This window comes from Streptomyces sp. HNM0575 (assembly GCF_012726265.1).
In the GTDB taxonomy this organism is placed as follows: Bacteria; Actinomycetota; Actinomycetes; order Streptomycetales; family Streptomycetaceae; genus Streptomyces.
Map to the genome: position 1 here is coordinate 1 of NZ_JAASAG010000021.1, position 45227 is coordinate 45227.

Below are 45227 nucleotides of genomic sequence, written 5' to 3' on the forward strand. Positions count from 1 at the left end.
GTTTCGGTGGTCATAGCGTGAGGGAAACGCCCGGTTACTTTCCGAACCCGGAAGCTAAGCCTTACTGCGCCGATGGTACTGCATGCGGGAGCGTGTGGGAGAGTAGGACACCGCCGAACTACCAGTGAAACAAGCCCCGTTGGAACGGCCACGGCCACCCCAACGGGGCTTTTTCACACCCCCGTACAGTAACGGCGGATTCAGAGTCTTGGCGAATTCGGGGTCACAGGCGGCCAGTTGATTTGAGCCTGAGGTAGGCGTCGGCGAGAGCAGGTGCCAGTTCGCTGGGGAGGGCGTCGACCACGAGTACCCCGTGGCGGCGGAGGCGGTCCGCTGTCTGCTTGCGCTCCAGCTGGGTGCGCGATGCAGCGGCCGCGTCGTAGACGGCGTCCACGTCGCCTCGCGCGGCAGCCATCTCGGCGATGCGAGGGTCCGCGATGGAGGCGACCAGGACCGTGTGGCGCTGGGTGAGCAGCGGGAGCACAGGAACTAGGCCGTTTTCGACGGGTGAGGCGTCCAGGCCTGTAAGAAGGATCAGTAGCGACTGGTGACGTGCCATGCGGAGGGCCGTCGATGCCAGGCCGCGTGTGTCGGATTCGACGAGAGCGGGTTCCACCGGCGCCATCGCGGAGACGAAGGCCGGCAGGACCTCATGTGCCGCCCGTCCTTTGACGGTTGCGCGGGGTGCCCGGTCGTAGACGAGGAGGTCGATGCGGTCGCCCGCGCGGGCGGCGAGCGTCGCCAGCAGAAGCGCGGCGTCCATGGCGGTGTCCAGTCGGGGCGCGTCGCCGACGCGTCCCGCGGACGTTCTGCCTGTGTCGAGTACGACGAGAATGTGCCGGTCGCGCTCGGGGCGCCAAGTGCGGACGGCGACTGCCGACTGCCGGGCCGTGGCACGCCAGTCGATGGAGCGGGTGTCGTCTCCGGGGATGTAGTCGCGAAGGCTGTCGAACTCCGTTCCTTCCCCGCGGGTCAGGATGCTTGTACGGCCGTCGAGTTCGCGGAGCCTCGCCAGCTTGGCCGGCAGGTGTTTGCGGCTGTCGAACGCTGGGAGTACGCGCACGGTCCAGGGGGCGGAGTGGCTTCCCTGTCGGGCCGCCAGACCGAGGGGGCCGTAGGAGCGGACGGTGATGCGCTCCGAGCGCCGGTCTCCCCTTCGGGTAGGTCGAAGTGCCGTGGTCAGAACGGTCTGTTCGCCGGGGGCGATGCGTAGTCGGTGACGGCTGGCTGCTTCCGAAGTTCCTTCCGGCCAGCTGCTCGGTGGCCAGGCGTCCCTGAGCTGAAGGCGGGAGCTGCGTCGGGAAGGATTGGCCACGCGGACGTTCACGTAAGCGTGTTCGCCGAGCCGAACTGACGTATCACCGGAACGTGTGAACTGGAGCTGATTCACTGGCGCGGCCAGTGCGAGGTCGGACAGGATTGCAACCAGCAACGGGAGTTCGACGGCGAGCACGCCGGCCCAGCTGGGGAGCAGCAGCCCGACGAGGATGGCGCCGAGAGCGGCGCAGAGGGCTGTACGGCCGGTGAGTGCCATGGATCAGGGCTCGCCAATCAGCTCACTGAGTTCAACGGGGTACGGGGACATGAGCAAGAATCGAATTGATCACGCTGTCTGCGGTGACGCCTTCCATCTCAGCTTCGGGCCGGAGCTGTACGCGGTGGCGGAGCGTCGGCAGGGCGAAGGACTTCACGTCGTCGGGGATCACATAGTCGCGTCCCGTCAGCCAGGCCCAGGCGCGAGCGCTGGCGAGTAGTGCGGTGGCGCCGCGGGGTGAGACGCCGAGCATGAACGAGGGGGAGTCCCGGGTGGCACGGCAGATATCGACGACGTAGCCGGTGATCTCGGGCGCGACGCCGGTCTTGGCGACGGCCGCTCGGGCTGCTTCGAGGTCTGCGCGTGAGGCGACGGCGGCGACGCCTGCTGTTTCCAGGTCACGGGGGTCGAAGCCTTCGGCGTGCCTGGTCAGCACGTTGATCTCGTCTTGGCGGGAAGGCAGTGGAAGGTTCAGCTTGAGCAGGAAGCGGTCGAGCTGGGCCTCCGGGAGGGGGTAGGTGCCCTCGTACTCGATCGGGTTCTGGGTGGCTGCCACAAGGAAGGGATCCGGCAGGGCGCGCGGGGTGCCGTCGACCGATACCTGACGCTCCTCCATGGCCTCGAGGAGGGAGGCCTGGGTCTTGGGCGGTGTCCGGTTGATCTCGTCGGCGAGCAGGAGATTGGTGAAGACCGGGCCGGGCTGGAACGAGAACTCTGCGGTGCGGGCGTCGTAGATGAGCGATCCGGTCACGTCGCTCGGCATCAGATCGGGGGTGAACTGAAGTCGTTTGGTTCCGAGTTCGAGGGTTGCGGCGAGTGTCCGCACGAGCAGTGTCTTGGCGACGCCGGGGACGCCTTCGAGCAGTACGTGGCCGCGGCAGAGCAGCGCTACGACGAGTCCGGTGACGGCGGCGTCCTGGCCGACGACTGCCTTCGAGATCTCAAGTCGCAGTGCTTCGAGAGCGCTGCGGGCGCTGTCTGGCGAAGGGGCGCTCACTGGGTGCGTTCCTTGTCTGTCGGCAGGCGGGTGTTGGAAGCGGCGTCGGTGAGCTGCCGTTCCAGGTGGTCGAGTTCGTCGGCGAGCTGTACGAGTTCCGCGTCGGTGGCGGGAGGGGCGCCGAAGAGGAGGGAGTGCAGGTGCGTGTGACTGGTGGTGCCGGGCTGGAGGGGAGCTTCTGACGAGCGGTCACCGGTGGCTGTGCGTGAGGTGAGAGCCGGGATGAGGGCCTGCGGGGTGTCGGCTTCCGATGCGCCGACACCGGCCAGAGACGCCAGGCGTGCGCGGGTGGCGGTCCTGAGGGCGTCGGCGGCGCGGTCACGTGCGTTGGCCCGGCGGTACAGGCGGGCCCTGCCTTCCGTGGTCTCGGATGCGCGTACGGACACGGGGAGTTGCTCGGGCACGAGCGGTCCGAGGCGGCGTACGCGCCACAGGGCGGCGAGGACGGCGGCGATCGAGAGCTGGACGGTGGCCCAGGTCCAGCCTTCCGGCACGAGGTCGAGGAAGCCGCGCTGTCCGCCTTGGGGGGCGGAGGCGTCGGCGGACGAGGGGAGGTACCACACGAGACGCGGGCGGGAACCGAGCAACTGAAGCATCAAGGAGGCGTTGCCGTGCTTGTCGAGCTGCTGGTTGTAGAGCGGCTCGGGGCTGCCGAGCAGCACCGTGTCGCCTTCGACTCCGCGCCGGATGCCGTCGTCGGGGGGCTCGTCGGGGATTCTCAGGAAGGAGGGCAGGCCCTGGTGCAGGTAGCACAGGTCGGCCTTGTCGTTGGACACCGAGTAGCGGATGCCGCCGAGTTCGGCGTCGCCTGCGCGTTGGGCGGCAGGGTAGTCGCAGTCCGGTGGCGTGGGCTGCGTCGTCGCCGGCGCGGCCGCCCGTGCTCCGCGGACGAGGTCCTTGGTGGGAGCGGGGCCGGGGGCGATGAGAACGGTACGGCCGCCGCGTCCCAACGCCCCGCGCAGGTCGGCCCGTTGGGCTCGGGTGAGAGCTTCAGGGTCGCTGACGAGGAGAGTCGTGTCCGGTCCGGCCGTCCTGCTTGCGCCGGCCGCGGTGGTGGCGATCTGAGTGCGGACGCCGCGCTCTTCGAGGAGCCGGGCGGTGGCCTTGCTGCCGTGCCCCTGGGTCGAGCGGGGGTCGAGCGGCCCGTACTCGTTGCCGGAACGCACGGCCGCGATGATCACGCCGGCGACGGCGAGGACCGCCGCGGCGAGCAGCAGACCACGGGCACGCGCCCACACCTGGCGGGCGGTGGGCGCCAGGGACGTGTCGGAGGCTTCGCTCAACTGCCCCCTCCGTCCGGAGCGTCGGCGTCCGGGCCCCCTGCTCGTACTTGTTGTGCCACGAGGGCGCCGCTGGCCGGGGCTGCGGCGCTGTCCGGCAGCAAGGGCCTGGCGCGCTGGAGGGCGCGGTCGAGATCGCGCACGGCTGCATATGAGGAGGAGTCGCTGTCTCTGCCGGCGTATGTCACCTCGTCGAAGGACCGTGCGGCGGAGCGCAGTTCCTCGCCATGGCCCGGCAGGGCGCGGTCCGCTTCGACGGCGGCCTCGTCGGCCGTGCGGCCGGGACGGTGGTCGAGCAGGGCTCGCTCTTCGAGGGAGCGGACGATGGCCCGCATTCGTTCCTGGAGGGCCTGGTCCCAGCGCTCGGCGGTGGCGTGGGCTTCGGCTGCCGCGCGGTGTTCGGCTGCGCTGCGCGGGCCCTTGTCGAAGAGCGTCCCGGAATCGGAGACGGGGCCGGGTCGTGGGCTGCCCAGCCTCAGTCGCAGGGCCACGGCCAGCAGTACGACAAGGCAGACGATCGCGGTGAGGCCGACCCAGCCTCCGGGGGAGGCCTGCGCCGCCGAGTGCAGCAGCGAACTGATGTGGTCCCAGAGCCAGTCGAGGATGCGGTTGAGCAGGCTGGGGTCGTCCCTGTGGTACTCGCCTTTCGACAGCTCGCGTTCGGCGGCTTCGCGTGCCGGGGTGCGGGGGATGGTGACGGGCGCGCCGCCGTCGGCTCCGGACACCCGCCTGACGAACAGGCCGGCAGCGTCGGCCGGCGGCACGGTCGCCACATCCCCCGGCATCGCCTCAGCTCCCGGGAGTCGGGCTGTCAGGCTGTGTGCCGCCGTAGCCCGGAACGCCTGCGGCGCGGGCGAGTTCGAGGTCGAGGGCTTCCCGCCGGATGCGCTGGTCGAGGTAGAGCAGGGCGGTGACGCCGGCGCGGATCGGGAAGGTGATCGTGGATGCGATCACGGCACCGATGCCCACCGCGATCAGATAGGACCAGCTTGTGGCCGGTGTTGCCTCGGCGAAGGCGGAGAGGCCCTGACCGCTGGCGGCCATACCGATCAGCGTCACCGGCATCTGGATCACCGACGCGACGATGACGACGAGAATCGTGGCCAGCATCTGCACCCCGAAGACCCGCCACCAGCTGCCCCGTACGAGTTTGGCGGAGCGCCGCATCGCGCTGATGACGCCCTGCTTCTCCAGCATCAGGGCGGGGGCGGCGAGGCTGAACCGGACCCAGATCCACACGGCTGCCACCAGACCGGCGAGCACTCCCACGAGCAGCAGAGCGATTCCGAGGGGCTTCACTCCCGCGGCCAGCAGCACCCCTCCCGGCGCGAACCCGACGAACACGGCCAGGGTGATGAGCAGGGGAAGGAGGAACAACAGGCCCAGCAGGCGCAGCAGTTGGGGCCGCGAGTCCCGCCATGCCTCGCCGGAGGAGACGGAACGGCCGAGCACGGCACGGCTGACGACGACCGTGAGCATGGCGGTGGCGAGCACGGTGCCGAGGGTCTCGACGAGGGCTCGTACACCGGAGATCCGCAGCGACCCCGTCATGGCGTTCATGAGTTCGTCGGGGCTCGGCTGAGGGTCCTGGGCGAGTGCGTCGAGGTTGGTGGCGTCCGCAAGCCAGAGGCCGTTGGCGATGGTGGCGATGAGCTGGACGACCACGGCGACTGCGAGAGAGATGCCCAGAACGGTGCGCCAGTGGGCGCGCATGGTGGTGACGGCGCCGTCCAGTATCTCGCCGACGCCCAGCGGACGCAGGGGGATGATTCCCGGTTTGGCGGCGGGCGGCTGGTTCCAGGAGCCGCCCCAGTGGTCCCAGCCGGGTCTTCCGGGACGAGGAGTCCCCCAGGGCGGGCCGGACTGGGCGGGCGGCTGCTGCGTGGACCAGTTCCTGGGCGCATCGTCGGCCGGATTGCCCGCAGGTGGCTGATGCGGATTGCTCCCGGGTGCCTTGGCGGACTCCTCGCCGTCGGGCGAACGGTCGGGGGAAGGAGATCCGGGCGGTGTCCAGCCCGGAGAGTCGTTCACTTGTCGTCACCTCGGGGTTTCGGTCGCTGCATCGCCTGGTCGACTGCCATCGTCCCACGCCCTGCCGTGGCGGCGGGCGGGCCCCGGCTTGTTGGATCGCCTTCAGAAGTCGTCGTGGGGCGAGGCAGACTGTGCGGATGGCAGATCATGGTGTCCCAGTGCTGCGCTGGGCGGATACCCCTGAGGGGCCGGTTCTTGCGCTGCTGGACCAGACGCGGCTGCCGGCGGAGGAAGCCGAGTTCGTGTGCAGCGGGCCTGACGACCTGGTGGTCGCGATCCGCGCCCTGTCTGTACGGGGGGCGCCCCTGCTCGGTGTGGCCGGGGGGTACGGCGTCGCGCTCGCCGCCGCCCGCGGACACGATGTCGCCGACGCGGCCGACCGTCTGGCGTCCGCGCGTCCGACAGCGGTGAACCTCGCAGCGGGGGTGCGACGGGTGGAGAGCGCCTACCGTGCCGCAGCCGACGGCGGGGGGAGCACCGAGGGTGCGGCTGCCGCCGCCCTCGCCGAGGCCAGGGCACTGCATGAGGAGGACGCCGAGGCGAGCGCGGAGATGGCGCGGCTCGGTCACGGACTCCTCGCCGAACTGGTGCCTCGCCGGCCGATGAGGCTGCTCACGCACTGCAACACCGGGACCCTCGTCTCCGGTGGGCAGGGCACCGCCTTCGCCGTGGTCGCCGGTGTGCACGCCGCGGGGGAGCTTGGCCGGCTGTGGGTGGATGAGACGCGGCCCTTGCTCCAGGGCGCGCGGCTGACGGCGTACGAGGCCACCCGGGAGGGGATGCCGTTCAGCGTCCTGGTGGACGGTGCGGCCGGTTCGCTGTTCGCAGCGGGGGAGGTGGACGCGGTGCTGATCGGGGCCGACCGGATAGCGGCGGACGGCTCGGTGGCCAACAAGGTGGGGAGCTATCCGCTCGCGGTGCTGGCACGGCACCACGGAGTGCCGTTCGTGGTGGTGGCACCGGTGACGACCGTCGATCTCCGGACGGAGCGGGGAGCGGACATCGTCGTGGAACAGCGTCCGGCGGAGGAGGTGACGCACATCTCGGGACCAGTGCCCGAGTCGTACTCGCCGTACCATCCGGAAGTACGGGGGGAGCGCGGCGGTGTGCCTGTGGCCCCGACGGGGGCCGATGCCTACAACCCGGCCTTCGATGTGACCCCGCCGGAGCTGGTGACGGCTGTCGTCACCGACCGGGGTGTGATCTCGCCCGTCACCAGCGAAACTGTCGCGGGGCTGTGTTCCCCGTCACGAACGACGACGTCACGATGGGGTAATGGGATGATGAACGCATGAAGGGACGCGTCCTTGTCGTCGACGACGACACCGCACTGGCAGAGATGCTCGGCATCGTGCTGCGCGGCGAAGGCTTTGAACCGTCATTCGTGTCGGACGGCGACAAGGCGCTCGCCGCCTTCCGTGAGACCAAACCGGATCTGGTTCTGCTCGATCTGATGCTGCCCGGCAGGGACGGCATCGAGGTGTGCCGCCTGATCCGTGCCGAGTCCGGTGTGCCGGTCGTCATGCTGACCGCCAAGACAGACACCGTGGATGTGGTGGTGGGCCTGGAGTCGGGGGCCGACGACTACATCGTCAAGCCGTTCAAGCCCAAGGAGCTGGTGGCGAGGATCCGCGCGAGGCTGCGCCGGTCCGACGACCCGGCGCCCGAGCAGCTGGCGATCGGCGATCTGGTGATCGATGTCGCCGGGCACTCGGTGAAGCGGGACGGTGTGTCCATAGCGCTGACACCACTGGAGTTCGACCTTCTCGTGGCGCTCGCCCGCAAACCGTGGCAGGTCTTCACACGTGAGGTGCTGCTGGAGCAGGTGTGGGGCTACCGGCACGCAGCGGACACGCGGCTGGTCAATGTGCACGTGCAGCGTCTGCGCTCCAAGGTCGAGCGGGATCCGGAGCGTCCGGAGATCGTCGTGACGGTTCGCGGAGTCGGCTACAAGGCGGGACCTGGCTGAGATGACCCGGAACGGCTCCGTCCAGGATCGCGCCAGCACGGACGGAGCCGAAGCCACGGCACAAGAGTCCGAAATGTCCAAGTTTCGGCGACTGTGGCGCAGCGGAGCACTCTTCTCGGAGGGACTGCTCCCCGAAGGCACCACCGGGCCCCGCGCCCACCCCGTCGTCCGCTTCTTCATCCGCTGGGTGCGCCGCCCGCTGCTGCCCGTACTCCGGCTGTGGCGGCGCAACATCCAGCTGCGCGTGGTCGCCGCCACCCTCCTGATGTCACTCGGCGTGGTGCTGCTACTCGGCATCGTCGTCATCGGGCAGGTACGCAACGGACTGCTCGACGCGAAGGAGAAGACCGCCCAGAGCCAGGCCGCGGGCGGCTTCGCCGCCGCCCAGGAGATGGCCGACAGCGCAGGCAGCGGCCGCAGCGGCGAAGGCCAGGGCCGCCCCGGAACCGGCGGCCGCAGCACGCAGAACACCGGCACCTGGCTCAACAACCTGGTGGAGCAGCTCGCCAGCGGCGGCCAGGGCGTCTACTCCGTCGTCGCGCTCGGCTCACAGAACGACGAGTCACCCTTCCTCGGCAACCAGCGCTCCACCACCCGCGGACCGCGGGCCTCCGGCGACATCCGCCCCGAGGAGAGCATCCCCGCCGACCTGCGCAAGGCCCTGGACAACCAGCCCGGCACCCACCAGCGCTACGCGAAGGTCTACCGCCAGGACGGCAGCAGCACCGCCGGACTGATCGTCGGCAAGCGCCTCAACGACGCCGGCGGCTCCCCGTACCAGATGTACTACGTCTTCCCCTTCACGCTGGAGGAAGAGTCGCTGAACCTGGTCAAGGGCACCCTGGCCACCGCCGGCGTCTTCGTGGTCGTGCTGCTCGGAGCCATCGCCTGGCTCGTGGTGAGGCAGGTCGTCACGCCCGTACGGATGGCCGCGGGGATCTCGGAACGCCTGGCCGCCGGCAGACTCCAGGAACGCATGAAGGTCACGGGTGAGGACGACATCGCCCGGCTCGGAGAGTCCTTCAACAAGATGGCGCAGAACCTCCAGGTGAAGATCCAGCAGCTGGAGGAGCTCTCCCGCATGCAGCGCCGCTTCGTCTCCGACGTATCGCACGAGCTGCGCACTCCGCTCACCACGGTCCGTATGGCCGCCGACGTGATCCACGAGGCGCGGGAGGAGTTCGACCCGGCCACGGCGCGTTCCGCGGAGCTGCTGCTGGGCCAGCTCGACCGGTTCGAGTCGCTCCTGGGCGACCTGCTGGAGATCAGCCGCTTCGACGCCGGAGCCGCCAACCTCGAAGCCGACCCCATCGACCTGCGCGACATCGTCCGCCGCGTCGTCGACGGATGCGAGCCCCTCGCCGACCGCAAGGGCAGCCGGGTCCTCGTGCGCGGCGACGACAAGCCCGTGGTCGCGGAGGCGGACGGGCGCCGCATCGAGCGCGTGCTGCGCAACCTCGTCGACAACGCCATAGAGCACGGCGAAGGCCATGACGTCGTCGTCCGGCTGGCGTCCGGCGGCGGAGCCGTCGCGGTCGCCGTACGGGACTACGGCGTCGGGCTCAGCAGCAGCGAGGCCGAGCGGGTCTTCAACCGCTTCTGGCGCGCCGACCCCGCCCGTGCCCGTACGACGGGGGGCTCCGGGCTCGGCCTGTCCATCGCCCTCGAGGACGCCCGGCTGCACGGCGGCTGGCTTCAGGTGTGGGGCGAGCCGGGCGGCGGCTCGCAGTTCCGGCTGACGTTGCCCTGCACGGCAGGGGAGACGCTGCGCTCCTCGCCGCTCGCGCTGCAACCGGCGGACTCCCGGCGCAGGCGCGCGGCGGCGCACGGGTCGCAGAACGGACGGGGCACGGTCCCGGCGCAGGCGCGCCAGCGGGCGGCGAAGGCCCCGGCGAGAGCGGCGGACCCGGAGGAGGCGGCGGGCTCGGCGGGTGCGGCCCGTTCGGGATCCGCCGCGAAGCCCGCGTCGCCGACCGCCCGAGCCTCCCAGCCCTCCTCTCCCTCGGCACCGGCATCCGGCCGTTCCGCGCCCGCCTCCACCGTCGCCGCGCCCCGCGGCAGCACTGCCCCCCGTACCGCCGACGAGCCCATGGGCGAGGACGGAGAACACTGATGGGAGCTGAGCGGCGAAACCGTCGCCGCCTGATTGCGGCGGCCCAACTGGGCGCGCTCGCACTGCTGTTGCCGGGCTGCGCCTCCATGCCGGACGACGGCACCGTCGACCACGTCGACTCCTCCCACCGCACCGAATCCGACTCCCAGGTCCGTGTGTTCGGCGTCAGCCCGGAGAAGGGCGAGAAGCCCCAGCAGATCGTCCGCGGCTTCCTGGAGGCCACGACGAGCGATGAGGCGGCCTTCTCGACGGCGAAGGAGTATCTGTCCGACCATGCGGCCGGAGAGTGGGACCCCTTCGCCAACACCCGGGTCGTCTCGGGCGGTCCGAGCCCCGGCAACGCCCGCCAGGACGGGGGCGGCGGGAAGGGGTTCAACGTGCAGGTGACCGGTACGCGCGTCGCGGAGGTCGACGAGCGGCACGCGTACTCGCCGTCGTCCGGCGACTACGCCGAGGGCTTCCACCTCTCCAAGGAGGACGGGGAGTGGCGGATCGACCGGCTCCCGGACGGGCTGGTGCTCGGCGAATCCGACTTCCAGCGCATCTACCGGCCGATCAACAAGTACTACTACGCGGAACTCGGCAGCGACTCCGAGTCGATCACCGGCGGCAAGAACGTACTGGTCGGCGACCCGGTCTTTCTGCGCCGCCGGATAGACCCCGTCACCGCCACCGTCGACGCACTGCTGGACGGCCCGACAGGCTGGCTCGCCCCGGTGGTCCACTCCTCCTTCCCGAAGGGCGCGCGTCTTGTGCGCGGCCAGCACCTTTCGCTGGACGATTCGGGGGCGCTGAGCGTCCGCCTCAACTCCAAGGGGGCCGGCGTCAGCAGGGCACGCTGCGTACGCATGGCCGCGCAGTTGCTGCACACGGTGCAGGACCAGGCGTCGGCGAAGGTCGGCAAGGTGGCGCTTGCGGGCCCGGACGGTGAGACGCGGTGCGAGCGGACGCGTGAGCAGACGGAGGACTATCAGCCGGGGCGGCTCAACGGCCGTGCTTCGCACCAGTACTTCGTAGACGGCGATCACCGTGTCTCGTCCTTCGACGAGGGCAGCGACGATCCCACCCCGGTCGAAGGGGCTCTCGGCAAGGGCGAGACGGAGATGGGCGCCGTGGCGGTGAACCGTGCCGAGCAGGAGGGTGCGGCGGTCTCGCGTGCGGGCCGTTCGCTGTATGTCTCGCGCCTCGCGGAGGGGGCCAAGCTGGGGGAGCCCGTACTGACGAGCAAGGCGAAGCATGAGAAGGACCGGCTGACGGCGCCCAGTTGGGACGGCCTGGGCGACCTGTGGATCGCCGACCGCGATCCCGACGACCCGCGCCTGCTGCGTCTGGCGGGCGGCAAGGAGAAGCCCGAAGAGGTCGACGTCCCGGACCTGGGCAAGGGCGAGCGGATCGAGTCGCTGCGGATCGCGTCCGACGGCGTTCGGATGGCGCTGCAAATCCGGCAGAAGGACGGTTCGCGGACGTTGAAGCTCGGCCGGGTCCATCGCGGGGGCACGGCCGACGAGCCGCAGGTGACGATCAGCGAACTACGGCCTCTCGCACCGCAGTTCGAGGATGTCGCGGCGATGTCCTGGGCGGGCGGCAGCCGGTTGGTGGTCGTGGGGCGCGAGTCGGGGAGCGTGCAGCAGATGCAGTACATCGAGACTGACGGCTCGGCGTCGAACCAGCCGACGCTTCCCGGCATCAACGACGTGACAGGCGTGGCCGCTTCGGAGGACGTGAGCAAGCCGCTGCTGGCCGACTCGGAGGACGGCATCGTACGGCTGCCTCCCGACGCCAACTGGAAGACGCTGACCGACAGCGGGACGAGCCCCGCGTACCCGGGGTAGGCGGCCGAAGGGCGCCTACCCCCTGCGAAGAAGTCCGTTTCCGGAACGAGGTCCGTCCGTCCCTGGCGGATGCACGCCAACGTGCGCGCCCATGAGGCCGGCACGGGCGGCCATCCAGAGTTATCCACAGGCCTGGCGCCCCCACACCCCCGCTGGGAAAGTAGTCCCCATGCGGGGGCTGTTGCAGGAGCTCCGGCAGGAACTCGCAGGTCTGGTGCTGCCGTCGCGGTGCGCAGGCTGCGGACTGCCGCGAGTGCGCGGAGAGTTGTGCGAGCGGTGCGGGGCAGCGCTGGCGGGCGCCGTACCGCGCCGGGTGTGGCCGACGCCGGTGCCGTCCGGCCTGCCTCGGGTGTACTCGGCGCTGCCGTACGCCGACCAGGTGCGGGAAGTGCTGCTCGCGCACAAGGAGCGCGGCGCGCTCCGACTCGCGGCGCCCTTGGGGGCGTTGCTCGCGGCGACGGTGCGCGAGGCCGCGGCGCAGACACCGCGTCCGGGGGGCATGGGGGAGGGGGTGGGGGGAGGGGAGGCCCCCCTGACGCTCGTCCCCGTCCCCTCCTCGCAGCGCTCCATCGCCGCCCGTGGCCATGATCCGGTGCGGCGAATCGCTCTCGTGGCGGCGCGGGAGTTGCGCCGTGGAGGCGTACCCGCGCGAGTGCTGACCGTGCTCCGTCAGCGACGCACGGTGGCTGACCAGGCGGGGCTGACCGCGCAGCAGCGGGCGGCGAATCTCGGCGGCGCGCTGGAGTTGGTGCCGGGCGGCGGAAGGCTGCTGACCGGGAAGACGCTGCTGGTCGACGATGTGATGACGACCGGGGCGTCGTTGGCCGAGGCGGCCCGTGCCCTCGGCCGGTACGCGGGGCACGCACAACGAGTTGAGTCTGGACGGTCCGGACAGTCCGGGCTCCAGGTGTGGGCCGCGGCCGTCGTCGCGTCCCGATCACTCAGGTGAGCAGAGCAGGCGTTGCCGCTGTCCGCTGCGAGTCCGTAAGTCCGGAACTCGGCAGGCGTTGAACTCGCCAGGCCCCGGAACTCGGCGGGCCCTTGAACTCGCCAGGCCCCGGAAGTCTGCAAGCCCGGAACTCCGCAAGTCGCGCAAGTCCTGTAAGTGCCGCAAGTCCCGCAAGCCCGACGAGTTTTCGTGAGTCCGACGAGTTTCGATGAGTCCTGCAATGAATCGCGGGAAAGGGTTTCGGAAAACGACCACGGAAGAGCCCTGCGTCAGCCTGCGAAAGCACCGTGCTACTACCAGAGATCAGAGGGCTGCGTCGGCCGTTGTCTCGAATTGATACCTGAACGTAGGTACGTGCCAGTAGGGGGTGCCCAGCTTCCGTCAGTGGAGGTACGTTCGAGATTGGGTGACGATCTTCCCCCAGGGGGAGAAGGAGGTGAAAGTCGCAAGCCGAGGTTCCGGAGGCTGGCGGCGAAGCAGGCCCTGAGCCTCCGGTGTCAGTGCACAAAGGAGGCACTCCGTTTCGCAATGCGGAGTGCTCCGGGAACGGAGTTCTGCGTGGACATCGTCGTCAAGGGCCGCAAGACCGAGGTGCCCGAGAGGTTCCGTAAGCACGTGGCCGAGAAGCTGGCGAAGATCCAAAAGCTCGACGGAAAGGTGATCAACCTGGATGTCGAGGTGTGCAAGGAACACAATCCCCGGCAGGCCGACCGTTCCGAGAGGGTGGAGATCACCCTTCGCACTCGCGGGCCGGTCATTCGCGCGGAGGCAGCGGCCTCCGACCCCTACGCTGCGCTGGACCTTGCAGCGGGCAAGCTGGAGGCACGGCTGCGCAAGCAGCACGACAAGCGCCGGGTACACCGTGGAGGAAGCCGTACGCCGATGAGCGTGGCGGCTGCTACAGCGCACCTCGCGGCAGAACTCAACGGACAGCTCGACGCCGCTGCGGCGACACCCGCACCGGTCAAGACCGAAGAGAAACCGATGACCACCAGGGTGGGCCCGCTGGAGGTCCAGGGCGACGGACCGCTCGTCGTCCGTGAGAAGACCCACGCCGCGGCGCCGATGGCCCTCGACCAGGCTCTCTACGAAATGGAGTTGATCGGCCACGACTTCTATCTCTTCGTCGATTCCGAGACGAAGCAGCCGAGCGTCGTCTACCGGCGCCACGGCTACGACTACGGCGTGATCCACCTGGATCCCGATCCCTTCGCCGTGGAGCCCCCTCCTGAAGCGGGCGGCTCACTCGGCGGCTGACCGCTCGGAACCGTTGAGACCGCGCCCCCGGGCCGGGTCGAGGACTCGGCCGGGGGCGCGAACGTGGAATTATGGCCTCACTCGTCAACCTGGGCCCTGTGCAGCGCGGTTGGCGCGGCATAGCCTGCAGGGGGAGGATCGATGGCGGACAGCTTCGGGCCCGTGATGCCCATGGCGGAAGCGCACCCGGTACGGGTGGCGGTTGAGGACGGCCCCGCGCATGAGCGGCAGCAGCCGGAGCCGATCCGTGTGCTCGTCGTGGACGATCACGAGCTTTTCCGGCGCGGGTTGGAGATCGTTCTCGCTCAGGAGGAGGACATCCAGGTCGTCGGCGAGGCGGGGGACGGGGCGGAGGCCGTCGAGAAGGCCGCGGATCTGCTGCCCGACATCGTGCTCATGGACGTACGGATGCCGAAGCGCGGCGGAATCGAGGCGTGCACCTCCATCAAGGAGGTCGCTCCCAGCGCGAAGATCATCATGCTGACGATCAGCGACGAAGAGGCCGACCTCTACGACGCCATCAAGGCCGGGGCCACCGGTTACCTCCTCAAGGAGATCTCCACGGACGAGGTCTCGGCGGCGATCCGTGCGGTGGCGGACGGCCAGTCGCAGATCAGTCCGTCGATGGCGGCGAAACTGCTCACTGAGTTCAAGTCGATGATCCAGCGCACCGACGAGAGCAAGCTGGTGCCCGCTCCGAAGCTGACCGACCGCGAGCTCGAAGTGCTCAAGCTCGTGGCGACGGGCATGAACAACCGGGACATCGCGAAAGAGCTCTTCATCAGCGAGAACACCGTGAAGAACCACGTGCGCAACATCCTGGAGAAGCTTCAGCTCCACTCGCGCATGGAGGCCGTGGTCTACGCGATGCGGGAGAAGATCCTCGAAATCCGCTGACGCGCGTCGGTGAGTCCGGAGTAGCCCCGCCTCCGTCAGACCGCCGCCCCGGCTCCCTTGGAATCATCGGTCAGAGCGCGGGCCAGCGCCTCCGCGAGCTCCGCGTCGTCGCAGCGCTCCACCCGCACCTCGTCACAGCCCACCCAGGACGCCGCTTCCCACAGCGCCCTGGCCATCGGCTCGACCGCCTTGCGTCCCTTCATCGAGACCTGGCGGGCCACCAGGGTCGTGCCCTCACGCCCCGGATCGACACGGCCCAGCAGCCTGCCGCCGGACAGCAGCGGCATCGCGAAGTAGCCGTGTATGCGCTTGGGCTTCGGTACGTACGCCTCCAGCCTGTGCGTGAAGTCGAATATCCGCTGCGTACGCGGCCTGTCCCAGACAAGGGAGTCGAAGGGAGAGAGCAGCGTCGTGCGGTGCCGCCCGCGCGGTGAGGCCTCGACGGCAGCCGGATCCGCCCAGGCGGGCCTGCCCCAGCCCTCGACCTCCACCGGCACCAGACCGGTGTCCGGAAGCACCGCCTCGACCTGCTCGCTCTTGAGACGGTGATACTCCGCGAGGTCGGAGCGCGTCGCCACGCCCATGGCCGCTCCGGCCTGGGCGACCAGACGCCGTATGCACTCGTGGTCGTCGGTGTCGTCGTGCAGCAACTCGTCCGGGATGGCCCGCTCGGCGAGGTCGTAGACCCGCTTCCAGCCGCGCCGCTCCGTGCAGACGACCTCGCCGGTGTCCAGCAGCCACTCCACGGCGATCTTCGTCTCCGACCAGTCGAACCACTCGCCGCCGTTCTTCCCTCCGCCCAGCTCCGTCGTGGTCAGCGGGCCGTCGGCCTTGAGCCGGTCCCGCACGGCGGCGCAGGCGCGGTCCCGGTCCTCCAGGATGTGCCAGCGATGCCCGCGGGCCCGCCGCTCACGGCGCCTGAAGGCGAAGTGGGGCCACTCCTCCACGGGCAGGATGCAAGCGGCGTGCGACCAGTACTCGAAGCTGTGCCCGCCCGTCCAGTACGCCGATTCGACCGCTGCCCGGCCGACGGCGCCCAGCCGTGCGTACGGAACGAGCTCGTGCGAACGCGCCAGCACGGAGATGGTGTCGAGCTGGACGGCACCGAGCCGGCGCAGCAATCCGCGCACCCCCGCCCTGCGGTCCGGCGCGCCCAGCAGTCCCTGCGCCGACAGGGCCACGCGCCGGGCCTCGTCGGCGGAGAGCGAGATCTCCGCAGTCGTCATGCCGGAGACGATAGGCGCACCCACTGACATCGGGCCCCGGCGCCGTGAACGGGGAGCCCGAAGTGACGGGCGTGACGGACGTGACAGGCGTGATGGGCCGGAGAGGCTCACGCCCCGCTGCCCCGCCGCCCCACCCCGCCCTGTTCAGCGAGCCGGCAGATACGGGGTGTCCATCTCCCTGCCCAGGTCGATCGGGAGCAGCGTCGCGACCCACGCGTCCCGTCTCGTACCGCGGTGGACGATCTTCGCGCGCTGGGTCCCCTCCATCACGAAGCCCAGCCGCCATGCGACGCGCCGCGACGCCTCATTGCCCGCCTCCGCCACCCACTCCAGGCGTTCCGCTTTCAGCGTGGAGAACGCCCAGTCGATGACCGCGTGCCCGGCCTCCACCGTGTAGCCCTTGCCGCGCTGCTCCTTGACCGTCCAGAAGCCGAGTTCGGCCTGGCGTTCCGGGGCGCGCAGCGCGCCGAGGCGTACGAGCCCCATGGAGCCGACGAGTTCGCCCTGTTTCGTGAAGATGCCGAAGTTGTACATGGTGTCCTCGCGCCAGCCGGACGGGTTCACACCGAGCACGAACTCCTCGGCCTCCTTGCGCCCGTAGGGGTCCGGCACCGGTATCCAGCGCACGATGTCCGGGTCCTGGCAGGCGGACCGCACAGCCTCCACGTCCCTGTCGTCGAAGGGACGCAGCAGCAGACGCTCGGTGCTGAGGGTGATGGGCTCCATGGGGTGATTGTGCCTCCGCCGTGAAGCGGTCCGCCCGGTTCCCGGGGCCGCTCGCCGCCCCCTCCGGGACGTCCGCCACGTTCCCGTCCCCGCGGCTCTCCCCGTGGCCCTCCCCGCGGCCGGGGCTCCGGTCCGCAGCCGGGACCCGGCACCTTCGGTCGCTCCGGACCGTTAGGGGTACAGGGGCGTACGTCCCTCGCATACGATGGCCGGTGCGGCGGCGGCCGTATCGCCGTGTCCGCGCACTGACCGAGCCAGGTTCGACCGGCAAGGAGCCACTCCAAGTGTCCGTCTTCGGCAAGCTCATGCGCGCAGGTGAAGGCAAGATCCTGCGCAGGCTGGACCGCATCGCGCGGCAGGTGAATTCCATCGAAGAGGACTTCGTGGAACTGTCGGACGCCGAGCTCCGGGCCCTCACGGATGAGTACAAGGAGCGGTACGCCGAGGGCGAAAGCCTCGACGACCTGATGCCGGAGGCATTCGCGACCGTCCGTGAGGCCGCCAAGCGCGTGCTCGGCGAGCGGCACTACGACGTCCAGATCATGGGCGGTGCGGCGCTGCACCTCGGTTACGTCGCGGAGATGAAGACCGGTGAGGGCAAGACCCTGGTCGGCACGCTTCCCGCGTATCTGAACGCCATTTCGGGCGACGGCGTGCACATCATCACCGTCAACGACTACCTCGCCCAGCGTGACTCGGAGTGGATGGGCCGCGTCCACCGCTTCCTGGGGCTGACCGTGGGCTGCATCGTGGCGCACATGACGCCGCCGGAGCGCCGCGAGCAGTACAACTGCGAGATCACGTACGGCACGAACAACGAGTTCGGCTTCGACTACCTGCGCGACAACATGGCCTGGTCGAAGGACGAACTGGTGCAGCGCGGCCACAACTTCGCGATCGTCGACGAGGTCGACTCCATCCTCATCGACGAGGCGCGCACGCCTCTGATCATCTCGGGCCCCGCCGACCAGGCCACGAAGTGGTACAGCGACTTCGCCAAGCTGGTGAAGCGCCTGGAGAAGGGCGAGGCCGGCGATCCCCGTACGCAGAAGCCGGAGACGGGCGACTACGAGGTCGAGGAGAAGAAGCGCACGGTCGCCATCCACGAGGCCGGCGTCGTCAAGGTCGAGGACTGGCTGGGGATCGACAATCTCTACGAGTCGGTCAACACGCCCCTCGTCGGCTATCTCAACAACGCGATCAAGGCCAAGGAGCTTTACCACAAGGACAAGGACTACGTCGTCATGGACGGCGAGGTCATGATCGTGGACGAGCACACCGGCCGCATCCTCGCCGGCCGCCGTTACAACGAGGGCATGCACCAGGCGATCGAGGCCAAGGAAGGCGTCGAGATCAAGGACGAGAACCAGACTCTCGCCACGATCACGCTCCAGAACTTCTTCCGTCTCTACGAGAAGCTGTCGGGCATGACCGGTACGGCCATGACGGAGGCCGCCGAGTTCCACCAGATCTACAAGCTGGGCGTCGTCCCGATCCCGACGAACCGCGCGCTCGCCCGCGCGGACCAGGCCGACCTGATCTACCGCACCGAGGTCTCCAAGTTCGACGCGGTCGTCGACGACATCGCGGAGAAGCACGAGAAGGGCCAGCCGATCCTGGTCGGCACGACTTCGGTCGAGAAGTCCGAATACCTCTCGGAGCAGTTGAACAAGCGCGGCGTGCGCCACCAGGTGCTCAACGCGAAGAACCACGAGCGTGAGGCCGCGATCGTCGCCGAGGCGGGCCGCAAGGGCTCCGTCACGGTCGCGACGAACATGGCGGGCCGCGGCACCGACATCAAGCTCGGCGGCAACGCCGAGGGCATGGCGGAGAAGGAGCTGCGCGACCGCGGTCTGGATCCGGTGGAGAACGCCGAGGAGTGGGCGGCCGCGCTGCCCGCCGCCCTGGAGAAGTCGGAGCGTTCGGTCAAGGACGCGGTCGACGAGGTCAAGGAGCTCGGCGGGCTGTATGTGCTGGGCACCGAGCGGCACGAGTCGCGCCGTATCGACAACCAGCTCCGCGGTCGTTCGGGCCGCCAGGGCGACCCGGGCGAGTCCCGGTTCTACCTCTCGCTCGGCGACGACCTGATGCGGCTGTTCAAGGCGCAGATGGTCGAGCGTGTGATGGCGATGGCGAACGTGCCGGACGACGTCCCCATCGAGAACAAGATGGTGACCAGGGCCATCGCCTCCGCCCAGTCGCAGGTCGAGCAGCAGAACTTCGAGATCCGCAAGAACGTCCTGAAGTACGACGAGGTGCTCAACCGGCAGCGTGAGGTCATCTACGGCGAGCGCCGCCGCGTCCTGGAGGGCGAGGATCTGCACGAGCAGGTGCGGCACTTCATGGACGACACCATCGACGCGTACGTGCAAGCCGAGACGGTCGAGGGCTTCGCCGAGGAGTGGGACCTGGACCGGTTGTGGGGCGCCTTCAAGCAGCTCTACCCGGTGAAGGTGACAGTCGAGGAGCTGGAGGAGGCCGCGGGCGAACGCGAGGGCGTCACCTCGGAGTTCATCGCGGAGTCCATCAAGGACGACATCCACGAGCAGTACGACCAGCGTGAGGCGGAGCTGGGCAGCGAGATCATGCGCGAGCTGGAGCGGCGCGTGGTCCTGTCCGTGCTCGACCGCAAGTGGCGTGAGCACCTCTACGAGATGGACTATCTCCAGGAGGGCATCGGCCTGCGTGCCATGGCGCAGAAGGACCCGCTGGTTGAGTACCAGCGCGAGGGCTTCGACATGTTCCAGGCCATGATGGACGGCATCAAGGAGGAGTCCGTCGGCTATCTGTTCAACCTGGAGGTCCAGGTCGAGCAGCAGGTCGAGGAGGTTCCCATCGAGGAGCGGCAGCCCGAGGAGAAGGCGGTGCTGGAGAAGGAGCCGGAGGGCGCCGTGCCCGCGGGCGCCGCGATGGGTGCCGCTCCGGCCATCCACGCCAAGGGCCTGGACGCCCCGCAGCGTCCGGACCGGCTTCACTACTCGGCGCCGACCGCTGAAGGCGGCGTCGAGGAGGGCGAGTTGGACACCGGCAACGGCGGCCCGGTCCGCTCGGAGGCCGACGGGCTGACGCGTGCGGAGCGCCGCAAGGCCCAGAAGGGCAAGAAGAAGCGCAAGTAGTGAGCCGCTGAGGCGCCTTCGGCGTCCGGGTGCACGACGCGTGGTTCGGCAGTACGGGCTGGGGCCTGCCGCTCGATGAGGGCGGCGGGCCCCAGCCCGTATCGCTGTCCGGACGTATCGCTGCGGGGTGCGGCCCAGCGGTACGCCGGACACCGGTGGGGCTCCGGGTCGCGGCTGATGGCTCAGGGGGTCATGGCTCACGGCTGCCTGGCCGGGGACGGTGCGGCCCGGGCCGTTCCGGCTTCGGGCGTTCCGGCCTCTGAAGGTGCTGCGGCCTGGAGCGGTCCGACGGCGACTGGCCGTCGAGTTCGACGGCGGCGCAGCGCCAGCGGCGGTCCGAGCACAGCTCCAGTCGGAAGGCCATGGCCCGCTGCCGGTCGCCGGTGACGATGCGCGCGAACGCCTCGATCACGCCGTCGCTGGGGCGGCTGCCGCGTGCGTCCAGCACGGCGGGACTCCTGCGGTCGGCTCCGCGTGGGCGCAGCGGAGCGCCGGAGGCGAGGCCCGCGAGCTGCTCGTAGGCGGAGCTGCGGGTGTGGCCCAGCAGGGTGTGGACGGGCCGCTGCCCGCTCAGCACGAGCACCAGCCGGCTGGCGAACCAGAAGGGCGGCTGCCGCTCGCGCTCCCTGGCCGCTGCCGCGCGCAGCGCGGAGGCAGACGGGGAGGCGGCCGGGCGGGCCGCGGCAGGGCTGCCGGCGCCGGGCCGCGGGCGCCGCAGTTCTGGGCGCCTGGTCTCCGGGCGCGTGACCTCCGGCCGGCGGGAGTCACGGCGTCCGGGCGGTGCCTTGCGCGCGGGGACGCGGCGGCTTCGTGGAGAGGCGGCGGCGGGCGGTGTGTTCATGGCGTCCATGGGTCCCCCGTTGAGTGACGGAACGTGATGACGGATCCGAAGACGGACTGTCGACGGACCTGTCGGCGGATGCGGTGTGAAAGCGCTGCTGAGAGGTGCTGTCACGTGAGATGAGCGGCCACCGGACATCGTGCTTACCCGGCGGTAGCTTCGCTCATCGTTGTATCCGCGTGACCGTGCGGTCGCAATGCGTGATCTTTGGTGCGGCGAGCCGCCCGAGCGGTTCACCTATCAGGACGAGAGCCGTTGCGGGGCTGACGGGCGGGGCGTCTCACCTGCGGCTTCGTGCAGTGATCGGGCGGCGGGTGCCTGCCGTGCGGCCCGTATCCTGGCGGGGCACACCCTCCGGCGATACACGAAAGCGGCAGCCTCATGCGTGTCTATGTGCCTCTGACTCTCCCAGCGCTGCGTGAGGCGCACGGGGCCGGCGAGCTGGCGCCCGAGCGCGGCGGCACCGTCGCGTACGCGGTCACGCCGGGGCTGCGCGAGTGGTATCTCTCCGACGACAGCGAGGAGTTGGAGTACGCGGCGCTCAACCGCGCGGCACAGGGCTCGCTGCGGCTGCTGGCCGGGAGGCCCGAGGTTCCCCGCCGCCGTGTGGTCCTCGCGCTCGACGTGGCGGACGCCGCGGTCGCCTTCGACCCCGATCACGGCCTGGAGCGGGAGTCGCTCGGGGAGGTACGGATCGAGGGGCCGCTGCCCCTGTCGAAGGCGGCGGCCGTGCACATGGACTCCGGCGAGGCCGAAGCGGACGTGACCGCGGCCGCCGGGGCGCTGGGCGCCGCCGACATGGGCGACGAGGACGCCCGGTTCACGGTGGACGGAGCCGAGGACCACGAGCTGCTGTGGTACGCGACACAGGAGATCCCGCACCTGCCGGACTGAGCACGGGCGGCGGACCGACCGCGGACGAGGGCCGCCCGCACCGGTACGGCCCGGCCCGGCCCGGTCGGGGCCCGGGGCAGGACGGCCGAATCCGGTATGGCGTTGTCAGACCCCCGACGTAACGTCGTATGCATGGGTTCGGGACGAATGCACAGACGGTCGGCTCACATCGTCTGGGACTGGAACGGCACGCTGCTGCACGACATCCACGCCGTCATCGCGGCGACGAACGCGGCCTTCGCCGAGCTCGGGCACCCCTCGATCACGCTGGAGCGCTACCGCGAGCTGTACTGCGTGCCCGTGCCGCGGTTCTACGAGCGGCTGATGGGGCGCCTGCCCAGCGAGGCGGAGTGGGAGGTGATGGACCAGACGTTCCACCGGCACTACTGGCGGCATGCGCGGCACGCGGATCTCGCCGAGGGCGCCGCCGAGCTGCTCGCGGGCAGGACCGCCGCGGGGCGTACGCAGTCGCTGTGTTCGCTGGCTCCGCACGACCGCCTCGTTCCGCTGGTGCGCACTCACGGGATCGACCGCCATTTCGTACGGGTCGACGGGGCGCGGGGCCCTTCGGGAGGCGGGAAGGCCGAGCAGATGGAGCGGCATCTGCTGTCCCTGGCCGGTGTCGAGTCGGCGCACACGGTGGTCATCGGGGACGCCGTCGACGACGCGATCGCCGCCCGGCATGTGGGGGCGCATGCGGTGCTCTACACCGGCGGATCGCACAGCCGGTCCAGCCTGGAGACGGCGGGCGTGCCCGTGGTGGACACCCTGGCCGAGGCGGTCGACACCGCGGAGGAGATAGCCGGATAGCCCCGCACGCCGGACTGCGGAAGCCCGGCGCCCGGGCGGTCCGTACCGATGGAAGCCGTGCCGATGGCGGCCGTGCCGGTGGAAGCGTGCCGATCCGGAGCCCTTCGTACGGTCCGGAGCGGGACGCCCAACCGGCGTGCCCGGCGCGGCAGTCGAAGGGCCAAGGCGTCAAGACGGCGGGGAGACCGATGAGTCGGAGACCGGGGAGTCCGGCGGTGGTGAGCCGGGGCAGGACCGAAGGACGGACCGGACGTTCACGTCATAGCGGTCGTCCGGCAGCCGTTGCTGTCCACTCCGGCCAACACCAACCCCCGATTTTGTACACATAAGGTCCATGACTGGCCCCGGCTCGGGGGCTGTAGCCTACGGGCGTGATCAGCGCGATATCTCGCGGGGGCGGTGCGACCCCCCGTACGGTGCCCATTGCGCGACAGCGCCCAGGGCCGCGGCTGGTCGTCTTCCACGGCACGGGTCGAGCCCGGGGCACCACCCCGCCTTCCGATGCCGTGTCCGAACCAGTTCCCGCCATTTCACGTCACGCAACGGCGCGCGACAGGAGAGCCACAGGACATGCAGACCAAGCTGGATGAAGCAAAGGCCGAGCGGCTGGAGGAGGCCGCGCGGGTAGCCGAAGAGAGCCCGGCCGGGGGTCAGCACCCGGCGCGGGGTCTTGAGAACGGTTCGCTCAGGGCGTTCCTCCAGCGCTACTACCTGCACACCGCGCCGGAGGACCTCACCGACCGCGACCCGGTGGACATCCTCGGTGCGGCGTTCTCGCACTACCGTCTGGCGCAGGAGCGGCCGCAGGGCACCGCCAACGTGCGTGTGCACACCCCGTCGGTGGACGAGAACGGCTGGACCTGCACGCATACCGTGATCGAAGTCGTCACCGACGACATGCCGTTCCTCGTCGACTCGGTCACGAACGAGCTGTCGCGGCGGCGCCGCGGCATCCACGTCGTGATCCACCCTCAGTTGATCGTGCGCCGCGACGTCACGGGGAAGCTGCTGGAGGTGCTGGACGCCGGCCGCGACAAGCTCGGGCACGGCCCGGCGCGTGAGCTGCCCCACGACGCCGTCACCGAGTCGTGGATCCACGTGGAGATCGACCGTGAGACCGACCGGGACGACCTCAAGCAGATCAACGACGATCTGCTGCGCGTCCTTTCCGACGTCCGCGAAGCCGTGGAGGACTGGCGGAAGATGCGCGCCACCGCGATGAGCGTCGCCGAGGAGCTGGAGCGCGAGCCCGTCGCCGCCGAGGTGTCCGCGCAGGAGGTCGAGGAGTCCCGTGAGCTGCTGCGCTGGCTCGCCGACGACCACTTCACCTTCCTCGGCTACCGGGAGTACGAGCTGTCGGAGGAAGTCCCCGACGACGAGAAGGACTTGACGCTCACCCCCGTCCCGGGCACCGGCCTGGGGATCCTGCGTTCCGACCCGCAGCACACAACGGGTGAGGACGGCCACCCCGTCTCGCCGTCCTTCAGCCGGCTGCCCGCCGACGCCCGCGCGAAGGCCCGCGAGCACCATCTGCTGGTGCTGACGAAGGCCAACAGCCGTGCCACGGTGCACCGTTCGTCGTATCTGGACTACGTGGGCGTGAAGAAGTTCGACGCCGAGGGCAATGTCGTCGGCGAGCGCCGCTTCCTCGGCCTGTTCTCCTCCGCCGCCTACACCGAGTCGGTGCGCCGGGTGCCCGTCATCCGCCGCAAGGTCGACGAGGTGCTGACCTCCGCCGGGTTCGCCCCGGACAGCCACGCCGGGCGCGACCTGCTCCAGATCCTGGAGACGTACCCGCGCGACGAGCTGTTCCAGATCCCCGTGGACCAGCTGCGTTCCATCGCCACGTCGGTGCTCTACCTCCAGGAGCGCCGCAAGCTGCGGCTGTATCTGCGCAAGGACGAGTACGGGCGCTACTACTCGGCGCTCGTCTATCTGCCGCGCGACCGCTACACGACGTCGGTCCGCCTCCGCCTCACCGAGATCCTCAGCGAGGAACTGGGCGGCACCAATGTGGACTTCAGCGTCTGGAACACCGAATCGGTCCTCACCAGGCTGCACTTCGTCATCCGCCTCAAGCCCGGTGCGCAGCTGCCGGAGCTGACCGACGCCGAGGCCGACCGCATCGAGGCGCGCCTCGCGGAGGCCGCCCGCTCCTGGGCCGACGGCTATGTGGAGGCGCTGACCGCCGAGTTCGGCGAGGAGCAGGCCGCCGAGCTGGGCCATCTCTACAGTGCGAACGCCTTCCCCGAGGGGTACAAGGCGGACTTCCCGCCGCGTGCCGCCGTCGCCGACCTCCAGCACCTCGACCGGCTCGCCCGCCGCGGGAGCGGCGACCCGGACTTCTCGCTGAGCCTGTACGAGCCGGTCGGAGCGGGCGCGGGCGAGCGCAGGTTCAAGATCTTCCGCATCGGCGAGCCCGTGTCCCTGTCCGCCGTGCTGCCCGCACTTCAGGCGATGGGCGTCGAGGTCGTCGACGAGCGTCCGTACGAGCTGAAGTGCAGCGACAAGAGCAAGGCGTGGATCTACGACTTCGGCCTGCGCATGCCCGTCTCCCACGCGCACGGCCTCGGTGAGGACGCCCGCGAGCGCTTCCAGGACGCCTTCAGCGCCGTGTGGACGGGCCAGGCCGAGAACGACGGCCTCAACTCGCTTGTGCTGTCCGCCGGTCTGACCTGGCGCCAGGCGATGGTGCTGCGTTCATACGCGAAGTACCTGCGGCAGGCCGGGGCCACCTTCAGCCCCACGTACATGGAGGACACCCTCCGGCACAACGTGCACACGACCCGGCTGCTGGTGAACCTCTTCGAGGCGCGCCTCGACCCCAGCCGCTCCCGCGCGGGGCACGAGCTGACGGACGGGCTGCTGGAGGAGCTGGACGGCGCGCTGGACCAGGTCGCGAGCCTCGACGAGGACCGCATCCTGCGTTCCTTCCTCACCGTCATCCGGGCCACGCTGCGCACCAACTACTTCCAGAGCACCGGAGCCGGCAGCAGCAAGGGCGGCGCGAAGGACCCGTCGGCGCGGCCGCACGCCTATCTGTCGGTCAAGCTCGACCCGCAGGCCATTCCCGACCTGCCCGCGCCGCGCCCCGAGTACGAGATCTGGGTGTACTCGCCGCGCGTGGAGGGCGTGCACCTGCGCTTCGGCAAGGTCGCCCGCGGCGGACTGCGCTGGTCGGACCGGCGAGAGGACTTCCGTACGGAGATCCTCGGCCTGGTGAAGGCGCAGGAGGTGAAGAACACCGTCATCGTGCCGGTCGGCGCGAAGGGCGGCTTCGTCTGCAAGCAGCTGCCCGACCCGGCGGCCGACCGCGACGCGTGGCTCGCCGAGGGCGTCGCCTGCTACAAGACCTTCATCTCCGGTCTGCTGGACATCACCGACAATCTCGTCGCCGGCGACGTCGTACACCCCGAGGACGTCGTCCGCCACGACGAGGACGACACCTACCTCGTCGTCGCCGCCGACAAGGGCACAGCCACCTTCTCCGACATCGCCAACGAGGTCGCCGAGGCGTACGGATTCTGGCTCGGCGACGCCTTCGCCTCCGGCGGCAGCGCGGGCTACGACCACAAGGGCATGGGCATCACCGCCCGCGGCGCCTGGGAGTCGGTCAAGCGCCACTTCCGCGAGCTCGGCCACGACACGCAGACGCAGGACTTCACGGCCGTGGGCGTCGGCGACATGTCCGGCGACGTCTTCGGCAACGGCATGCTGCTGTCCGAGCACATCAGGCTGATCGCGGCCTTCGACCACCGGCACATCTTCCTCGACCCCGACCCGGACGCGGCCACGTCGTACGCCGAGCGCCGCCGGCTGTTCGAGCTGCCGCGCTCCTCCTGGGAGGACTACGACACGTCGCTGATCTCGGCGGGTGGCGGCGTCTTCCCCCGTACGGCGAAGTCAGTGCCGGTCACCCCGCAGGTGCGGGCGGCCCTCGGCATCGACTCGCAGGCGGGCAAGGTCACCCCGGCGGAGCTGATGCGCGCCATCCTGGCCGCCCCGGTCGACCTGCTGTGGAACGGCGGCATCGGCACGTACGTCAAGGCGTCGACGGAGACCAACGCCGACGCCGGGGACAAGGCCAACGACGCCATCCGCGTCGACGGCCAGGACCTGCGGGTGAAGGTCGTCGGCGAGGGCGGCAACCTGGGGCTGACGCAGCTCGGCCGCATCGAGTTCGCCCTGAACGGCGGCCATGTCAACACCGACGCCATCGACAACAGCGCGGGCGTGGACACCTCCGACCACGAGGTGAACATCAAGATCCTCCTCAACTCCCTCGTCGCCAACGGCGACATGACCGTCAAGCAGCGCAACACCCTGCTGTCGGAGATGACCGAGGAGGTCTCCGAGCTGGTCCTGCGCAACAACTACGCGCAGAACGTGGCGCTCGCCAACTCCGTCGAGGTCGCCCCCGGCCTCCTCCAGGCGCATCACCGGCACATCCGGCGCCTGGAGAAGGACGGCAAGCTCGACCGGGACCTGGAGTTCCTGCCCGGCGACAAGCAGATCCGCGAGCGCCTGGCGGCCGGACAGGGCCTGACACAGCCGGAGTTGGCGGTGCTGCTCGCCTACACCAAGATCACGGTGTCGGACGATCTGATCCACACGAACCTCCCCGACGACCCCTACCTCCAGCAGCTCGGGCACGCCTACTTCCCGCGGGCGCTGCGCGAGCGGTTCCCGGAGGAGATCATCGGGCACGCGCTGCGTCGCGAGATCGTCACGACGCTGCTGGTCAACGACACCGTCAACTCCGGCGGTTCCAGCCTCGTGCACCGCATGAAGGAGGAGACGGGCGCCTCCACGGAGGAGATCGCCCGGGCGCACACCGCGGCGCGTGCGATCTTCCGGCTCGGTGAGATCTGGGACGAGGCGGAGGCGCTGGACAATGTCGTCTCCGCCGACGTGCTCACCAGCATCAGGCTCCAGTCGCGGCGCCTCGTCGAGCGCGGCACGCGCTGGCTGCTGAACAACCGCCCGCAGCCGCTGCAACTCGCCGAGACCATCGAGCTGTTCAGCGAGCGCGTCGCCACCGTGTGGGACGAGTTGCCGAAGCTGCTCAAGGGCGACGACCGCGCCTGGCACCAGGCGATCCTGGACCGGCTGGACGCAGCGGGCGTGCCGTCCGAACTGGCCCTGCGGGTCGCCGGGTTCTCCGCCGCGTTCTCCGGACTGGACGTGGTCGCCGTCGCGGACCGCACGGGCGTGCAGCTGCTCGACGTCGCCGCCGTCTACCACGACCTGGCGGACCGGCTCGGCATCACCCAGCTCCAGGAGCGCGTCAGCGAACTGCCGCGCGCCGACCGCTGGCAGTCCATGGCGCGGTCGGCGATCCGCGAAGACCTGTACGCGGCGCACCAGTTGATCGCCGCGGACGTGCTGTCGGAGGGCGACGGCACCTCGACTCCCGAGCAGCGGTACGAGAAGTGGGAGGCGAAGAGCAAGACCATCCTCTCCCGTGCCCGTGCCACCCTCGACGAGATCCAGGCGTCGGAGACCTTCGACCTGGCGAACCTCTCGGTCGCGATGCGGACGATGCGGACGCTGCTGCGCAGCAACCGCTGAGCGGTGGCCGCCTGACGGCGGCACGGGTGGGTGCCCCGCCAGGCGGGCCCGCCTGGCGGGCATGGTGGCCGGGGTGCGCGCCCCGCCGGGTGGCGTGCGTGGCCGTACGTGGGGCGATGGATGCGTGCCGCCGCGGTTCCCTGGCGCCGCGTCTCCACTGGCGGGGCGAGGTGGCCGGGGTGCCCGCACCCGCACCGCCGGGTGGCGCCGCCCGCCCGGCTCGTCCGCCGTTGCCGCGGCGCCCGCGCTGTGCGGGGGCGCGTGCGTGGCTGTATGCGGGCGATGGATGCGTGCCGCCGCGGTTCCCTGGCGCCGCGTCTCCACTGGCGGGGCGTGGTGGCCGGGGTGCCCGCATCGCCGGGTTGGCGCCGCCTGCCCGGCTCGCCTGCCGTTGCTGCGGCGTCCGCGCTTCCCGGGGGCGCGTGCGTGGCCGTACGTGGGGCGATGGATGCGTGCTGCCGCGGTTCCCTGGCGCCGCGTCTCCACTGGCGGGGCGTGGTGGCCGGGGTGCCCGCATCGCCGGGTTGGCGCCGCCTGCCCGGCTGGCCCGCCGTTGCTGCGGCGTCCGCGCTGTGCGGGGGCGCGTGCGTGGCTGTATGCGGGCGATGGATGCGTGCTGTCGTCGTTCCGCAGCGTCGCGTCCCGTGCTCGCGGGCGTGGTGGCCGGGGTGCCCGCCCCGCAGTGCGGCGTTGGCCGTTGCCGGGGTGGCCGCCCCGGCAAGGTGGCGGCGCCCGCCCAGCCGGGCAGCTCGCATCGGGCCGGAGCCGGGACACCCGCCTTCCGGCCGCCGCCCACACAGACGCCGGGAGTCGGAGGTCGGCGGGGCCCCGTGGGTCATCCGTACGGGGACCCGCCGCGTAGGGGCGGCTGCCGTACGGAGCGGCACCGCGGGTGCGATGCCGCCGCGGTACGCGTTCGGGGGTATCCAGGGCGCACGCCGCGCAGCGCCGGTCTTCACTGGAGGGGACCGCAAGGGGAGGCCCATGCGCACCGAGCCCGATGCAGCTTCCGCTTCGACACCCGGTTCCGCTTCGACGCCGGCACCCGGGCCCGCGGCCGGGAATGCGCCCGCGGCCGGGAATGCGCCCGCGCCCGCACCGGCCCCGGCGGAGCCCGCACCCGCACCCGCACCCGCACCCCTGCCCGGGCAGACGCCCCGGGGACCGCGAATCACGCGCGACTCCCTCGGCACCGCCGCCGCGCTGGCCCTGCTGGCCGCCGGATATCTCCTTCAGCTGCTGGGCCTCCTGCTGGCGTCGGCGGCCCTCGTCGTCGCCGGTGCCGCCCTCGGCGTCCTCACCGAATCGTGGGTCCTCACCCGCCGCCGCGCACTGGCCCGCAGCCTCGCAGGCGCCCAACTCCACCACCCCGTGAGGCAGTTGCTGCGCGACGCGCTTCTGCTCGGCGGGCTGGCGCGGCTTGACGTGCTACGTCCCCTGAACTACGCGGTCTGGCTGCTGGTCGCCGTGCTCGGCTGCTGGGCGGCGCACTTCATGTGCCAGGCGGTGGCCGCACGCGTACGCAGGTCGCGCCGCCTGCCGGTGGTCACGCGCAACATCGACGTGTCCGCGCTGCGCATCGGCCCCGCGCCGCCCGCGCTCTTCGGCCGCAACGGCGCCGCCAGGCTGCTGGCCTGCTCCGCCCTCGTCGCCGCGGGCGCCGGGGTCTCCGCCGCCACGGGCGACGCGCGGTGGGGCGCCCTGGTGGCCCTCGCCTGCTGGGCGGTGCTGCTGGCCGGCACGCTGCACCTGGCGTGCATGCTGCTGCCCGGCCGCCGCCCGGCGAGTGAGGAGGAGGTGCTGGCCTGGCTCGACGGCTGGCTGGCCGCGTACCGGCCGACGGTCGGGATGTATTTCTCCGGCGGCACGGCCTCCGCGTACCAGGCCGACATGTGGCTGCCGACGCTCGCCCGGCTGGAGGGCCGCCCGCTGATCGTGCTGCGTGAGCGCTTCATGGTGCAGAAGCTCGACGCCACCGACGTGCCCGTCCTCTGCATCCCGAAGGTCGCCCATCTGATGCGGCTGGAGCACTCCGGGCTGCCCGTGCTGCTGCACCCCGCCAACTCCGGCAAGACCTCCCACGTGCTGCGCATCCCCACCATCAAGCACGCCTTCATCAACCACGGCGAGAGCGACAAGCTCTCCTCCTGCAACCCGTACGCGAAGGCCTACGACGAGGTCTGGGTCGCGGGACCGGCGGCCCGCGAGCGCTACCGTCTCGCGGGCATCGGCGTACGCGACGAGGACGTGGTGGAGGTGGGCCGCCCGCAGCTGGAGCCCGTACGCCCGTATGCGGGGCCGCCCGCGCCAGGGCGTCCCGTCACCGTGCTGTACGCGCCGACGTGGGAGGGGTGGACCGACGACCCGGGCAATACGTCGCTGCCGCTGGCCGGTGAACGGATCGTCGCCGCGCTGCTCGCGGACGAACGGGTGCGGCTGCTCTACAAGCCCCACCCGATGACGGGCTCCGTCGACCCCGCGGTCGCCGACGTCGACAGGCGCATCCGCGGGCAGATCGCCGAGGCCGAGGCACGCCGCCGGGCGGCCCGCGCCGCCCGTCCGGGACGCGCGGACACCGGGCCGGGCCACGCGGACGGACCGGCTCACGCGGACGACCCGGCCCACCCCGACGCCGGGGCGGCCGCGGAACTGGAGCGCCGCGAGGCCGAACTCGCCGCGCTCGACGGGCCGTCCGCCCCCCGCGGCAGGGACGAGGCGGAGCGGATGCTGCGGCAGCATCCCGGTGCGTGGCCGTCCGAGGCGACGGTACGTACGACCGTCGAGGCGTGGGAGGAGTGCTACTGGCGCGCGTGCGATCCGTGGGGACATCTGGTGCTCACGGGCCGGCGCCCGGGCATCCACTCCTGCTTCAACCAGGCCGATCTGCTCGTCTCGGACGTCTCCAGCGTCGTCTCGGACTATCTGAGCAGCGAGAAGCCGTACGCGGTGGTCAACACCACCGGCCTGACGGAGGAGGAGTTCCGGGCGGGCTTCCCGACCGTGCGGGCCGCGACCGTACTGGCGCCGGAGGCGGACGGTGTCCCCGACCTGCTGGAGTCGGTGTGCGAGCCGGACGGGGACGTGCTGCGGCCGGCGCGCGCGGAGCTCAAGGCGTATCTGCTGGGGCCGGACGAACCACCGTCGGCGGTCCGCTTCCAGAGGGCGGTGGCGGCGCTGCAAGCGGAGGCGCGGGCGCACGGCGAGCGCCGGGGGAGCGCCGCGATGCGTGAGGCCGCCGGGGCGCCCGTACCGGACGGACCGGAAGCGCCGGACGGTACGAACGGACCGGAAGAGCCGGACCGGCCGGAAGCGCGGGACGCGGAAGCGCCGTCAGGGCCGCCCGGCACCTCCGGCGTCCCGTCCGGTCAGGGGGCCGGCGTGCTCGGCGAGGACGAGGCGGACGGGGCCGACGGCGCGCCCTGACCCGCCGCTTCCGCCGCCGCGCTCTTCGCGGGCGCCGCCGTGGGCGGCTTCTCGTACGGCAGCGGCTGCATCGCCACTACCAGGTCGTTGATCAGCGAGAAGTAGAACCACACCCCGGTCTCGGTCTCCCCGAGCCGTACCCGCGGGACCAGGTCGGTCTTCTTGCGGTCGGCGAGGTCGCCGAGCAGCCGTCCGAAGCGCACGCGCGGCGCGTCCTCGCCACCCGTACGGAGCCACAGGTCCCAGACGCCCTTCAGGTTCCCCGAGTCCAGAGCCGCCGGCAGCTCGTACGGGACCTCGAAGGAGAGCGACGGCACGAATCCCTCGGCGACCTCGAAGGGAAGCTCGAAGTCCGGCTCGGACTTCGAGCGGGCAACCCCGACGACCGCACCGCCGTCCTCGGCCGCGGCCCGGGCGGCACGGCCGTACAGCTCGGCCCGCACGGTGCAGCTCTCCTGCCCCAGCTCGATGGAGGTGACCTCGGCGTGCCCGGTACGGTGCCAGGCGCGCACGGCGAGATAGCCGTCGAGGGTGGTGTACGGAACCCACGGGGTGAGCACGCCGTCGCCGTCGACCGGGGCGGGCATCGACAACAGCCGTGCGGTCTCGACGAGTTCGGACTGGACCCGCTTGCGCTTCTTGTCCGCGGCCCGTTCCACGTAGGTGTCCCAGCGGTCCTCGCTCAGCGTGTGGGCCGCGTGGTCCACCCGCACCTCGACCCAGCCGTCGACGGCCTCGGAACGTGGCGGCAGGGGGATCCGGCGGGGGGCTCCGCTGTCCCGGCGGGAGCGCAGCAGCAGCGCGGACGACGTCTTCGGCAGCCGCTTGGCGAGCAGGCGGATCACCAGCGAACCGTCCAGGGCGACTCGGGTGCGGGCGACCGGGCGGCGCAGCTTCGCGGCGGGCCGGTTCGCGGCGGTGTGCCGCCGCCAGGCACGTACGGCGGGGCGCAGCACGGGACCGGCGACGCGCAGGGCGAAGCGGCGGACGGGGCGGGACCGTGGCGGGGCGGGCGCGGCCGGACTCGGCTTACGGGCGTCCGCCGCGTGCCCGGGAGCGGCCGGGGGAGCGGGCGCGGTCGCCGGTGGGCCCGGGCGCTGGGGCTCGGACGCGGAACCGGCCGCGGCCCCCGTCCCCGCGACCGTTCCCGCCGTTCCCGCCGTTCCCGCCGTCTCCGCCGTTCCCGCCGTTCCCGCCGTCCCCGCTCCTGTCCCGGCGGGCGGTGCGGGGTGAGCCGGTGGTGCCGGTGCGGCCGTGGCCGGACCGGAGGTTCCCGGGGCCGGTGCGGCCCCCGCGACCGCGCCCGCCCCTTCGCTCCCCGCACCGGCCCCCGCCGCGCCTCCCGCGCCTCCCGCGGCCCCCGCTTCCACCGCAGCACCCACGCTTCCCGTTTCCGCCGCGGCACCCGCGGCCCCCGCGCCCGCAGCAGTACCCGTCGCCGCGCCCGCCCGGATCCGTTCCGGCCGGGCGCCCCTGCTCTCGCGCTGCTCCAGCAGCTTCTCGATCAGCTGCTCGTACTCGCCCGCGATGCGCTCCGGCGAGTAGCGGGCTGCCTTCTCCAGCGCGGACTGGCTCATCCGGTACCGCAGTTCGGGGTTCTCGATCAGCTGCGTCAGCGCGTCCGCGTAGGCGCGGACGCTGTCCTTCTCCGTCGGGCCGAGCGGCGAGAGCAGCCCGTCCCGGCCGTTGCTGATGATCTCTCCCGGCCCGTACGGGCAGTCGGTGCTCACGACCGGCACACCGCAGTGCATTGCTTCGACGAGCGTCATCCCGAAGGACTCGGCGTCGGAGGAGACGGCCGCGATCGCGCCCTTCGCCCACTCGGCCTCGATGGGCGCGTGCGGCCCCATCAGGAACGCCCGGTCGTAGAGGCCGAGGCTGTCGATCCTCGCCCGCAGCGCCGCCTGCTGCCGCCCGCGTCCGTACAGCCGGAGCCGCCAGTCCGGGTGCCGCTGGGAGACGATCGCGAAGGCCTTCAGCAGCCGGTCGTAGCGCTTGACCTTGATCAGCCGGCCCGCGGCGACGATCAGTCTGCTCTCGCCGTCGGAGGGTTCGACGTCGACGGCGGGCACGGCGTTGGGAATGCAGGTGATCAGGGCGTCGTGCTCGGCGGTCTCGGTGCCGGTGCCGGCGATGGCGGCGCGGTAGTTGGCGGCGTCGGCGTAGGAGACGGTGACGAAGGCGTCGAGCAGCGGGATGGCCGCGTCCTGGTGGGAACGGACGTGTTCGCTGTGCATGGAGTGCGTGAGGTGCTCCTGGCCGATCCGCAGATAGCGGTCGCTGCCGTACGCCGCCAGATAGTCGTTGATCTTGGGGCGGGTGGCGATGACGACGTCGGCGTCGGTCTCGCGCAGATACTCCTCGACGCGCAGGTCGCCGAGGTGGGTGGCGACGCCGCGTTGCAGATGGTCGGCACCCTCGGTGAAGCGGTGGCTGGCCTCACGGAATCGGGGGTCGTCACCGTCGTGGCCGCGCTCGCTGCGGCGCAGTTCCAGGAGGTGGGTCATCCTGACCCGGGGGTCGAAGGTGAGCGCGGTGTCGCGGACCGTGCGGCGGAGACTGACGACCTCGACCGTGTGGCGATCGGCAAGCGCCCGGGAGAGATTCACCGTGGAGCGGATCGTTCCGCCGATTCCGTAGGCATTGTCCAGCAGAAAAGCGATTCTCATCTGGCCTGTTCCTCACAGGTGCGGCTCGAAGGTGCTGCCCTGAAAAAGGGGCATCCGAAATGCCCCATATCGGCAGTATTCTCCATATGCCATCTGAAAATAGCCAGCACGACCGAACTCGACGTGTTCGAAGGGCGGCTGTACGGAGGGAACTCGGCCCGGGGCCCGCGCCGGTGCGCTCCGCATCCGTCCGTGTGCGTTTCCGTAGCCCGTCACCAACAGCGGCTGAACCATTGGTGGACGCGGGACGTCGGTCGGCGGAAGCCCTGTTCGGGGCGGCTGTACGGGCGTGCATGCGGGGGCGGCGGCCTCATATACAGGGCGTGTGGGCCCTGCGGACCGGGATTCACGACAGGATTCCGCGCGGTCCGGGTGCCCTCGTTCCGCCTTTCGCCGTACGAGGAGAAGCGCTCGTCATGACCTCCCCCTCAACCCCCACCGCATCCACGACCCGGGCCACGGCCGCTGAAGCCGACGGCAACGCAGCGGCAGACGAGGAGTCCCGGGAGACCCCGCTGCCCCGGCCGCGCTCCTTCCGCGAAGTGCGCGGCTGGTTCTACAACACCGACATCGTGCTCTTCGACTGGCTGCTCTCGCGGCAGCGCAGGCTCGAACAGCGCGGAGACCTGCTGGAGATGGGCGCCTATCTCGGCAAGAGCGCCATAATGCTGCGCTCGTACCTGCGCGACGAAGAAACGTTCACCGTGTGCGATCTCTTCGGCTCCGAGGCGCCGACGGAGAGCAACGAACGCGAGATGCGCGGCTCGTACTCGACCCTGACCCGGCGCGGCTTCGAGGCCAACTATCTCTCCTTCCACGACGAGCTGCCGCGGGTGCTGCACGCGCCGACGTCCGTCGTCCCCGGCGAAGTCGCCCCGGACAGCTGCCGGTTCGTGCACATCGACGCGTCGCACCTCTACGAGCACGTACGTCCGGACATCGCGGCGGCACGCGGCACCCTGACCCGGGACGGCATCGTCGTACTGGACGACTACCGCTCGTCGCACACGCCGGGAGTGGCGTGCGCGACATGGCAGGCGGTACTGGAGGACGGACTGCGGCCCGTGTGCGTCAGCGCGCAGAAGTTCTACGGCACTTGGGGCGACCCCTCCGCCGTGCAGCAGGAGCTGTACGCGGCGCTGCGGGAGCGCGGGGACTGCTGGCTCCAGTGGCAGGACGTGGCGGGGCACCGGCTGCTGCTGGTGGGCGCCGACAAGGCTGCGCCGCCGGAGCTGCCGCACTCCCGGCATGCGAAATCCCGGGCCGCGGCCCGGGATTCGGATGGTGACGGCGGGGGGCGGCGCAGCAGGGGCGCGGCGCTGTCCGCGCTGTCCCGCCGTGCCGCACGCGAGGTGCTGCCGCCCGTGATCTCCCGCCACCTGGCCCGGGCGCTGCGGGGCGACCGGGGCCGGTGACGGGAGGGGGCGGCGGCCCCCGCGTGGTCCGCTGTGCTGTTGTCGTGGCGGTATGCCACTGTGCGCCGCGGCGGCGAGGTGCGTTCCGTGCCGAAGTGCCCCTGCACGGCCGCCGCTTCGCTGCTGCTTCTGCTTCGCAGCTCCTTCTGCTTTGCCGCTACTTCACGGCGCCCGCCATCATTCCCGAGACGAACTGGCGCTGGAACGCGAAGAAGACGATCAGCGGGATGATCATCGATACGAAGGCGCCCGGCGCCAGCACGTCGATGTTGTTGCCGAACTGGCGGACCTGCTGTTGCAGCGCCACCGTGATCGGCGGATTGCTGGAGTCCGCGAAGATCAGCGCGACGAGCATGTCGTTCCACACCCACAGGAACTGGAAGATCCCCAGGGACGCGATCGCCGGGCCGCCGAGCGGCATCACCACGCGGGTGAAGAGCCGGATCTCGCCGGCGCCGTCGAGGCGGGCCGCCTCCAGCAGTTCGCGGGGGATCTCCGCGAAGAAGTTGCGCAGGAGGAAGACCGCGAACGGCAGGCCGAAGGCGGTGTGGAAGACGACGACGCCGGCCGTCGTCTCGAACAGCCCGAGCGTGTTGAAGAGCTTCGCGACCGGGATGAGCGCCACCTGCACCGGTACGACGAGCAGGCCCACGACGATCAGGAAGCACCAGTCGCGCCCGGGGAACTCCAGCCACGCGAAGGCGTATCCCGCGAGCGCGCCGATGACCACGACGGTGATGGTCGAGGGGATGGTGATCAGCAGCGTTGTGAACAGCGAGCCCGTCACCAGCTCGTTGGAGAGCAGCGCGCTGTAGTTCTCGCCGGTGAACTGGCCCGCGTCGAGCACCCACGGGAAGCTGGAGTTGAGGTCGAAGACGCTCCACCAGCCGGAGACGCCGATGTCCTCGGGGCTGCGCAGCGACGAGCTGAGCAGGCCCACGGTCGGCATGAGCCACACCAGCGCCACGACGACGAGACCGAGACGTACCGCCCAGTGCCCGGTGAGGCCGATCAGCCGGGTCGCGACCGAGGTCTTCTTCTCCCCGGAAGGCCCCGGCGCCGCCGGGGCGACGGTCGCGGTCGGTTCTGGCTGGGCCGCGCTGACGGTGGTCATCGGCGGGCCTCCCTTCGCAGGCGACGGATGTTGACGACCATCACCGGCAGGACGAGCAGCAGCAGGATGACGGCGATGGCGCTGCCGATGCCCTGGTTCGAACCGGCGCCGAAGGACGACAGATACAGCTGGAGGGCGAGCACGTTGGCTTCGCTCTGGCTCGCGCTGGGCGCGATGATGTAGACGAGGTCGAAGATCTTCAGCACGTTGATCATCAACGTGACGACCACGACTCCGAGGACGGGAGCCAGCACCGGCACCGTGATCTTGCGGAAGACCTGCCACTCGTTGGCGCCGTCGACTCTCGCCGCCTCCAGCAACTCCCGCGGCACGCCCGCGAGTCCGGCAGCGATCAGCACCATGGCGAAGCCGGCCCACATCCATACGTACGAGCCGATGATGGAGGGCGTCACCAGGGTCGAGCCGAGCCAGTCGATGCCGTTGTAGGGCGCGGCGAAGTTCGAGGCGGGCAGGCGCAGTTTCGCGCCGTCGGCCTTGGACGGCAGTGAGAACGTGCCGTCCTTGGCGGTCTCGGCCTTGCCGACGACCTTGCCGCCCTTGACCGCCTCGACCTTGATGCCGGCGAGCGCCTTCTCCTTCTTGTCGACGACGTCGGGCTTGCCCGCGCCGCCGGGGGCGAAGTCGAGCCACACCGTGCCGGTGACCTCGCCGGCCTTGCCGGGCTTCGCGGTCTTGGCGGGAGCGGCACCGGCGGCTTCCTTCGGCGGTACGCCGACGAGTGCGAGGTTGGCCGGACCGGACGCGGAGACCGCCGACTTGGTGGTGTAGTCGCCCTTGCCGGACTTGGCCAGGTCGGAGTTGGGCCGCGGGCGGGCACCGGGCCAGGCGGAGGACTCGGTGAAGCTGTCGTGCACGCCCACCCAGACGGCGTTGGCGACGCCCTGCTGGGGGTCCTGCTCGTAGACGAGGCGGAAGATGATGCCCGCGGCGAGCATGGAGATCGCCATCGGCATGAAGATGATGAGCTTGAACGCCGTGCCCCAGCGCACCCGTTCGGTCAGCACGGCGAAGATCAGACCCAGCGCCGTGCACACCGACGGGACGACGATGACCCAGATGATGTTGTTCTTGAACGCCGTCAGGATGTCGTCGTCCGTGAAGACTTCGACGTAGTTCCCGAATCCGATGAAGCTCGTTCCCGAGGCGTCGAAGGTGCTGCGGAAGACGGAGTACAGGATCGGGTAGATGACGAGGGCGCTCAGCAGCAGCAGCGCGGGCAGCAGGAACGCGAAGGCGATCCAGGGGCGCGAACGCATCACGGAGACGGAGGCGTTCACGGCCTTGGGCGCCGACGGGGCCGAGGCCGCGGCGGCGGACGCACCGTCAGGCGGCGTCGGCGGTGGCGCGGTAGGGGTGGGCATGACAGTCGTGTCCCTTGTCCGGGCGGAGTGAGGTGATCGAAGTCGCGATCCGGGTGGGCCCGTTGAAGCGGCGTCGCGAGTGCCGGGCCCGTCCCCTTTCAGGACGGGCCCGGCACCGGCGCTTCGGCCGCCGGCCCGCAGAGCGTGCTGTGAACCGGCGCGGGGTTCAGTCCTTGTACGCCTTGGTGGCCGCGGCCTCCAGGGCGCTCTGGGTGCCTGCCACGTCCTTCGGGTTCTTCAGGAAGTCCTGGAGGGCCTTCCATTCGCCCTTGCCCTTGGTGCCGCCGAACGCGGCGGGCGCCTGGTCGGACATGTCGAAGCGGAAGTCGTCGCCCGCGGAGACCAGGGCCTTGCCGATCTCGCGCTGCACGTCGTTCGGGTACGCCTTGCCGTCGAGGTTCTTGTTCGGCGAGACGAAACCGCCCTGCTGGGCCCAGACCGCGGCCGCCTCCGGGGAGGCGAGGAACGTCAGCAGGGCGTGCGCGGCCTTGCTGTCCTTGAGCGCCACGGCCGCGTCGCCGCCGGTGACCACCGGGGCCTTGCCGTCGACGGTCGGGAACGGGTAGACCTTCGCGTCCTTGCCGATCTTCGCCTTGGTGTCGTTCGCGACGTTGATGCCGACGAAGTCGCCCTCGAAGACGCTCGCGGCGCTCGGGGTGTCGGTGGAGTCGAAGGCCTGCGTCACGGACTTGGGGAAGTCGGTCTGGAGCGCGCCCTTGTTGCCGCCGGCGAGCAGCTCCTTCTTGCCGAACAGCTCGGCGAGAGTGGTCAGCGCCTTCTTCACCGAAGGATCGGTCCACTTGATCTCGTGCTTGGCGAGCTTGTCGTACTTGTCCGGGCCCGCCTGCGAGAGGTAGATGTTCTCGAACCAGTCGGTGAGGACCCAGCCGTCGGCGCCGCCGACGGAGACCGGCTCGACACCGGAGTCGGCGATCGTCTGGGCGTTCTTGACGAAGTCCTTCCAGGTCTTCGCCTCGCTCACTCCCGCGTTCTTGTAAGCGCCGGAGTTGTACCAGATCAGCGACTTGCTGGCGGCCTTGAAGTAGACGCCGTACTGCTTGCCCTTGTTGGCGCCCAGGTCCTGCCAGCCCTTGGAGAAGTTCTTGCTGAGCTGGTCCTTGGTGGCCTGGTCGAGCGGCTTGAGCCAGCCCTTCTCGGCGAACTGGTTGAGCACGCCGACCTGCGGCAGCATCGCGACGTCCGGCGGCGAGCCGCCCTCGATCTTCGACCCGAGGTACGTCGCCACATTGTCGCCCGTGGGCGTGACCTCGACCTGCGCGCCCGTGCGCTTCTCGAAGGCATCGGTGACCTTCTGGAAGTTCTTGCCCTCATCGCCGGTCCACACGGCGGCGACCTGAAGCTTCTCGCCCTTGAGCTTGGGCAGCTTCACGGTGGACTTGTCCGCCTGGGACGAGCCGCCTGCCTCCCCCTTGTCGTCGCTTCCGCCGCCGCTACAGGCGGCTGTCAGCGAAAGGGCCGCGACAGCGCACAGCGCCACCGCTCCACGTGCAGCAGCCCTGGTGGTACCGGTCTTGCTGAAGATGCTGGTGTGGCTCGTGGTGCCCGAAGCACCAGTCGCACCGACCGAATTACGCATAGCTCCCGCCGTCCCAATCGGAGGCGCGGCCCCGGATCCCGGCCGCCGCGCCGCTTGGTCACAAGGCAGAGGGCTTCTGGTCCACGCCCTCAGTCCCGTGCGCAAAGTCCTACGCCTGAACGCGGAGAGGCCGCAATACGTTGTCAGCTTTCAAGAACCTCATCTTGACCACTCCGTGATCTGTTCGCAGCGGGCATGCCCGATTCCTGTCGGTCCAGCCCAAGCGACTGCGCGGCGCGCGTCACCGCGCTCGCGAGCAGAGCGAGGTCCGTCGGGCCGTTGCCGAGCTCCCTCACGGGGCGGCGGGCCGGCGGGTCGCCGGCGCGCGTCCAGTCCAGCGGAACGACCGTCGGGCGCTGAGTCGCGGTGCGCGGGATGCGGCCCGTGATCCGGCCCGCCTGGAAGGCCGTGACCCTGCCGTCCGCCTCGAACAGCGTGCCGCGGCCGGGGACCGGGCCCTCCGCGCCGGAGCCGTCGGCGGCGCCGTGCCGGGAGAGTTCGGCGCGCAGCGCTGCGGCCTGGGCGACGGCGGTGCCCGCCGTGCGGTCCGGGCGCCCGCTCGCCGCCACGATGTGCATGCCGAGGCGCGCACCCTCCCGCGCGACGCCCTCCAGGGCGCGCATCACCGAACCCGCCGCGGGGCGGCCCGGATTGCCGAGGGAAGGGTCGGCGAGTGTGTCGAAGTCGTCGACAAGGATGACGATTCTGGGGAGAGCCGCGGCCTGTGCGTCCAAGTGTTGAACGGTCGCTGCGGTCGCGCTGCTGGTCGCGGCCCCGTCCGGGGCGTCCGTGCCGGCGTCCTGCGTACCGCCCGTGGAGATGCCGGCGGCGGGCTCCGAGGCGGACCCCGAGGCGGATCCCGCGGCGGGCCCCGAGGCCGGGTCCGGCTGGGTGCGGAGGCGGAGGGTGACGGGTGCCTCGGCTTGGCGGGACTCGGCCCGCGATTCCGCGCGGGCGTCGGCACGCGCTTCGGCACGGGTGTCCGTACGGGACTCCGCGCGGGTGTCCGTACGGGCCTCGCCCAACGCGTCCGTGCCGGCGCCGAGGGCCGGCTCCGCACGGCGGGGCTGCTGCTGGGCGGACGGCCGCTGTCCGGTGCGGGCGAGCAGACGCGTCAGTCCCTCGAACGTGCCGTCCGCGCCGAACAGTTCGGCACGGCGCTTGAGCTCCCCGCTCAGCGACTGGGCGAACTCCCGCATGCGGCCCGGGTCGCTGGCGGCGAGATGGTGCCGGGCGTGCGGCAGTTCGAGGCAGGTGTCCAGGCCGTCGCCCGTGGCACCGTCGCCGTCGACCAGCACGAGCTGGAGCCGGTCGGGCGGGCTGCCCACGGACAGGGAGGCGGCGAGCGAGCGCAGCAGCTCCGTCTTGCCGGAGTCCGGGGGGCCCGTGATGAGCGCGTGCCCACGGGCGAGGCCCAACTCGGCTTCCAGCGGGCCGCGTGGCCCGGCGCCGAAGACCAGGGCGGCCCGGGCCTCCGCGGGGCGTGCCGCAGCGGACGCGGCTCCAGACGGGACGGACGCTCCGGACGCCCCGGACGGGCCGGACGGTCCGATTGGCCCGGATCCCGCACGGGCCGGATCCGCCGCCTTTCCGCCCGGCTCGGCCCAACGGGCGAGCAGCGCGGCGGGAGTTGCGCGGGCCAGGCCGAGCTCGTCGAGCAGGCGGGTGCTGCGCGGCAGCGTGACCACGGAGCGCGCCGTGCCCGTACGTGCCCGGGCGCCCTCGGACTCGCGTAGCGGTGCCATGGCCCGCGCGAACCGCTCCGCCCAGGCCGCGGAGACCGCGTCGAGCGTGCAGACCGTGCCCGAAGTGCCGGGCGCCGCGGGCGTGTTGGCCGCGCCGGGGGTGCCGGACGCCCCGGGGGCGGCGGCAACGGCACCGGTGCCTGTGCCGCCGGGTGCTGGGGCGTCCCGCCGCACCACCCGTACCGCTGTGGCGACCGCGCCGCTGAGCAGCGCGAGCGCGCCGCACTCGCGGAAGGCGGCCGACGTCTCGTACGCGGCCCGAACCGTCTCCGAGACGGGGGAGGACGGCGTCGCCGCGGGTGTCTCCGCGAGAGCGAGCAGATGGATGCCGGCCGCCGGCCCCTCCGCCGCCAGCCGCGCGACGGCGTCGCGCAGCGCGGCCGAGCCGGGATCGCCGTCGACGACGAGCAGCGTGTACGGACCGGGGGCCGGGCCGGGACCGGGATACGGCACGGGAGCCGCCCCCGCGGCGTGCGGGGCGCCCGCCGGGCCGTCGGGATGTCCCGTGTGCTGGCGCAACTCCTCCAGCCTGTGGGTGAGTTCGGCGACTCGCGCGGCCGCCTGGTCGCGGTCGTACGCCGTCAGCAGCCGGCAGTCCTGGCCGTGCACCGGACGGAGGTGGGGCAGCCACCCCAGCCACGACCAGTCGCGGACGCGGTCCTCGGCGTCGTACGTACGGTCCGCCGAGATCAGCACCATCTCCAGGCTGCTCGGCCCGTGCAGAGCGGCGAGCTGCGCCAGCAGTGAGCGCGCCAGGCCCATGAGCCGTGGACGCGGCCCCGCCAGCCCCAGCGCGCCCGCCTCCCGCAGATCGACGGTGACCGGAGCGCCGGGACGGCCGTGGACCCGGTGCGCCGTGCCGATCCGCACGGTCAGGGCCTCCGGGTGGGCGGGCTCGCGCTCCCAGAGCCGGGGGCCGGGGCCGAGCGCGGTGAGCAGGATCGTGGCCGGGTCGGGCCGGCGTGCGTCCTCGGCCGCGGTACGTGCGGATGCGTCCGCGCCGTCCGGAGCGGGACCACGGGAGCCGGGGACCCCGGGGCCGGACGCATGCGGCGTGGCCGAACCGGGCGCCGCGCCGGTCCGCGCACCGGCGCCACCGGGACCCGTGTGCGGCCCCGTGGCGCCCTCGTCCTGCTGGCTGCCCGCGAAGCGCCGCGCCCACGCGCCCAGTCCCCGCGCACGGGGCCGCTCGGACTCACGCCCGGCAGGCGCGCCCGGCCCACCGGACCCGCCGGGAGCCGGGCCCCCTGCGGACGCTTCGTCGCCCGGCCCGTGCCCGGTCTCCGCGGGCGGCGTGAACTGCTGTGTGTAACGGGAGTGTTGGGCGATTCCCGAGCCGTGCGTGGTGCCGCCGTCCGGGAAGGGGCCCGGTGCGTAGCCGTGCGAACGGTCCACGGAACCGGCCCCGCCGCCCGCGCCCGCCCCCTCTCCCCGTACGTCTCCCCGTGCGTTTCCGCGTACCTCTCCCCGTACGCCGAAGGCATCCGCCCCGCCCGCCTGCGGCCGTCCCTGCGCGCGCTCCCGCTCCCCGGCCTCCGGACCGCCAGGACCGCCAGGACCGGCCGGACCGGACGGTCCGCCGCCGGGCGCGGCCGCGAGCCGCAGCTGCCCGTGGCCGTCCGGCTCGGTCGGCAGGGACGCGGGCAGCGGACGGGGCCCGGAAGCCTGCGACGGCAGCTCGCCGGCGCCCGCGCCGGGCTCCGCCGGAGCGTCCTGGGCGGCCGTCTCGATCCGCAGTGCCGACTCCCCGACTCGCAGCGTCGACCCGGGACGGAACAGCACGGGCTGCGCTCCGACGGGCGCCCCGTCGAGCGACGTGCCGTTCGTGGAGCCGAGATCGGCGACCGTGACGGCGCCGCCGTCGGAGACCGTCACCGCGCAGTGCAGCCGGGAGACGTCCGGGTCGTCGAGCGGCACGTCAGCCTCGGCGGAGCGGCCGAGCCGGACCTTGCCGCCCTGCAAGAGGTGTATGCCGCCGGCGTCCGGGCCCGAGACGACGTGCAGCCGCGCCTTCGCCGAACCGTAGGCCGCGAGGGCCGGGGCCGCCGACGGGAGCGCCGGGCCGTGCAGCGAGACGACCGCGCCGTCCAGCAGCGGGGGCTCGCCCAGCAGTTGACGGTGCGGATCGAGCCGCTCCGTACCGGCGTACACCGCCGCCGTGGAGTCCGCGGTGGAGTCGCCGCCCTGGCCGTGGCCGCCCGCACCCGCGCCGGAGCCCGCGCCGGACGCGCCGCTCACCGCCGCCGCGGCCGAGGAGACCAGCCCGCCGGTCACCGCCGAAAGCGGCGTGCCGGCCGGGGCCGTGACCAGTACGTCGCACGCCGATCCCACGCTCGGCGCACCCGCCGCGCCACCCGCGCCCTGGCCGCTTCCGCGCGGCCCGAGGGTGACAGTCAGCCGGATCTGCATCGGCCCTCCCGGTCCCGACCACCGGTGCGCCCGCCGCGTACGAGACGAGGTGGTCGACCTCGCAGCGTCCGCGCCCGGCGCACACACGTCCCACATGGCACAGCACCACGCACGGGCCGCCGCGGACGCCGGTGCGGCTCCGCCGGTGCACGCGCTCGCGCACAGTGCTGTCGATGCCGCGAGCATCTTCGCACTCGCCGCCGACATCGCGTCCCGCTCGCGGCGGTCAATGATCTTGATTTTGCGCCACGGTGCGCAAGAGGGCGTGCCCGGACAGGGCCGCGGATACGATGCGCGCCCTCGCGTGGCGCGGCGGCGGCACGGCGGGCGGGCGTCGCAACCGTCGGCGGACCGCGACGCGTCTTTGCCGGAAGTCGCCCATCCGTTCGCATGCGGCGTCGACCGTTCGGGAGACGGCACTATTGTGGGCGGGATTGCAGTACGACTTCAGGGAGCGCATTGACGTGCGGCCGGTAGGCAGCAAGTACCTGCTCGAGGAACCGCTGGGCCGCGGAGCCACGGGCACGGTGTGGCGGGCGAGGCAGAACCAGACGGCGGGCGCGGAGGCGGCGGTGCCCGGCCAGCCCGGCGAGACGGTGGCGATCAAGGTCCTCAAGGAGGAGCTGGCCAACGACCCCGACGTGGTCATGCGCTTCCTGCGGGAGCGCTCCGTCCTGCTCCGCCTCACGCATCACAACATCGTCCGCACGCGGGACCTCGTCGTGGAGGGCGATCTCCTCGCCCTAGTGATGGACCTGGTCCAGGGCCCGGACCTCCAGCGCTACCTCCGGGAGTACGGCCCGTTCTCGCCGGTGGCCGCAGCGCTGGTGACGGCGCAGGTCGCGGACGCCCTCGCCGCGAGCCACGCCGACGGCATCGTGCACCGCGACCTCAAGCCGGCCAACGTGCTGCTCGCCGAAGGCCCCGAGGGCATGCGCCCGATGCTCACCGACTTCGGCATCGCCCGGCTCGCCGATTCGCCGGGGCTGACCCGTACCCAGGAGTTCGTCGGCACGCCCGCCTATGTGGCGCCCGAGTCCGCCGAGGGCCGCCCGCAGACGTCCGCCGTCGACATCTACGGCGCGGGCATCCTGCTGTACGAACTGTCCACCGGGCAGCCGCCGTTCGCGGGCGGCTCCGCCCTGGAGATGATCCACCGCCACCTCGGTGAGGAGCCCGCGCGTCCGCCGGGCATGCCCGACCCGCTGTGGACCGTGACGGAGCGGTGTCTGCGCAAGCGTCCCGAGGAGCGGCCGAGCGCGGTGAACCTCGCGAACGCGCTGCGTACCGTCGCGGCCGGCATCGGCGCGCAGGCCACGCCCGAGCAGGCGGCCGCGGCGATGGGCGTCGCCGGGCTCCTCGCGCCGGACCCGGCGCCCGCGTCGGTGCCGGACAGCAGCGGCCAGGGCCACGGCGGCGGCGCGGTGGCG

27 protein-coding genes and 1 rRNA gene are annotated in these 45227 nt (G+C 71.4%); 15 read left to right on the top strand and 13 right to left on the bottom strand.

Going from position 1 to position 45227, the window contains the following annotated elements; genetic code table 11:
* Positions 1-2 precede the first annotated feature (2 nt).
* A 5S ribosomal RNA gene (rrf, locus tag HCC61_RS29460) occupies positions 3-119 on the top strand.
* Between the two features lie 104 nt (positions 120-223).
* Here rrf and HCC61_RS29465 read toward each other — a convergent pair.
* From HCC61_RS29465 to HCC61_RS31600, 5 genes are read right to left on the bottom strand one after another with little or no spacing between them, the layout of a single operon-like run.
* Entirely contained in the window at positions 224-1534 is a 1311-nt protein-coding gene (locus HCC61_RS29465; RefSeq protein ID WP_169140826.1) for a DUF58 domain-containing protein, read from the bottom strand.
* A 31-nt stretch (positions 1535-1565) separates the two neighbouring features.
* Complete coding sequence (locus tag HCC61_RS29470; protein ID WP_169140827.1) at positions 1566-2531, bottom strand: MoxR family ATPase; 966 nt, start codon at positions 2529-2531, stop codon at positions 1566-1568.
* Positions 2528-3814 carry a DUF4350 domain-containing protein gene (locus HCC61_RS29475; protein WP_169140828.1) on the bottom strand — a complete coding sequence of 429 codons (1287 nt, stop codon included), beginning with the start codon at positions 3812-3814 and terminating at the stop codon, positions 2528-2530. Before HCC61_RS29475 ends, HCC61_RS29470 begins: the two co-directional genes overlap by 4 nt.
* Positions 3811-4596 (bottom strand): DUF4129 domain-containing protein, encoded by a 786-nt coding sequence (locus HCC61_RS29480; RefSeq protein ID WP_169140829.1) that lies wholly within the window; start codon positions 4594-4596, stop codon positions 3811-3813. The genes HCC61_RS29475 and HCC61_RS29480 overlap by 4 nt, the downstream gene beginning before the upstream one ends.
* Before the next feature lie 4 nt (positions 4597-4600).
* The gene (locus tag HCC61_RS31600; RefSeq protein WP_169140830.1) at positions 4601-5842 is read right to left on the bottom strand and encodes a glycerophosphoryl diester phosphodiesterase membrane domain-containing protein; all 1242 of its coding nucleotides are present in this window, start codon (positions 5840-5842) and stop codon (positions 4601-4603) included.
* A gap of 137 nt (positions 5843-5979) precedes the next feature.
* Between HCC61_RS31600 and mtnA the strand changes: the two genes are divergently transcribed.
* From mtnA to HCC61_RS29520, 7 genes are all read left to right on the top strand, one after another.
* Positions 5980-7137 carry an S-methyl-5-thioribose-1-phosphate isomerase gene (gene mtnA, locus HCC61_RS29490; protein ID WP_169140831.1) on the top strand — a complete coding sequence of 386 codons (1158 nt, stop codon included), beginning with the start codon at positions 5980-5982 and terminating at the stop codon, positions 7135-7137.
* Positions 7134-7811, top strand: coding sequence for a two-component system response regulator MtrA (gene mtrA, locus HCC61_RS29495; RefSeq protein WP_028436107.1), 678 nt, complete (start codon positions 7134-7136; stop codon positions 7809-7811). The genes mtnA and mtrA overlap by 4 nt, the downstream gene beginning before the upstream one ends.
* A 73-nt stretch (positions 7812-7884) precedes the next feature.
* Positions 7885-9924 carry an MtrAB system histidine kinase MtrB gene (gene mtrB / locus HCC61_RS29500; RefSeq protein ID WP_206323176.1) on the top strand — a complete coding sequence of 680 codons (2040 nt, stop codon included), beginning with the start codon at positions 7885-7887 and terminating at the stop codon, positions 9922-9924.
* Complete coding sequence (locus HCC61_RS29505; RefSeq protein ID WP_169140833.1) at positions 9924-11756, top strand: LpqB family beta-propeller domain-containing protein; 1833 nt, start codon at positions 9924-9926, stop codon at positions 11754-11756. Before mtrB ends, HCC61_RS29505 begins: the two co-directional genes overlap by 1 nt.
* 169 nt (positions 11757-11925) lie before the next feature.
* Positions 11926-12705, top strand: a complete 780-nt coding sequence (locus HCC61_RS29510) for a ComF family protein (protein WP_169140834.1) — start codon at positions 11926-11928, stop codon at positions 12703-12705.
* Between the two features lie 558 nt (positions 12706-13263).
* Positions 13264-13962: a ribosome-associated translation inhibitor RaiA gene (gene raiA, locus HCC61_RS29515; RefSeq protein ID WP_169140835.1), complete on the top strand. Its 699-nt coding sequence runs from the start codon at positions 13264-13266 to the stop codon at positions 13960-13962.
* Between the two features lie 141 nt (positions 13963-14103).
* Positions 14104-14859 (top strand): response regulator transcription factor, encoded by a 756-nt coding sequence (locus tag HCC61_RS29520; protein ID WP_169140836.1) that lies wholly within the window; start codon positions 14104-14106, stop codon positions 14857-14859.
* 35 nt (positions 14860-14894) lie between these two features.
* On the opposite strand, the gene HCC61_RS29525 is transcribed toward HCC61_RS29520, so the two are convergent.
* Positions 14895-16085, bottom strand: coding sequence for a crosslink repair DNA glycosylase YcaQ family protein (locus tag HCC61_RS29525; RefSeq protein ID WP_169140838.1), 1191 nt, complete (start codon positions 16083-16085; stop codon positions 14895-14897).
* A gap of 144 nt (positions 16086-16229) precedes the next feature.
* Complete coding sequence (locus HCC61_RS29530) at positions 16230-16811, bottom strand: GNAT family N-acetyltransferase (protein WP_169140840.1); 582 nt, start codon at positions 16809-16811, stop codon at positions 16230-16232.
* 284 nt (positions 16812-17095) lie between these two features.
* Between HCC61_RS29530 and secA the strand changes: the two genes are divergently transcribed.
* Entirely contained in the window at positions 17096-19927 is a 2832-nt protein-coding gene (secA, locus tag HCC61_RS29535) for a preprotein translocase subunit SecA (RefSeq protein WP_169140849.1), read from the top strand.
* A gap of 190 nt (positions 19928-20117) precedes the next feature.
* Here secA and HCC61_RS31090 read toward each other — a convergent pair whose 3' ends face one another.
* Entirely contained in the window at positions 20118-20777 is a 660-nt protein-coding gene (locus tag HCC61_RS31090; protein WP_240969410.1) for an Rv3235 family protein, read from the bottom strand.
* Between the two features lie 372 nt (positions 20778-21149).
* Here HCC61_RS31090 and HCC61_RS29545 point away from each other — a divergent pair, with 372 nt between their 5' ends.
* From HCC61_RS29545 to HCC61_RS30335, 4 genes are all read left to right on the top strand, one after another.
* Complete coding sequence (locus tag HCC61_RS29545) at positions 21150-21662, top strand: hypothetical protein (RefSeq protein ID WP_169140851.1); 513 nt, start codon at positions 21150-21152, stop codon at positions 21660-21662.
* A gap of 147 nt (positions 21663-21809) precedes the next feature.
* Positions 21810-22472 carry an HAD family hydrolase gene (locus HCC61_RS29550; RefSeq protein ID WP_169140867.1) on the top strand — a complete coding sequence of 221 codons (663 nt, stop codon included), beginning with the start codon at positions 21810-21812 and terminating at the stop codon, positions 22470-22472.
* A gap of 570 nt (positions 22473-23042) precedes the next feature.
* Positions 23043-28043 carry an NAD-glutamate dehydrogenase gene (locus tag HCC61_RS29555; RefSeq protein WP_169140853.1) on the top strand — a complete coding sequence of 1667 codons (5001 nt, stop codon included), beginning with the start codon at positions 23043-23045 and terminating at the stop codon, positions 28041-28043.
* Positions 28044-29027: 984 nt separating this feature from the next.
* The gene (locus HCC61_RS30335) at positions 29028-31466 is read left to right on the top strand and encodes a hypothetical protein (RefSeq protein ID WP_206323178.1); all 2439 of its coding nucleotides are present in this window, start codon (positions 29028-29030) and stop codon (positions 31464-31466) included.
* Here the strand turns inward: HCC61_RS30335 and HCC61_RS29565 are convergent.
* On the bottom strand, positions 31409-34135 hold the full coding sequence (locus HCC61_RS29565; RefSeq protein ID WP_169140855.1) for a glycosyltransferase family 4 protein: 2727 nt from the start codon (positions 34133-34135) through the stop codon (positions 31409-31411). The two genes, HCC61_RS30335 and HCC61_RS29565, sit on opposite strands and share 58 nt — an antisense overlap.
* A gap of 416 nt (positions 34136-34551) precedes the next feature.
* Here HCC61_RS29565 and HCC61_RS29570 point away from each other — a divergent pair, with 416 nt between their 5' ends.
* Positions 34552-35550, top strand: a complete 999-nt coding sequence (locus HCC61_RS29570; RefSeq protein WP_169140857.1) for a class I SAM-dependent methyltransferase — start codon at positions 34552-34554, stop codon at positions 35548-35550.
* Positions 35551-35707: 157 nt separating this feature from the next.
* Here HCC61_RS29570 and HCC61_RS29575 read toward each other — a convergent pair whose 3' ends face one another.
* The 4 genes from HCC61_RS29575 to HCC61_RS29590 all read right to left on the bottom strand — a co-directional run bounded on the left by HCC61_RS29575 (position 35708) and on the right by HCC61_RS29590 (position 43797).
* Positions 35708-36664 (bottom strand): carbohydrate ABC transporter permease, encoded by a 957-nt coding sequence (locus tag HCC61_RS29575; RefSeq protein ID WP_169140859.1) that lies wholly within the window; start codon positions 36662-36664, stop codon positions 35708-35710.
* The gene (locus HCC61_RS29580) at positions 36661-37941 is read right to left on the bottom strand and encodes a sugar ABC transporter permease (RefSeq protein ID WP_169140869.1); all 1281 of its coding nucleotides are present in this window, start codon (positions 37939-37941) and stop codon (positions 36661-36663) included. Before HCC61_RS29580 ends, HCC61_RS29575 begins: the two co-directional genes overlap by 4 nt.
* A gap of 271 nt (positions 37942-38212) precedes the next feature.
* Complete coding sequence (locus HCC61_RS29585; RefSeq protein WP_169140861.1) at positions 38213-39643, bottom strand: ABC transporter substrate-binding protein; 1431 nt, start codon at positions 39641-39643, stop codon at positions 38213-38215.
* Between the two features lie 143 nt (positions 39644-39786).
* Positions 39787-43797: an FtsK/SpoIIIE domain-containing protein gene (locus tag HCC61_RS29590; protein WP_169140863.1), complete on the bottom strand. Its 4011-nt coding sequence runs from the start codon at positions 43795-43797 to the stop codon at positions 39787-39789.
* 464 nt (positions 43798-44261) lie between these two features.
* Here HCC61_RS29590 and HCC61_RS29595 point away from each other — a divergent pair.
* Positions 44262-45227: serine/threonine-protein kinase (locus HCC61_RS29595; protein ID WP_169140865.1), on the top strand; the 966-nt coding region annotated here is incomplete at its 3' end.

Excerpts from the sequence above, each read along its gene's own strand:
- HCC61_RS29465 (WP_169140826.1), bottom strand. The coding sequence starts at position 1,534 with ATGGCACTCACCGGCCGTACAGCCCTCTGCGCCGCTCTCGGCGCCATC.
- HCC61_RS29480 (WP_169140829.1), bottom strand. The coding sequence starts at position 4,596 with ATGCCGGGGGATGTGGCGACCGTGCCGCCGGCCGACGCTGCCGGCCTG.
- mtnA (WP_169140831.1), top strand. The coding sequence starts at position 5,980 with ATGGCAGATCATGGTGTCCCAGTGCTGCGCTGGGCGGATACCCCTGAG.
- mtrA (WP_028436107.1), top strand. The coding sequence starts at position 7,134 with ATGAAGGGACGCGTCCTTGTCGTCGACGACGACACCGCACTGGCAGAG.
- mtrB (WP_206323176.1), top strand. The coding sequence starts at position 7,885 with ATGTCCAAGTTTCGGCGACTGTGGCGCAGCGGAGCACTCTTCTCGGAG.
- HCC61_RS29505 (WP_169140833.1), top strand. The coding sequence starts at position 9,924 with ATGGGAGCTGAGCGGCGAAACCGTCGCCGCCTGATTGCGGCGGCCCAA.
- HCC61_RS29510 (WP_169140834.1), top strand. The coding sequence starts at position 11,926 with ATGCGGGGGCTGTTGCAGGAGCTCCGGCAGGAACTCGCAGGTCTGGTG.
- HCC61_RS29520 (WP_169140836.1), top strand. The coding sequence starts at position 14,104 with ATGGCGGACAGCTTCGGGCCCGTGATGCCCATGGCGGAAGCGCACCCG.
- HCC61_RS29525 (WP_169140838.1), bottom strand. The coding sequence starts at position 16,085 with ATGACGACTGCGGAGATCTCGCTCTCCGCCGACGAGGCCCGGCGCGTG.
- HCC61_RS29530 (WP_169140840.1), bottom strand. The coding sequence starts at position 16,811 with ATGGAGCCCATCACCCTCAGCACCGAGCGTCTGCTGCTGCGTCCCTTC.
- HCC61_RS31090 (WP_240969410.1), bottom strand. The coding sequence starts at position 20,777 with ATGGACGCCATGAACACACCGCCCGCCGCCGCCTCTCCACGAAGCCGC.
- HCC61_RS29545 (WP_169140851.1), top strand. The coding sequence starts at position 21,150 with ATGCGTGTCTATGTGCCTCTGACTCTCCCAGCGCTGCGTGAGGCGCAC.
- HCC61_RS29550 (WP_169140867.1), top strand. The coding sequence starts at position 21,810 with ATGCACAGACGGTCGGCTCACATCGTCTGGGACTGGAACGGCACGCTG.
- HCC61_RS29555 (WP_169140853.1), top strand. The coding sequence starts at position 23,043 with ATGCAGACCAAGCTGGATGAAGCAAAGGCCGAGCGGCTGGAGGAGGCC.
- HCC61_RS30335 (WP_206323178.1), top strand. The coding sequence starts at position 29,028 with ATGCGCACCGAGCCCGATGCAGCTTCCGCTTCGACACCCGGTTCCGCT.
- HCC61_RS29565 (WP_169140855.1), bottom strand. The coding sequence starts at position 34,135 with ATGAGAATCGCTTTTCTGCTGGACAATGCCTACGGAATCGGCGGAACG.
- HCC61_RS29570 (WP_169140857.1), top strand. The coding sequence starts at position 34,552 with ATGACCTCCCCCTCAACCCCCACCGCATCCACGACCCGGGCCACGGCC.
- HCC61_RS29575 (WP_169140859.1), bottom strand. The coding sequence starts at position 36,664 with ATGACCACCGTCAGCGCGGCCCAGCCAGAACCGACCGCGACCGTCGCC.
- HCC61_RS29580 (WP_169140869.1), bottom strand. The coding sequence starts at position 37,941 with ATGCGTTCGCGCCCCTGGATCGCCTTCGCGTTCCTGCTGCCCGCGCTG.
- HCC61_RS29585 (WP_169140861.1), bottom strand. The coding sequence starts at position 39,643 with ATGCGTAATTCGGTCGGTGCGACTGGTGCTTCGGGCACCACGAGCCAC.
- HCC61_RS29590 (WP_169140863.1), bottom strand. The coding sequence starts at position 43,797 with ATGCAGATCCGGCTGACTGTCACCCTCGGGCCGCGCGGAAGCGGCCAG.